49 protein-coding genes and 2 riboswitches (1 of these 51 cut by a window edge) are annotated in these 56878 nt (G+C 74.7%); of the genes, 20 read left to right on the top strand and 29 right to left on the bottom strand.

The window, feature by feature from the left end:
* The coding region (locus GA0070558_RS09670) for a transposase domain-containing protein (RefSeq protein WP_176734156.1) at window positions 1-206 on the bottom strand (206 nt) is incomplete at its 3' end.
* Window positions 207-347: 141 nt separating this feature from the next.
* Between GA0070558_RS09670 and GA0070558_RS09675 the strand changes: the two genes are divergently transcribed.
* A complete protein-coding gene (locus tag GA0070558_RS09675; RefSeq protein WP_091277857.1) occupies window positions 348-1316 on the top strand; it encodes a Gfo/Idh/MocA family protein in 969 nt (322 codons plus the stop codon).
* Between the two features lie 155 nt (window positions 1317-1471).
* Here GA0070558_RS09675 and GA0070558_RS09680 read toward each other — a convergent pair whose 3' ends face one another.
* From GA0070558_RS09680 to GA0070558_RS09690, 3 genes are all read right to left on the bottom strand, one after another.
* Window positions 1472-2479, bottom strand: a complete 1008-nt coding sequence (locus GA0070558_RS09680; RefSeq protein WP_077938139.1) for an inorganic phosphate transporter — start codon at window positions 2477-2479, stop codon at window positions 1472-1474.
* A 4-nt stretch (window positions 2480-2483) separates the two neighbouring features.
* Window positions 2484-3110: a DUF47 domain-containing protein gene (locus GA0070558_RS09685; protein ID WP_043965192.1), complete on the bottom strand. Its 627-nt coding sequence runs from the start codon at window positions 3108-3110 to the stop codon at window positions 2484-2486.
* 246 nt (window positions 3111-3356) lie between these two features.
* Window positions 3357-4268, bottom strand: a complete 912-nt coding sequence (locus tag GA0070558_RS09690; protein ID WP_176734173.1) for a PPK2 family polyphosphate kinase — start codon at window positions 4266-4268, stop codon at window positions 3357-3359.
* Between the two features lie 166 nt (window positions 4269-4434).
* Between GA0070558_RS09690 and sigJ the strand changes: the two genes are divergently transcribed.
* A complete protein-coding gene (gene sigJ / locus GA0070558_RS09695) occupies window positions 4435-5409 on the top strand; it encodes an RNA polymerase sigma factor SigJ (RefSeq protein ID WP_091277859.1) in 975 nt (324 codons plus the stop codon).
* A gap of 76 nt (window positions 5410-5485) precedes the next feature.
* Here the strand turns inward: sigJ and GA0070558_RS09700 are convergent, their stop codons facing one another.
* Entirely contained in the window at window positions 5486-5992 is a 507-nt protein-coding gene (locus tag GA0070558_RS09700) for a DUF402 domain-containing protein (RefSeq protein WP_043965189.1), read from the bottom strand.
* 138 nt (window positions 5993-6130) lie between these two features.
* On the opposite strand from GA0070558_RS09700, the gene GA0070558_RS09705 reads away from it, so the two are divergent.
* Window positions 6131-8290, top strand: coding sequence for an ATP-dependent DNA helicase (locus GA0070558_RS09705; protein ID WP_091277862.1), 2160 nt, complete (start codon window positions 6131-6133; stop codon window positions 8288-8290).
* Window positions 8291-8323: 33 nt separating this feature from the next.
* On the opposite strand, the gene GA0070558_RS09710 is transcribed toward GA0070558_RS09705, so the two are convergent.
* Window positions 8324-9736 (bottom strand): AI-2E family transporter, encoded by a 1413-nt coding sequence (locus GA0070558_RS09710; protein ID WP_377536828.1) that lies wholly within the window; start codon window positions 9734-9736, stop codon window positions 8324-8326.
* An 87-nt stretch (window positions 9737-9823) separates the two neighbouring features.
* On the opposite strand from GA0070558_RS09710, the gene GA0070558_RS09715 reads away from it, so the two are divergent.
* Both GA0070558_RS09715 and GA0070558_RS33325 read left to right on the top strand, forming a co-directional pair.
* Window positions 9824-10171 carry a GroES family chaperonin gene (locus tag GA0070558_RS09715; protein WP_043965186.1) on the top strand — a complete coding sequence of 116 codons (348 nt, stop codon included), beginning with the start codon at window positions 9824-9826 and terminating at the stop codon, window positions 10169-10171.
* A gap of 161 nt (window positions 10172-10332) precedes the next feature.
* The gene (locus GA0070558_RS33325) at window positions 10333-10494 is read left to right on the top strand and encodes a hypothetical protein (RefSeq protein WP_176734157.1); all 162 of its coding nucleotides are present in this window, start codon (window positions 10333-10335) and stop codon (window positions 10492-10494) included.
* A 100-nt stretch (window positions 10495-10594) separates the two neighbouring features.
* Here the strand turns inward: GA0070558_RS33325 and GA0070558_RS09720 are convergent, their stop codons facing one another.
* A complete protein-coding gene (locus tag GA0070558_RS09720) occupies window positions 10595-12055 on the bottom strand; it encodes a PrsW family intramembrane metalloprotease (protein ID WP_176734158.1) in 1461 nt (486 codons plus the stop codon).
* A gap of 66 nt (window positions 12056-12121) precedes the next feature.
* Window positions 12122-12241, top strand: a riboswitch (SAM riboswitch).
* Window positions 12242-12287: 46 nt separating this feature from the next.
* On the opposite strand from GA0070558_RS09720, the gene GA0070558_RS09725 reads away from it, so the two are divergent.
* Complete coding sequence (locus tag GA0070558_RS09725; protein WP_091277866.1) at window positions 12288-13586, top strand: aminotransferase class V-fold PLP-dependent enzyme; 1299 nt, start codon at window positions 12288-12290, stop codon at window positions 13584-13586.
* A 45-nt stretch (window positions 13587-13631) separates the two neighbouring features.
* On the opposite strand, the gene GA0070558_RS09730 is transcribed toward GA0070558_RS09725, so the two are convergent.
* Complete coding sequence (locus tag GA0070558_RS09730) at window positions 13632-14852, bottom strand: FUSC family protein (RefSeq protein ID WP_091278125.1); 1221 nt, start codon at window positions 14850-14852, stop codon at window positions 13632-13634.
* A gap of 108 nt (window positions 14853-14960) precedes the next feature.
* Here GA0070558_RS09730 and GA0070558_RS09735 point away from each other — a divergent pair, with 108 nt between their 5' ends.
* Complete coding sequence (locus tag GA0070558_RS09735) at window positions 14961-15632, top strand: HD domain-containing protein (RefSeq protein WP_256091853.1); 672 nt, start codon at window positions 14961-14963, stop codon at window positions 15630-15632.
* On the opposite strand, the gene GA0070558_RS09740 is transcribed toward GA0070558_RS09735, so the two are convergent.
* Window positions 15633-15899: a DUF4031 domain-containing protein gene (locus GA0070558_RS09740; protein WP_091277868.1), complete on the bottom strand. Its 267-nt coding sequence runs from the start codon at window positions 15897-15899 to the stop codon at window positions 15633-15635.
* A gap of 35 nt (window positions 15900-15934) precedes the next feature.
* Between GA0070558_RS09740 and GA0070558_RS09745 the strand changes: the two genes are divergently transcribed.
* Window positions 15935-17335: an FAD-binding oxidoreductase gene (locus GA0070558_RS09745; RefSeq protein ID WP_091277869.1), complete on the top strand. Its 1401-nt coding sequence runs from the start codon at window positions 15935-15937 to the stop codon at window positions 17333-17335.
* A gap of 20 nt (window positions 17336-17355) precedes the next feature.
* Here GA0070558_RS09745 and GA0070558_RS09750 read toward each other — a convergent pair whose 3' ends face one another.
* The gene (locus tag GA0070558_RS09750; protein ID WP_091277871.1) at window positions 17356-17892 is read right to left on the bottom strand and encodes a hypothetical protein; all 537 of its coding nucleotides are present in this window, start codon (window positions 17890-17892) and stop codon (window positions 17356-17358) included.
* An 85-nt stretch (window positions 17893-17977) separates the two neighbouring features.
* The gene (locus GA0070558_RS09755; protein WP_091277873.1) at window positions 17978-19846 is read right to left on the bottom strand and encodes a glycerol-3-phosphate dehydrogenase/oxidase; all 1869 of its coding nucleotides are present in this window, start codon (window positions 19844-19846) and stop codon (window positions 17978-17980) included.
* A gap of 27 nt (window positions 19847-19873) precedes the next feature.
* On the opposite strand from GA0070558_RS09755, the gene GA0070558_RS09760 reads away from it, so the two are divergent.
* Window positions 19874-22369 carry a S8 family serine peptidase gene (locus GA0070558_RS09760; RefSeq protein ID WP_091277875.1) on the top strand — a complete coding sequence of 832 codons (2496 nt, stop codon included), beginning with the start codon at window positions 19874-19876 and terminating at the stop codon, window positions 22367-22369.
* A 172-nt stretch (window positions 22370-22541) separates the two neighbouring features.
* Window positions 22542-22805 carry a hypothetical protein gene (locus tag GA0070558_RS09765; RefSeq protein WP_077938125.1) on the top strand — a complete coding sequence of 88 codons (264 nt, stop codon included), beginning with the start codon at window positions 22542-22544 and terminating at the stop codon, window positions 22803-22805.
* 132 nt (window positions 22806-22937) lie between these two features.
* On the opposite strand, the gene groL is transcribed toward GA0070558_RS09765, so the two are convergent.
* From groL to GA0070558_RS09780, 3 genes are all read right to left on the bottom strand, one after another.
* On the bottom strand, window positions 22938-24560 hold the full coding sequence (gene groL, locus GA0070558_RS09770; protein WP_043965179.1) for a chaperonin GroEL: 1623 nt from the start codon (window positions 24558-24560) through the stop codon (window positions 22938-22940).
* A gap of 317 nt (window positions 24561-24877) precedes the next feature.
* On the bottom strand, window positions 24878-25969 hold the full coding sequence (locus tag GA0070558_RS09775; RefSeq protein ID WP_141722186.1) for a hypothetical protein: 1092 nt from the start codon (window positions 25967-25969) through the stop codon (window positions 24878-24880).
* 151 nt (window positions 25970-26120) lie between these two features.
* Window positions 26121-26324 (bottom strand): cold-shock protein, encoded by a 204-nt coding sequence (locus GA0070558_RS09780; RefSeq protein WP_007073263.1) that lies wholly within the window; start codon window positions 26322-26324, stop codon window positions 26121-26123.
* Between the two features lie 338 nt (window positions 26325-26662).
* Between GA0070558_RS09780 and GA0070558_RS09785 the strand changes: the two genes are divergently transcribed.
* The gene (locus tag GA0070558_RS09785; RefSeq protein WP_091278130.1) at window positions 26663-27142 is read left to right on the top strand and encodes a GNAT family N-acetyltransferase; all 480 of its coding nucleotides are present in this window, start codon (window positions 26663-26665) and stop codon (window positions 27140-27142) included.
* A 65-nt stretch (window positions 27143-27207) separates the two neighbouring features.
* On the opposite strand, the gene paaN is transcribed toward GA0070558_RS09785, so the two are convergent.
* The 3 genes from paaN to thrC form a co-directional block, all read right to left on the bottom strand.
* Window positions 27208-28881 (bottom strand): phenylacetic acid degradation protein PaaN, encoded by a 1674-nt coding sequence (gene paaN / locus GA0070558_RS09790; RefSeq protein ID WP_176734159.1) that lies wholly within the window; start codon window positions 28879-28881, stop codon window positions 27208-27210.
* A 63-nt stretch (window positions 28882-28944) separates the two neighbouring features.
* Window positions 28945-29964, bottom strand: coding sequence for a GNAT family N-acetyltransferase (locus tag GA0070558_RS09795; protein WP_091277881.1), 1020 nt, complete (start codon window positions 29962-29964; stop codon window positions 28945-28947).
* Between the two features lie 363 nt (window positions 29965-30327).
* Window positions 30328-31614: a threonine synthase gene (gene thrC / locus GA0070558_RS09800; protein ID WP_077938120.1), complete on the bottom strand. Its 1287-nt coding sequence runs from the start codon at window positions 31612-31614 to the stop codon at window positions 30328-30330.
* A 12-nt stretch (window positions 31615-31626) separates the two neighbouring features.
* Window positions 31627-31758, bottom strand: a riboswitch (SAM riboswitch).
* 288 nt (window positions 31759-32046) lie between these two features.
* On the opposite strand from thrC, the gene GA0070558_RS09805 reads away from it, so the two are divergent.
* Complete coding sequence (locus tag GA0070558_RS09805; RefSeq protein ID WP_091277883.1) at window positions 32047-32436, top strand: Rv0361 family membrane protein; 390 nt, start codon at window positions 32047-32049, stop codon at window positions 32434-32436.
* A 16-nt stretch (window positions 32437-32452) separates the two neighbouring features.
* On the opposite strand, the gene GA0070558_RS09810 is transcribed toward GA0070558_RS09805, so the two are convergent.
* The 4 genes from GA0070558_RS09810 to GA0070558_RS09825 all read right to left on the bottom strand — a co-directional run bounded on the left by GA0070558_RS09810 (window position 32453) and on the right by GA0070558_RS09825 (window position 38028).
* Window positions 32453-33751 carry a low temperature requirement protein A gene (locus GA0070558_RS09810; RefSeq protein WP_176734160.1) on the bottom strand — a complete coding sequence of 433 codons (1299 nt, stop codon included), beginning with the start codon at window positions 33749-33751 and terminating at the stop codon, window positions 32453-32455.
* 137 nt (window positions 33752-33888) lie between these two features.
* On the bottom strand, window positions 33889-34338 hold the full coding sequence (locus GA0070558_RS09815; RefSeq protein ID WP_077938116.1) for a DoxX family protein: 450 nt from the start codon (window positions 34336-34338) through the stop codon (window positions 33889-33891).
* A 283-nt stretch (window positions 34339-34621) separates the two neighbouring features.
* A complete protein-coding gene (locus GA0070558_RS09820) occupies window positions 34622-37462 on the bottom strand; it encodes a carbohydrate-binding protein (protein ID WP_141722188.1) in 2841 nt (946 codons plus the stop codon).
* Window positions 37463-37512: 50 nt separating this feature from the next.
* The gene (locus tag GA0070558_RS09825; protein WP_091277889.1) at window positions 37513-38028 is read right to left on the bottom strand and encodes a hypothetical protein; all 516 of its coding nucleotides are present in this window, start codon (window positions 38026-38028) and stop codon (window positions 37513-37515) included.
* 262 nt (window positions 38029-38290) lie between these two features.
* On the opposite strand from GA0070558_RS09825, the gene GA0070558_RS09830 reads away from it, so the two are divergent.
* Window positions 38291-38995: a hypothetical protein gene (locus GA0070558_RS09830; RefSeq protein ID WP_141722189.1), complete on the top strand. Its 705-nt coding sequence runs from the start codon at window positions 38291-38293 to the stop codon at window positions 38993-38995.
* A 22-nt stretch (window positions 38996-39017) separates the two neighbouring features.
* Here GA0070558_RS09830 and GA0070558_RS09835 read toward each other — a convergent pair whose 3' ends face one another.
* Window positions 39018-39890: a DUF2705 family protein gene (locus GA0070558_RS09835; RefSeq protein ID WP_077938115.1), complete on the bottom strand. Its 873-nt coding sequence runs from the start codon at window positions 39888-39890 to the stop codon at window positions 39018-39020.
* Window positions 39890-42760: an alpha/beta fold hydrolase gene (locus tag GA0070558_RS09840; RefSeq protein ID WP_091277893.1), complete on the bottom strand. Its 2871-nt coding sequence runs from the start codon at window positions 42758-42760 to the stop codon at window positions 39890-39892. Before GA0070558_RS09840 ends, GA0070558_RS09835 begins: the two co-directional genes overlap by 1 nt.
* Before the next feature lie 367 nt (window positions 42761-43127).
* On the opposite strand from GA0070558_RS09840, the gene GA0070558_RS09845 reads away from it, so the two are divergent.
* The 7 genes from GA0070558_RS09845 (at window position 43128) to GA0070558_RS09880 (ending at window position 52186) form a co-directional block, all read left to right on the top strand.
* Window positions 43128-44360, top strand: coding sequence for a hypothetical protein (locus GA0070558_RS09845; protein WP_091277895.1), 1233 nt, complete (start codon window positions 43128-43130; stop codon window positions 44358-44360).
* Window positions 44350-47181 (top strand): sensor histidine kinase, encoded by a 2832-nt coding sequence (locus GA0070558_RS09850; RefSeq protein WP_091277898.1) that lies wholly within the window; start codon window positions 44350-44352, stop codon window positions 47179-47181. Before GA0070558_RS09845 ends, GA0070558_RS09850 begins: the two co-directional genes overlap by 11 nt.
* Window positions 47178-47642 carry a roadblock/LC7 domain-containing protein gene (locus GA0070558_RS09855; RefSeq protein ID WP_077938110.1) on the top strand — a complete coding sequence of 155 codons (465 nt, stop codon included), beginning with the start codon at window positions 47178-47180 and terminating at the stop codon, window positions 47640-47642. Before GA0070558_RS09850 ends, GA0070558_RS09855 begins: the two co-directional genes overlap by 4 nt.
* On the top strand, window positions 47639-48313 hold the full coding sequence (locus GA0070558_RS35180; protein ID WP_439709584.1) for a DUF742 domain-containing protein: 675 nt from the start codon (window positions 47639-47641) through the stop codon (window positions 48311-48313). Before GA0070558_RS09855 ends, GA0070558_RS35180 begins: the two co-directional genes overlap by 4 nt.
* Window positions 48291-49040, top strand: coding sequence for a GTP-binding protein (locus GA0070558_RS09870; protein WP_077938109.1), 750 nt, complete (start codon window positions 48291-48293; stop codon window positions 49038-49040). The genes GA0070558_RS35180 and GA0070558_RS09870 overlap by 23 nt, the downstream gene beginning before the upstream one ends.
* 39 nt (window positions 49041-49079) lie before the next feature.
* Entirely contained in the window at window positions 49080-49814 is a 735-nt protein-coding gene (locus tag GA0070558_RS09875) for a hypothetical protein (RefSeq protein WP_091277902.1), read from the top strand.
* A gap of 74 nt (window positions 49815-49888) precedes the next feature.
* Window positions 49889-52186, top strand: a complete 2298-nt coding sequence (locus tag GA0070558_RS09880) for an AAA family ATPase (protein ID WP_091277904.1) — start codon at window positions 49889-49891, stop codon at window positions 52184-52186.
* Between the two features lie 35 nt (window positions 52187-52221).
* Here the strand turns inward: GA0070558_RS09880 and GA0070558_RS09885 are convergent, their stop codons facing one another.
* From GA0070558_RS09885 to GA0070558_RS09910, 6 genes are all read right to left on the bottom strand, one after another.
* Window positions 52222-52731 (bottom strand): GNAT family N-acetyltransferase, encoded by a 510-nt coding sequence (locus GA0070558_RS09885; RefSeq protein ID WP_077938106.1) that lies wholly within the window; start codon window positions 52729-52731, stop codon window positions 52222-52224.
* 70 nt (window positions 52732-52801) lie between these two features.
* Window positions 52802-53794 (bottom strand): hypothetical protein, encoded by a 993-nt coding sequence (locus GA0070558_RS09890; protein WP_091277906.1) that lies wholly within the window; start codon window positions 53792-53794, stop codon window positions 52802-52804.
* Window positions 53795-53860: 66 nt separating this feature from the next.
* Window positions 53861-54340 (bottom strand): DUF3263 domain-containing protein, encoded by a 480-nt coding sequence (locus GA0070558_RS09895; RefSeq protein ID WP_077938104.1) that lies wholly within the window; start codon window positions 54338-54340, stop codon window positions 53861-53863.
* Window positions 54341-54467: 127 nt separating this feature from the next.
* Window positions 54468-55490 carry an ABC transporter permease subunit gene (locus tag GA0070558_RS09900; RefSeq protein ID WP_091277909.1) on the bottom strand — a complete coding sequence of 341 codons (1023 nt, stop codon included), beginning with the start codon at window positions 55488-55490 and terminating at the stop codon, window positions 54468-54470.
* Window positions 55487-56497 carry an ATP-binding cassette domain-containing protein gene (locus GA0070558_RS09905; RefSeq protein ID WP_091277911.1) on the bottom strand — a complete coding sequence of 337 codons (1011 nt, stop codon included), beginning with the start codon at window positions 56495-56497 and terminating at the stop codon, window positions 55487-55489. Before GA0070558_RS09905 ends, GA0070558_RS09900 begins: the two co-directional genes overlap by 4 nt.
* Window positions 56498-56583: 86 nt before the next feature.
* Window positions 56584-56878: the 3' end of a DeoR/GlpR family DNA-binding transcription regulator gene (locus tag GA0070558_RS09910; protein WP_091277912.1), read on the bottom strand. 491 nt of this gene lie beyond the right edge of the window; the window shows 295 of its 786 coding nt (coding positions 492-786); the start codon falls outside the window, past its right edge; the stop codon is at window positions 56584-56586.

A 56878-nucleotide genomic window follows, 5' to 3' on the forward strand; every position in this document is an offset into this window, starting at 1 on the left:
AACTCGGCGAACAAACAGCCCGCGAGCAACAGATACACCACCACCCGCGAGGGCAGATCCCGCACCCGCCGCTGAAGACAACACGTCTGAGCCAGGACCGCATCAACCATCTCGAACGGCACCTGCCGCGTCAGCTCACCCAGATGACCCGGCGCGAACGGACCTGCCGCGACCCGCACCACACGCGCAATGACAGACTGGACCAACAGCGGGACTCCCAACGGTGAGGCATGTCTTGGCGGACGTACCTCTCTACCGGAGTCCCGCTGCCTGCATCCCCACCGACACGCCCCCTTGACCAGCCACCACCACGCTTAACTACCCGGCATTGCGGCTAGCGTGGGCGCATGACACGTTGGGGCATTCTGGCCACCGGCCACATCGCCGGCTGTTTCGCCGAGGACCTGCGGCACGTGCCGGGGGCCGAGCTGGTCGCGGTCGGCTCGCGGACGCCGGAGGCGGCACGGGCGTTCGCAGACCGGCACGGCGCGCAACGGGCGTACGGCTCCTGGGCGGAGCTGGCCGCCGACGACGAGGTGGACGCGATCTACGTGGCGACCCCGCACGCGGCGCACCACGAGGCGACCATGATCTGCCTGGCGGCGGGCCGGGCGGTGCTGGTGGAGAAGCCGTTCACCCTCGACCTGGCCGACAGCACCGAGCTGGTCGAGGCGGCCCGCTCCCGGGGGGTCTTCCTCATGGAGGCCATGTGGATGCGCACGAACCCGCTGATCCTGCGGGTGGTCGAGCTGCTCGCCGAGGGGACGATCGGGCAGGTCACCGGCGTGCAGGCCGACTTCGGGGTGGCCGGGCCGTTCGCGCCGGAGAGCCGGATGCGGGCCCGCGCGCTGGGCGGGGGCGCGCTGCTGGACCTGGGCGTCTACCCGGTCAGCCTGGCCCACCTGCTGCTCGGCGTCCCGCAGCACGTGCGGTCGTGGGCGAAGATCGGCCCGGAGGGGGTCGACGAGAACACCGGCATCGTGTTCGGCTACGACTCGGGGGCCGTGGCGACGCTGAGCTGCGGCATGATCGGGGCCAGCCCGCTGGTCGCCTCGATCACCGGTACCGCCGGGCGCATCGACCTGCCCGCGCCGTTCTTCCGGCCGCCGTCGGCGACGCTGCACCGGGCCGGGGCGGAGCCGGAGACGATCCCGGCCGACCTGACCGGCGGCGGCTACCAGTACGAGGCGATCGAGGTGCAGCGCTGCCTCGCGGCGGGGCTGACGGAGAGCCCGCTGGTGCCGCACGCCGCCACGCTTGAGGTGATGGGCCTGCTGGACGCGATCCGCGAGCAGATCGGCGTGCAGTACAAGTGAGGTGCAAGGAAGGGCCCCCTGTTAACGCATTCTGTTGTACAGGGGGCCCTTCCTAACCGCCGGGCCGCCGGCCGCCGGGCCGCCGGCCGCCGGACCGCCGGCCGGCGGGCGGCGGGCGGGCGGCGGGACCGCCGGACGGCGAGCGCGGCAGGCCGTCAGCCGAAGAGGGGGCGGACCAGCAGGTAGGTGACGCAAGCGATCAGCGCCGCCGCCGGGAACGTGATGATCCACGCGACCACGATGTTGCCGGCCACGTTCCAGCGCACCGCGGAGAGCCGCTTCGTCGCCCCCACTCCCATGATCGCCGAGGTGATCGTGTGGGTGGTGGAGATCGGCGCGTGGAGCACCAGCGCGTTGAAGTAGAGCACCGAGCTGGCCACCGTCTCGGCGGCGAAGCCCTCCGGCGGGCCCAGGTCGATGATCTTGCGGCCGAGCGTGCGGATGATCCGCCAGCCACCGGCGTACGTGCCGGCCGCCAGCATCGCCGCCGACGTCCAGAACACCCAGCCGGGGATGTGGGTCTTGTCGTCCTGGAAGCCGCCCGTGTAGAGGGCGAGGACCACGATGCCCATGGTCTTCGCGGCGTCCTGCATGCCGTGGCCGACGGACATGGCCGCCGCCGACGCGGTCTGCGCCCAGCGGAAGCCCCGGTTCAGCTTGCCCGGCTGCCCGTTGCGGAACAGCCACAGGATCGCCAGCATCAGCAGGTAGCCCAGCGTCAGGCCGACGATCGGCGAGAGCACCATCGGCAGCAGGACCTTCTCGGCGATGTTGACCCACTGCACGATGCCGCCGGTGGCGAGCAGGGTCGCCCCGACCAGGCCGCCGAACAGCGCGTGCGAGGACGACGACGGCAGGCCGAAGTACCAGGTGATCAGGTTCCAGGCGATCGCGCCGAGCACCCCGGCGAAGACCACCCCCAGGCTCGCGATGCCGGTGGGCAGGGTGACGAGGTTGTCGCCGACGGTCTTGGCGACCCCCGCGCCGAAGTGGGCGCCGACGAAGTTGCCGACGGCGGCGAGGGCGAGCGCCATCCGGGGTGTCAGGGCGCGGGTGGAGACGCTGGTCGCGATCGCGTTGGCGGCGTCGTGGAAGCCGTTGGTGTAGTCGAACGCCAGGGCCACCGCGATCACCGCCAGCACGGCGATGAGTTCGGGACTCACAGGATCAGGACTCCTTGACCGCGATGGTCTCGACGGTGTTGGCCACGTGCTCGAAGGCGTCGCAGGCGGCCTCCAGCTCGTCGGCGACCTCCTTCATCTTGAGCACCGTGAGCGCGTCGTACTCGCCGGAGAAGAGGCGGACCAGCAGCATCCGGTACGCCTGGTCGCCGTCGTTCTCCAGCCGGTTGCACTCGATCCAGTAGTCCTCGAGATCCTTCATCGACTTGAGCCGGGGCATCGCCTCGGCGGTCAGCTTCGCCTGCTGGTCCAGCACGTTGACCAGCTCGTGCAGCTCGCGCGGGAGCGCCGGCAGCTTGGTCAGCCCGTAGAGGTAGAGCAGGTTGCCCACGGCCTCCAGGTGGTCCATCACGTCGTCGAGCAGCGACCCCAGCCGGTAGATGTCCTCCCGGTCGAACGGGGTGATGAAGGTGGAGTTGATCTTCTTGTAGAGGTCGTGGGTGATCTGGTCGCTGTCGTGCTCGACCTCGGTCAGCCGCTCGCTCACCGACTGCACGTCCACGCCCGGCAGGGCCAGCTCGTTGAGCAGCTCGGTGCCCCGCACCAGGTTCTGCGCGGCCCTGGTGAAGAGCTCGTAGAAGGCGCCCTCGGTGGGGCGGAAGGAAAACTTCACAGCCTGGACCTCGTCGTGTCGGTGGAAGGGTGGCGGACGCCCCGGGGGTGCCTGCAACGGGAATGCTAGGAAACGGCCGGGCCGCGAATTCGTCGGCCCACCCCTGGCCAGCCGCCATTTACTGGTCGTTCACCTGCCGTTCACCTGGAACCGGTCAGCCGGCCCGCAACCGCCGGCCGACCGCCACGCCGGCGCCGCCCGACCGCACGCGAGCGCGCCGCTGGTCAGACGCCGTCGCGCCGCCGGTCAGGCGCCGCACAGGCGGCTGCGCTCCGCCGCCACGTCGAAGTCCGCCGGCGGATACCCGAGATCCAGGTCGTCGAACGTCTCCCGCAGCAGGTGCGCCACCGCCCAGTCGCGGTACCACTTCCGGTCGGCCGGCACCACGTGCCACGGCGCGGCGTCCGTGCCGCACCGGCTCAGTGCCTCGGCGTACGCGGCCTGGTAGTCGCCCCAGCGGGCCCGGGAGTCCAGGTCGCTCGGGTGGTACTTCCAGTGCTTCGTCGGGTCGGTCAGCCGCGCCAGCAGCCGCTCGCCCTGCTCGGCGTGCGAGATGTGCAGCATGACCTTGACCAGCCGCACCCCGGAGCCGGTCAGCTCCCGCTCGAAGGCGTTGATCTCGTCGTACCGGGCCCGCCAGGTGGCCTCCGGCACCAGCGACTCCACCCGGGCGATCAGCACGTCCTCGTAGTGCGACCGGTTGAAGACCCCGACGTACCCGGGTGGCGGCAGGGCCCGGCGGATCCGCCACAGGAAGTCGTGCCGCCGCTCCCGCTCCGTCGGCGGGCCGAACGAGCGGATGTGCAGCCCGAGCGGGTTCATCGCCCCGGCGACCCGCCGGATCGTGCCGTCCTTGCCGCCGCAGTCCATGGCCTGGAGCACCAGCAGCACCCGGTCGGGTCGGCCCCGCCCCGGCGCGACGTCGGCCGCCGTGGGGGCGCCGGTGGGCGCGCCCGGGCCGGCGGCGGCCTGCGCGGTGGCGTACAGCATCTCCTGCTGCCGCCCCAGGGCCGCGCCGAGCAGCCGCACCTGCTCCCGCGCCCACGCCTTGCGGCTCCCGTCGCCCTCGGCGGCGGACGCCGGCAGCCCCGGCGTCGACCGGGGATCGATCGCCGCCAGGTCGACGGCACCCCCGCCCACCCGCAGCAACTCCCGCATCGTCGCCCCCTCGGGCGGCACGACGTCCCGGACAGCGTGGGCGGCATCTGACCGCGCACCATCGAACCCGCTCATGACTGGATCATCACCCACCCCGGCCACTCCCGCCCGTCGAGCGCCCGTGTCACGTTCGCGGTCGCCGGGACGTCGAGGGGTGGGGAGAATCATGCGCGTGGAAGGTGGCGGCGTGCCGGAGCTGGTCGACGGGTTCGAGGCGGAGCGGGGGCGGCTGACCGCCCTGGCGTACCGGATGCTGGGCAGCCGCAGCGAGGCCGAGGACGCCGTGCAGGAGACCTGGCTGCGCTGCGCCGGCGCGCTGGGCGACCCGGCGAGGCGGGCGGAGGTCGGCAACCTGACCGCCTGGCTCACCACCACCTGCGGGCGGATCTGCCTGGACGTGCTGCGCTCGGCGCGGGTGCGCCGGGAGACGTACCCGGGGCAGTGGCTGCCCGAGCCGGTCGTGACGCCGCTGGACGGCGAGGGTTTCGCGCCCGACCCGGCCGAACGCGCCGTCCGGGCCGACCGGGTCGGCACGGCCCTGCTGGTGCTGCTGGAGCGGCTCGGCCCCGAGCAGCGGGTCGCCCTGGTCCTGCACGACGTGTTCGCGGTGCCGTTCGGCGAGGTCGCCGAGGTGCTCGGCACGACGGCGGTGGCCGCCCGGCAGCTCGCCTCGCGGGCCCGGCGGGCCCTCGCCGCGCCCGACGCGCCCCGGCACACGGCCGACCTGGCCGAGCAGCGGCGGGTGGTGGCCGCGTTCGTCGCGGCGACCGAGTCCGGCGAGCTGGCCGAGCTGGTGCGGGTGCTCGCCCCGGACGTGGTGCTGATCGGCGACAGCGGCGGGCACTTCCCGGCGGCCCGGCGGCCGGTCACCGGCGCCGACACGGTGGGCCGGTTCGTCCTGGGCCTGTTCGGGCGGGCGGGCCGCTACGGCGCGCGGGTGCGGTCCCGGCCGGTGCTGGTGGACGGCGCGCTCGGGTTGCAGTTCGAGACCGTGCACACCGACGGTCGGCCGCTGCGCCTGGTCACCGCCTTCGCCGTGCACGACGGCCGGATCACCGGCGTCTTCAACCAGCTCAACCCCGACAAGCTGACCCGGGTGCCCGGCCTCGGGCCGGAGGCCGACGGGCCGCCGCACCCCTGACGGCCGGGGGCCGGGAGCGGGCCGGCGGGCTGGCCTCGGGCCGGAGGGCCGGCGGCGGGCCGTGGGCGACCCGGGCTCAGACCACCAGGGCCAGCCACTTCCGGTACGCCGTGGCGAACGGCTCGCTGCCGTCGCCGAGCACGCCCAGCAGCCACCGGGAGGCGGCCTCCGCCTCGGCCACCAGGTCGTCGGGGTAGCCGAACTGCTCCCGGTGCTCGGCGAACTCGTCCTCGTCGCGCAGCTCGACCAGACCGGTGCCCCGACGACGCACCACGTCGAGGTCGAGGTCGAACAGGTGGACGGTGTCGTCGCCCTCCCAGCGGGCCGGGGTGGCGATGTCGCAGTAGACCTCGCTCGTGCGCGGCGGCGGGTTGAACATGCACGTCCACCAGGCGTGGTGCGGCACCAGCAGCACGAAGGGGATCTGCTCGACCGACGGCCGGCCATGGTAGACGGACTCGGTGCCGGCCGGGACGCCGAGCCACACGCCGAGGTCGTCCGTGGTCAGGAGGCGGGCCGGGTAGTCGCGGTGGGCGCTGCCGTCGTACTTGCGGTAGATCACGCGGACCACGTCGCTCGGCATGAGTCGCACCCTAGTCGATTCCGCCCACCGATCGCGCGGGGGGAAGTAACGGAATCGATGCCGGGAGATTTCGTACGGTGACCCCGCCACGCGGGGCGGGGGCGGACCGGTGTCGGCGGCGACGGGTACCTTCGCACGGTGACTCCGCCGCGCACCGCTCCCGGTTCCGCCCTCCCCCGCACCTCCCGGCGGCGCGGCAAGCGGGCCGACGCCGGTGAGCTGCTCGCCGCCGCGGTCGGCGCGGTCCCCGGCGGCGCGGCCCGCCCCGGCCAGCAGCAGATGGCCACGGCGATCGCCGAGTGCGTGGCCTCCGGCGAGCACCTGCTGGTGCAGGCCGGCACCGGCACCGGCAAGTCCCTGGGCTACCTGGCCCCGGCCCTGACCGTGGACGGCCCGGTGGTGGTCTCCACCGCGACCCTGGCGTTGCAGTCCCAGCTCGTCGAGCACGACCTGCCCCGGCTCGCCGAGGCGGTGGAGCCGGTGCTCGGCCGCCGGCCCACCTTCGCCGTGCTCAAGGGCCGCCACCACTACCTGTGCCTGGCCCGGCTGGACAACTCGACGGAGGACGAGCCGACGGACACGCTGTTCGACGCCGTCGAGCCCCGGGCGGGCGGCGGGGGCGGGAGGTGGCTCGGCGAGGCGGGCCGGCTCGGCAAGCAGATCGAGCGGCTGCGCGACTGGGCGATGGAGACCGACACCGGCGACCGCGACGAGCTTGACCCGGGCGTCGACGACCTGGCCTGGCGGCTGGTGTCGATGCCGGCCCGGGAGTGCGTGGGGGCGTCCCGCTGCCCGTTCGGCGCGGAGTGCTTCGCTGAGGCGTCCCGGGCCCGCGCCCGGGAGGCCGACATCGTGGTCACCAACCACAGCCTGCTCGCCGTCGACATGATCGCCGGCCGGCACATCGTGCCGCCGCACAAGCTGCTGATCGTCGACGAGGCGCACGAGCTGGCCGACCGGGTCTCCTCGGCGGCCCAGGCCGAGCTGGTGCCGGAGCTGATCGACCGGTCCACCCGGCGGGCCCGGCCGCTGCTGCGTCCGGAGGTCGCCGAGCGGCTCACCGAGGCCGGCGACGCGCTCGCCGTCGGGCTGGCCGAGGCCCCCGCCGGTCGCCTCACGGCCGGCCTGCCCGGCCCGCTGCGCGAGGCGTGCACGCTGCTCGACGCCGCCACCCGGGCCGCGCTGGACGCGATCGGCGACGTCAAGTCCGACGATCCCGATCCGGTCCGCAAGCAGCAGGCCAAGGCGGTGCTCGACGAGCTGTCGGCCACCGCCCAGCGGCTGCTGGAGGAGTCCGAGCACGACGTGGCGTGGGTGGAGAAGCCCGACAACGGCAGCCGCCGGGCCCTGGTGGTGGCCCCGCTGTCGGTCGCCGGCACCCTCGCCACCCACCTGTACGACGAGCGCACCGTCGTCGCCACCTCGGCGACCCTGGCGCTGGGCGGCCGGTTCGACACGGTGGCCCGGGCGCTGGGGCTGGAGGCGCCGCCGCCCGCCCCGCCGTCCCCGGCCGCCGCCGCGCTGGCCGCCGCCACCGCCCGGGGGGACGCCCCGGCCGACGCGACGCCGGTGGCCGCCGCCCCGGGCAGCCGCCCCACCACCGGCACCGTGCCCGCCACCGAGGGGCCGGGCTGGCGGTCGCTCGACGTCGGTTCCCCGTTCGACTACGCCCGGCAGGGCATCCTCTACGTGGCGGCGCACCTGCCCCGCCCCGCTGCCTCCGGGCTGCCCGACGCGGCCGGCGAGGAGCTGCTGGCGCTGGTCGGGGCGCTGGGTGGGCGTACCCTCGGGTTGTTCTCCTCCCGGCGGGCCGCGCAGCAGGCGGCGGAGCTGCTGCGCGCGAAGACCGACCTGCCGGTCCTGCTTCAGGGCGAGGAGGCGCTGCCGCTGCTGGTGCGCCGGTTCCGCCAGGAGCAGTCGAGCTGCCTGTTCGGCGTGATGTCGCTGTGGCAGGGGGTCGACGTGCCGGGCGACTCCTGCCAGCTCGTGGTGATCGACCGGTTGCCGTTCCCCCGGCCGGACGAGCCGCTCGCGGCGGCCCGCGCCGCCGCCGTGGACGCGGGCGGGGGCTCGGGGTTCTCCGCCGTCAGCGTGCCGATCGCGGCGGTCCGGCTGGCCCAGGGCGTGGGCCGGCTGATCCGGGCCACCGGCGACCGGGGCGTGGTCGCGGTGCTCGACTCGCGGCTGGAGACGGCCCGGGGCTACGGCCCGTTCCTGCGCCGCTCGCTGCCCCCGTTCTGGTATACGACGCGCCCGGAGGTGGCCCGGGGGGCGCTGGAGCGGCTCGGCAGGTCGTGACGCGGCCCGGTCGGCGGTCTGCCCGCCGGCCGGTCAGGGCGCCTGCGAGGCGACCACCACGGCGTCGGGCGGGGTGTCCGGCACCGTACGCGCGGCGAGCCGGCGGACGGCCGTGTTGAGCACCGCGATCAGCGGCACCGAGACCAGCGCGCCGGTGATCCCGGCGAGCACCACGCCGGCCGCGATCCCGATGATCACCGCAAGCGGGTGGATGGCCACCGCCCGACCCATGATCAGCGGCTGGAGCACGTGCCCCTCGACCTGCTGCACGCCGATCACCACGCCGAGGATGATCAGGGCGGTGACCGGGCCGCTGTCGACCAGCGCCACCAGCACCGCGACCCCGCCGGAGAGCGCGGCCCCGACGATCGGGATGAACGCCCCCAGGAAGACCAGCGCCGCCAGCGGGAACGCGAACGGGATGTCGAAGACGACCAGGAAGGTGCCGATGCCGACCGCGTCGATGAACGCGACCAGCACCGTGGCCCGCACGTAGGCGCCCAGCGTCTCCCAGGACGCCCGGCCGGCGTCGTCGACCTTCCACCGGGCCGCCACCGGCAGCAGCCGCACCAGGAACCGCCAGATCCGGCTGCCGTCACGCAGGAAGAAGAACGTGGCGAAGAGCACCAGCACGATGCCGGTGAGCACCTCGGCCAGGGTCGCCGCCGTGGAGACCGCCCCGCTGGTGAACCGCTCGGTGTTGTTGTTGATCCAGGACTGGGCCTCCTCGATGTACCGGTCGAGCTGGCTGTCCGACAGGTGCAGCGGGCCGGTCTTGAGCCAGTCCTGGATCTGCCGGACGCCCTCGGAGGACTTCTTGCTCAGCTCCGGCACGCCCTTGATGAACTCGTTGACCACGAGCGTCAACGTGCCGACCACGGCGGCCAGGCCGCCGACCAGCACCACCGCCGTCGCCAGCGAGCGGGGGAAGCGCGCCCGCAGCAGCCAGCCCACGGCCGGCGCGAGCAGCGCCGAGAGCAGCATGGCGATGGCCAGCGGGATGATCACGATGCTGACGGTGGCGACGATCTTCAGCAGCGCCCAGAACACGACGCCGATGACGATCAGCCGCCACGACCAGGCGGCCGCGATGCGCAGCGCGTGCGGCACGTCGGCGTCGTCGCGGCTGGAGGTGGAGTTGTGCAGCGCGGCGGGCGGCTCGGCGCCGACCACGATCGCCGACGGCGGTGCCACCGGCCCCGGCGAGCGGGGCGAGGCCACCCCGGCCTCGGCCGACGCGTCGATGCTGCCGGGCAGCGCCCGAGGGCCCGTCACGTCGGCCCGCCCGGTCGGGTCGGCGCGGGCCTGCCGCACCGCGTCCCGTCCCGACTCGTACGCGCGGCGCAGCCGTCCCCGTACCCGCTCGAAGCGGCTCAAGCGCACCTCCCGCAGCAGAACCCGCCCGCCCAGACGACAGGGGGGACAGGATACGTCCGACCGCCCCAGCCTAGGGCGGTTGCGCCAACATTGCCCCGGCCCGCAACCCCGTAACCACCAGCGGACCGGTCCGCGGGGACGCGGTACCGTTCCGTCGTGACCGCCGATGAGAACCTCGACGCCGGCCTGCCGATCCGCCTGCTGCACGACCGGGTGCTGGTGCGGTTGGAGGGGAGCGAGGGTGAGCGCCGCTCCACCGCCGGCATCGTGATCCCGGCGACCGCCGCCGTCGGCAAGCGCCTCGCCTGGGCCACCGCCGTCGGCGTGGGCCCCCACGTCCGCTCGATCGTCTCCGGCGACCGGGTCCTCTTCGACCCCGACGACCGCTCCGAGGTCGAGCTGCACGGCCGGGGGTACGTGCTGCTGCGCGAGCGGGACGTGCACGCCGTGGCCGCCGAACGCGTCGAGGCGGAGACCACCGGCTCCACCGGCCTCTACCTGTAAGGAAGGGCCCCCTGTTAACGCTTTCGGTATAGCAAGGGCCCCCTCCTAACACTCCTCCCCCCGGGCGCACCCTGTGCGGCCTGGCGGGGGCTGCTTCGTTTGCGGCCGTCCGCGAAGGGAACGCCAGGCACGTCCAGCACCCTGGGGAGGGGAGCCTGCCGGTGTTCGTGAAGAAGGTGTTCCTCTGGGGCGGCGTCGCGTTCCTGATCTACTTCGTGGCGTTCCGGCCGGACGGCGCGGCGCAGGTGTGCCGGTCGGTCGGCGGGGGCCTGATGGCGATGGCCCAGGGCATGGGTGACTTCCTCACCGGCCTCACGACCTGACCGAGCCCGGCCTGATCACGCCCGACCTGATCACGCCTGACGGCCCCGGCCCGGCCCGGCGCGAGCCGCCCCGAGCCGGCCCGGAGTTCCGGCCGGACCGTCAGCCCGCGCGTGGCGGCCAGGGCGGGGGCTGGTGGGGGCCGTACCAGCCGGGCGGGCCGTAGCCGGCCGCGTGGGCCGGAACCGGGGGCGGCGGCGGGACGAGCACCACGGGGATCGGCACGACCGGCTCGTCCGGCGCGTCGACGGCGCGCTGCGAGCCGTCGGGGAACCGCAGGTGGTAACGGTGGCCGTCCCAGCTGCCGACGGGGGTTTGCGGGTCCCGGCCGACGAAGAACGCCCGGTACGCGGTGAGCGCGTCCAGCAGCTCCCGTTCCTCCCTGATCGTCCGTTCCTGGTCGGCGGGCCGGCGGTCCAGCCCCCGGCGCATCCCGTCGCGCAGCAGCGCCAGCCGGGTGGCCGAGAACTGGTATCCCCGCATCGCCTTGAGGCCCGCGTCGCCGGCCACCCGGCGGGCCCAGGTGCGGGCCGCGTGCCGCCGGCCGAGGCTGCCCAGCGACGCCACCTCGGGCGGGGTGAGCCAGCCCGCCCGCACATAGTCGGGCAGGGTGCGCTCGGTCAGCCGCCCCTCCCAGCCGCGCAGCCAGATGGCCAGCCCGACCATGGCGAAGAAGATCGGCACCATCACGCCGAGGTAGCCGTACAGGGCGATCATGGCCTGGCCGGTGGCCTGGGCCAGCGACGGCAGCAGGTTCCAGGTGCCGTGCAGCATCATCGCCAGCAGCAGGCCCGCGAGCGGGGCGAGGAACCGCACCCGCCGGTCGGCCGTGCGGGCGGCGATGCCGAGCCCCACCCCGGTCATCGAGGTGAACAGCGGGTGCGCGAACCCGAACAGCAGGATCCGGACGATGAAGATCGCGATGACCTGCCGCGCGCCGGTGGCGGGGCCGTACTCGTCGACGCCGGAGGCGTAGCCGTAGCCGCCCAGGTAGAGGATGTTCTCCACCATGGCGAAGCCGACCGCCGACAGCCCGCAGTAGACCAGGCCGTCGGTGATCCCGGACCACTCGCGGCGGCGGAAGATCAGCAGCAGGATGGGCCCGAGCGCCTTCGTCAGCTCCTCGATGAACGGGGCGACCAGCACGCCGGTGAGGGCGTTCGGCAGCCCCCAGTCGGCGAACCGGGCGGCGAAGAACTCGTTCACGGTCAGCGAGGCGGCCGTCGAGACGAACGCGCCCCACGCGAAGCAGAAGATCAGGTATTTCAGCGGCTCCGGCTCGTACCGGTCGAGCCACAGGAAGCAGGAGACCAGCACCGGCACCGGCAGGATCGCGGCGACCACCCCGATCAGCAGCGCCTGCGGCCCGAGGTTGGAGCCGAGCACGAAGAGCATGTAGACCGCGCACGCCGCGATCAGCAGCACCACCAGGGCCAGCACCAGGAACCGCCGCCAGCCCAGCCGACGCAGCGGCATCCGGGGGGCGGACCCGCCGGGCGGCGCGGGGACGTCGGGCGCGGTCCACGGCGGCACCGGGGCGCCGCCGGGTGGGGTGTCGGCCATTCTGTCAGCGTAGTCACCCTCCGCCGCCCGTTCCGGGCGCATCCGCCGACCGTTATCCTGTCGGCAGGTCACGAGCGCCAGCGTCAAGCCCCGGCTTGCTGGCCGGCAACCCTCGTCGAGTTCGCGGTGGGGTGCCCCGGGTGATGACCGGGCCCAGCCCCGTCCGGCGCTGGGCAAGCGCGGACCCCGTCTCCGGTGGCGTCACCCGGGGTCCCCGGACCCGGAGGTCGGCATGACCGTCACCCTCGTACCCCCGCCCGCCCCGCTGCCCGCGCGGATCGCGCCGGCGTCGTCGCGGCCGCTCGACGTGCTCGGCGTGCCGGGCCAGACCAACCTGGACCATGCGGCCAGCGCGCCGTGCGCGCGGGCGGCGGCCGACGCTGTGGCCGAGCTGCTCCCCTGGTACGCCAGCGTGCACCGCGGCGCGGGCGCGCTGTCGCGGCGCTGCACCCTCGCCTACGAGCGGGCCCGGCAGACCGTCGGCGACTTCTTCGGCGCCCGGCCCGGCGACCACGTGATCTTCACCCGCAACACGACGGACGCGCTGAACCTGCTGGCCCGCGCCCTGCCCGCCGGGACGACGGTGGTGACGTTCGCCGGGGAGCACCACGCCAACCTGCTGCCCTGGCCGCGCGGCTCGGTGCGGCTGCCCGTGCCGGCGAGCCCAGGCGAGGCGGTCCGGGCGCTGGACGCGGCGCTGATGGAGCTGCGCCGGGACGCGCCGCCGGGGGCCGCGGGCATCAGCCGCTCCGCCGGCCCGCCGGTGCTGGTGGCGGTCACCGGGGCCAGCAACGTGACCGGGGAACGCTGGCCGGTGGCCGAGCTGGCCGCCGTCGCCCGCCGGCACGCCGCCCGGATCGCCGTGGACGCCGCACAGCTCGCCCCGCACGCGCCGGTCGACGTCGCCGCGCTCGGCGTGGACTACCTGGCCGTGTCCGGGCACAAGCTGTACGCGCCGTTCGGCGCGGGCGTGCTGCTCGGGCGGGGCGACTGGCTGGACGCGGCCCCGCCGTACCTGGCGGGTGGGGGCGCGACCAGCCACGTCGGGGACGCCACCCACCAGGTGCGCTGGGCCGCCGGCCCGGCCCGGCACGAGGCGGGCACCCCCAACCTGCTCGGCGCGGTCGCCCTCGCGGCGGTCTGCGCGGCCCTCGCCGACGCCGACCGGGACGCGCTGCACGCCCGGGAGCAGGCCCTGCTGGCCCGGCTCCGGCAGGGCCTGGCCGCCCTGCCGCACGTGGTGGAGCTGCGTACCTTCGGGCCGGACGCGCCCCGGGTCGGCATCGTCTCGTTCGTCGTCGCCGGCCGGGACTCGGGCGAGGCGGCGGCGGAGCTGGCGGCCCGGCACGACGTCGGGGTCCGCGACGGGCTGTTCTGCGCCCACCCGCTGGCCCGGCGGCTGCTCGCCGAGGCGGCGGCCCGCAGCGGCCGGACGGACCTGCCGCCGACCGCCCTGCGGGCGAGCCTCGGCCTGGGCAGCACGGCGCGGGACGTCGACCGCCTGCTGGCCGCCCTCGCCGAGCTGGGCTGAGCCGACCGACTCCGGGCGGGGCCGAGCGCGGCCCCGCCCCGCCGCTCAGCCGACGGACGGGGCGGCGGGCGACCTCCGGGGGCCGGGCTCGCCTTCGCCCGCCTCCGGGGCCGGCTTCTCCTGCTCGCCGAACGACTCGCGGACCAGCCGGTTCGCCTCCTGCTGCTCGATGCCGGAGGCCACCAGCAGGTCGCTGGCGGTGGTCCGCACCTGCGCGACCACCACGCTGCCGGAGAACCCGACCCCCTGCTCGTACGCCCGACCGGCCTCGCTGACGGCGCGCAGGGACCGTTCCCGGGCCTTCTCCGGCTCCGCCCCGACGGCGAACTCGTGGCGGAGCAGGCGGACCGCCTCGGCGAGGTGGCCCACCGCGTCGGACATGGGGTCGGGCACCGGTTCGCCGTCCTCGATCATGGTGACCGAGCGCCGGATCAGGGTGCCGCTGTTGCGCATCGCCCGGTCGATGGGCTCGGCCGCGTCGGCGTAGTGGGTCAGCTCGCTGCGCCGGTGCCAGCGGGCCGGGGAGAGGGTGCTGGTCTCCTTCGCGCCCTCGATCGCCTCCGTGAAGGTGGCCAGCTCCGCCTTGTTCTCCCGGAGCCGTTCCAGGGCACGTTGGGCGCTGTCGCGGTCGCGGTCGCGCAGCGCGGCGGCGGCCACGTCGAGCTGGTCGGCGAGCAGGTCGAGCGCCGGCCGGGCGGCCCGGTTGATCACCCGCAGCGGGTTCAGCGGCAGCAGGATCGCCGTCACCACCAGCGCGATCCCGCCGCCGACGAACGCGTCCACGAAGCGCGGTATCTCCAGGTTCTCGGTGGACGGGCTGAGCGTGACGATCAGCACGGCCGTGGCGGCGGCCTGGATGACGATCGCCACGCTCGCGCCGAAGAAGATGGTCAGCAGGATCGCCGCCGTCACCACCATCCCGAGCTGCCAACCGCCGGTGCCCAGGAAATAGATCAGCACGTCGCCGAGGAACACCCCGACCGCCACCCCGACGATCAGCTCGACCGTCCGCCGCAGCCGCTGGCCGACCGACGCGGCGAGGGTGCCGACCGCCGAGATCGGCGCGAAGACCGGCTGCGGATTGTGCAGCAGCTCGTGGGAGACGATCCAGGCCAGCGCCGCGGCCAGCCCCGCCTGGACGGCCAACCCGAGCGCCATCCGCACCCGGTGCAGCCGGTCGTGCAGCGTGGCCTTGCCCCGGTGGCGCAGCTGTTCCATGGCCGCCGCGATACGTGGCGCGTCGACGTCGCCGTCGCCGTCGCGCATCCCGGCACGCCGCAGCAGCGAGGGTCGGCGGTCCCGGGCCACGGCCATGGCGGGGACTACCCGCGGCGGGGCCGGTGAATCCTCGCCCGCTGCGGCAGACTCGACCGGGTGACGGAGCTGGACGACGGGCGGGGGGCCGGCCTGGTGGACCGGTGGCGGGCGGCGGTCCGGGACGCCGGTGCACCCGACGGCCCCGCGCTGACCCGCGCCGGGCAGGAGCTGCTGGCCCGCTGGTGGGAGCCGCACCGCCGCTACCACACCGTCCGGCACCTGACCGCCGTCCTCGACGTGGTCGACGCGTACGCCGGCTTCGCCGACCGTCCGGACCTGGTCCGCCTCGCCGCTTGGTGCCACGACGCGGTCTACGACCCGCGCACCGCCGGTGACGCCAACGAGCGGGCCAGCGCCGACCTCGCCGAGGGGCTGCTCACCGGGCTCGGGGTGCCGGCGGCGGCGGTGGCCGAGGTGCGCCGGCTGGTGCTGCTCACCGCCGGGCACGCGGTCGCCGCCGACGACCGCGACGGGGCGCTGCTCTGCGACGCCGACCTGGCCGTGCTGGCCGGGACGCCCGAGGAGTACGACCGCTACGCCGCGGCCGTCCGGCAGGAGTACGCGCACGTGCCGGACGGGGACTTCCGCCGGGGCCGCGCGAGGATCCTGGACCAGCTCCTGTCCCTGCCCACCCTCTACCGCCACCCCCACCTGCACACCCACTGGACCCCGCAGGCCCACGCCAACCTCACCCGCGAACTGACCGCCCTCGCCCCCTCGCCCGGGTGATCAGGGGACGTGCAGGTGTTTGGGGCGGCGCAGGTTCGCCGCGCGCAGGAGGCGGACCAGGTCGCGGCTCGGCACAACCCGCGCGCCGAGGAGCACCGCCATCCGGTACCGCTCGGCGGGGATGTCGTAGTGGTCCCGGTCGAACGCGCGCCGGGGCACGCCCAGCATCTCGGCGAAGACGTGCAGCTCGGCGGGGGAGACGTCGCTGATCAGGTGGGACCAGAGGCGCCCGCGCGCCGGCCAGGCGGGCCGGTCCACATACAGCATGGCCGCCAACCTAGCCGCCGGTTAGCCTCTCCTGCATGGCCGGATCCCCCCTCCTCGCTGACCTGCGTGCCCTCCTCGGCGACGCCGCCGTCCTGACCGACCCCGACCTGCTGCGGATGCACGAGCGGGACGAGGCCGACCTGTGCGCCTCGGGCACGCCGCTGGTGGTGGTCCGCCCCCGTGACACCGCGCAGGTGGCCGGCGTGGTCCGGGCGGCGGCCCGGCACGGCGTACCCGTGGTGCCGCAGGGGGCGCGGACCGGGCTGGCGGGCGCGGCGAACGCGGTGGACGGCGCGGTGGTGCTGAGCACGGTGGCGATGGACCGGATCCTGGAGATCGACCCGGTGGCCCGGATCGCCGTGGTCCAGCCCGGTGTGGTGAACGCGACACTGGCCGGGGCGGTGCGCCGGGAGGGGCTCTACTATCCGCCGGACCCGGGCTCCTGGGAGTCGTCCACGATCGGCGGCAACGTCGCCACCAACGCGGGCGGCATGTGCTGCGTCAAGTACGGCGTGACCACCGAGTACGTGCTCGGCCTGGAGGTGGTGCTCGCCTCCGGCGAGGTGCTGCGCACCGGGCGGCGCACCGCCAAGGGCGTCGCCGGCTACGACCTGACGCGGCTCTTCGTCGGCTCGGAGGGCACCCTCGGGGTGATCACGGAGGTGACCGTGGCGCTGCGGCCCGCGCCGGAGGAGTCGCTCACCCTGGTCGCCGTGTTCGACTCGACGGCGGACGCCGGCACGGCGGTGGCCCAGATCGCCGCGAAGGGCCTCACCCCGAGCCTGCTGGAGCTGCTCGACCGCACCCACCTGCGGGCCATCGAGGCGTACCAGCCGATGGGGCTGCGCACCGACGCGCAGGCGCTGCTGCTGGCCGCCGTGGACACCGGTTCGCGGGCCGCCGACGACCTGGCGAGGATCGCCGAGGTGTGCGAGGCCGCCGGTGCCGACGAGGTGTACGCGGCCACCGACGCCGTGGAGGCGGCGGCGCTGCTCCAGGCCCGCCGGCTGGCCCACCCGGCGATGGAGAAGTTCGCCGCCGACACGTACCCGGGTGGCAACGGCGGGCTGGTGATCGACGACGTGGCGGTGCCGCGCGGGGCGCTCGCCGAGCTGCTGGACGGGGTGGCCCGCATCGCCGAGGAGTGCGCCGTGCCGATCGGGGTGGTGGGGCACGCCGGCGACGGCAACCTGCACCCGAACATCGTGGTCGACCGCGCCGACCCGGCGAGCGTGGAGCGGGGCCGGCGGGCGTTCGACGAGATCATGCGGCTCGGGCTGGAGCTGGGCGGCACCTGCACCGGCGAGCACGGGGTGGGGCTGCTCAAGCGGGACTGGTTGGCCCGGGAGATCGGGCCGGTCGGGGTGCGGGTGCACCAGGCGATCAGGTCGGCGCTCGACCCGACGGGGCTGTTCAACCCCGGCAAGGTGCTCTGACGCGGTCCTCGGCCCGACCGTCAGGCGGTGGCCTCCGCCGGGGTGGCCTGGGTGAGCAGCAGCAGGATCTCGTACCCCAGGGGTGGCCGCTCCTCCCCCGGGCAGTCCTCGATCGTGATCGGGCCCGGCGTGGTGACCAGCACGGACGTCAGGGCGTCGATGCAGCTCACCCGGTAGCCCCGGGCCTTGTCGGTCTCGGCGGCCAGCCGCTCGTCGGTGAGCAGCGCGCGCAGCCGCTGCGTCTGCTCGGGGGCGAGTTGCCCGGACGACCGGACGTCGTCGCCGGCGCAGTTGGCGCAGTCCCACCGCCCGTCGGGCTGGACGGACAGCGTCCGCACCGGGCCGTCCTGGCCGTGCTTCTGCACCAGTTCCACCCGCACCGGCCCGCCGGCCGCCGCGCCACCGGCCGGGGATGCCGGCGACCCGTCGGGCGGCGGGGCGGTCGCCGTGCCGGCCCGGCGGACCGGCCCGACCGTCGAGCAGGCGGCGAGCGCCCCGACGAGCAGGGCACCGGCGGCCAACGGGATGATCGAACGCGCGCGAAAAGGGCGGATCACGCGCCGGAACGTACCCGATCATGGTGCCGTCGGGTACCGGCCGAGCGGCCGGACAGGGGTGGCCCGCCCTCCGGTACGGGTTCGGCTACCGGGGGGACGACGGGAGTTCGACCGGATCGCCGTCGGCGCCCCGGTCCGCCGCGAAGCCGCGCACGTCCGGCGCGCCGAGCCGGGCCGCGTCCGCCGTCGCGTCGTCCGGCATGAGCTGCGACTCCCGCTCCGCCTCCACCCGGGCCCGGTAGTGGGCGACCTCACGCGCCCGGGTCGCCGCGTCCCAGCCCAGCACCGCGCCCATCAGCTCGGCGGTGTGCTCGGCCGACTCCAGGCCGCGGTGGGCCGTCTCGAAGGAGATCCGGGTACGCCGGGTCAGCACGTCCTCCAGGTGCAGCGCCCCCTCGGCGCGGGCCGCGTACGTCACCTCGGCCGCCAGGTATTCCGGCGCGCCGGCCAGCGGGGAGGCGAGCAGCGGATCGGCGTCGACCAGCGCCAACAGGTCGAGGGTGAGGGTGCCGTAGCGCTCCAGCAGGTGCTCGACCACGCCGACCGGCACCCCGTGCCGGCGGGCCAGGTCGGCCCGGTCCCGCCACATCGCGGCGTACCCGTCGGCGCCGAGCAGCGGCAGGTCGGCCGTGCGGGACGGGCGGACCCCGCCGAGCCGGCGGGCCGCGCGGTCCACCACGTCGGAGGCCATCACCCGGTACGTCGTGTACTTGCCCCCGGCGACGAGCAGCAGCCCGAGCATGGGCTCGACCACCGCGTGCTCCCGGGACAGTTTGGAGGTGGAGTCCGCCTCGCCGGCCAGCAGCGGCCGCAGGCCGGCGTAGACGCCCTCGATGTCGTCGGTGGTCAGCGGCCGGTCCAGCACCGTGTTGACCTGCTCCAGCAGGTAGGCGATGTCGCGGGCCGACGCAGCCGGGTGGGACCGGTCGAGCCGCCAGTCGGTGTCGGTGGTGCCGATGATCCAGTGCCCGCCCCAGGGGATGACGAACAACACGCTGGTGGCGGTGCGCAGGATCAGGCCCGCCTCGCCGGTGATCGCCGAGCGGGGCACCACGAGGTGCACCCCCTTCGACGCCCGGACCCGGACGCCCCGGCGCAGCCCGACGTCGTTGAGCATCCGCGACATGTCGTCGGTCCACACGCCGGTCGCGGCGACGACGGTGCGGGCGCGTACTTCGAACTCGGCGTCCGGTGAGCCGGGCGGCGCCTCCAGGTCGCGGACCCGGACCCCGGTCACCTCGCGCGCCTGCCGGACGAGGCCGACGGCGCGGGTGCTGGTGACCACCGTCGCACCCAGGCTGGCGGCGGTGCGGGCCAGGGTGACCACCAGCCGGGCGTCGTCGACCTGCCCGTCGTAGTAGCGGATCGCCCCGGCGAGGCCGTCGGCGCGCAGGCTCGGGAAGATCCGCCGTGCGCCCTCCCTGCTGAGGTGCCGGTGCAGCGGCATCCCCCGCCCGCCCCCGAACAGCCCGGCGAACGCGTCGTACGCGGCCACGCCGAGGCCGTAGTAGGAGCGGCGGAAGGTGCGGCCGGGCAGGTCGCGTACGCCCTTGCCGGCGGGCAGCGGGACCAGGATCGGCACCGGCCGGACCAGGTGCGGGGCGAGCCGGGTGGCGAGCAGCCCCCGCTCGGTGAGCGCCTCGTGGACCAGGTGGAACTCCAACTGCTCCAGGTAGCGCAGGCCGCCGTGGATCAGCTTGCTGGACCGGCTGGAGGTGCCGGCGGCGAAGTCGCGCGCCTCCACCAGGGCCACCTTCAGGCCCCGGGAGGCGGCGTCCAGCGCCGCGCCGGCACCGGTGACGCCACCGCCGATCACCAGGACGTCGAACCGCTCGGCGCGCAGTCGCCGCAGGTCGGCGGCGCGGCGCGCCGGGGAGAGCTGGCCGGCGACGCTTCGGGAGACGTTGGGGTCACGCACCCGTCCACCGTAACCGCCGTGGCCACCACGCGGCATGTCGTGATCCGGCCGTACTGTCGGGGCATGGAGGTCGGTCCGTACGCAGGTCGTCCCTTTCCGCCCGTGGCCGTCCCGCCGGCCCGCCCCGGCCCGTGGCCCGTGGTGGCGGCGGTGCTCCTCGGGTGCTGGACGGTCGCGGTCGCCGTGCCGGGTGAGCTGGTCGGCTGGCTGGCCGACCAGGTCCGGCTCGCCACCGGCCTGGACCGGGTGGTCTGGCTGTGGCCGGTGGCCGCCGCCGTGACGGTGCTGCTGTCCGGGGTGCCGGCGCTGCTGCTGGCCCTGCTGCCCCGCTCCGGGGCGGTCCGGGCCACCGGCCGCGCCTGGCTCGCCGGGCTGCTCGCCCTCGGCGCGCTCACCGGCCTGCGCGCCCTGCCGCCGGTGCATTACGAGGCGTACCTGGCCGCGCTGGCGGCGACGGCTGCCCTGCTCGCCGTGGTGCTGCCCCGGCTGGTCCGGGGCCCCGCGCCCGACCCGACGCCGCCGGCAGCCGGCCCCGACCGGCCGCACGCCCCCGCCGCGCCGGCCGGGCCCGCTGCCGGAACGGGCCCGGCCGGGCCCGTTCCGGCGGCCCCACCGGCCGTGACCTGGCTGGCGGTGGCCGCCGGGCTGGCGACGCTGCTGCCCTGGGCGTGGTTCGGCGCGCTCGGCGGGCTGCTGGAGACCGTGCTCGCGGCGGCGGCCGCGGCGGCCGTCGGCGTCCTCGCCGGGGCGCTGCTCGGCGCCCGGTTCTGGGCGCACCTCGCGGGCGGGCCGCCGCACCGGCCGGCGCGGCTGGTGCTGGTCGGGGGCCTGGTGGCCGGGGTGACGCTGCTGCTGCTCGCCGCCGGCACCGGGCAGTCCGGCGCGCAGCTGCCCGCCCTGCTGACCCTGCCGCCGCTCGGCTTCGCGCTGGCCGCCCTCCAGGCGCCCGCGCTGCGGGCCGGCGGGCCCGCCGGCACCGCGCCCGTGCGCTGGCTGGTCGGGCTCGCCGCGTTCGGGCCGCTGGCCTTCGCCGACCCGGAGGAGGTCACCCTGCTCCTGGCGACCACCCGGGACGTGCCGTTCTGGGTGGCGGTCGCGGCCGCCGCCGGGCTCGCGGTGGCCGCGCTCCTGGCGGTCGCGTACGGCGTGCTGCTGGCCCGCCCGCGTGGCCGCGCGCCGAGCCGGCCGGTGGCGGCGGCGACCGCCGGGGTGCTGCTCGCCGGGGCGGCGCTGGTCCACCTCGGCCCCGGCCAGCCCGGCCTGCACGGCGAGCGGTTGCTGGTGGTGCTGCGCGAGCAGGCCGACCTGGGCGGCGTGCCGGCCGGCGGGGCGGGTCAGGCGGGCCGGGACGCCCGCGCCCGGGAGGTCTACCGGCGGCTGGTCGCCACGGCCGAGCGCACCCAGGCGGGGCTGCGCCGCGACCTGAGCCGGCTGGGGCTCGACCCGACGCCGTACTACCTGGTCAACGCGATCGAGGTGGACGGCGGGCCGGCGGTGCGGGCCTGGTTGTCGCGCCGCCCGGAGGTGGACCGGGTGCTGCTGAGCCAGCGGCTGCGCCCGCTGCCGGCCGGGGCACCGACCAGCCGGGGCGATCAGCCGGCGCCCTCCGGGCCGGCCTGGAACGTCTCCCTGCTCCGCGCCGACCGGGTCTGGTCGCAGCTCGGCGTGACCGGGGCCGGCATCGTGGTGGGCAGCTCCGACTCCGGGGTGGACGGGCGGCACCCGGCGCTGGCCGGCGGCTTCCGGGGCGGCGACGACTCCTGGTACGACCCGTGGGACCACACCCGCGCGCCGACCGACCAGGGCGGCCACGGCACCCACACGACGGGCAGCGCCGTCGGGCGGGACGGGATCGGGGTGGCCCCCGGGGCGAGCTGGGTCGGCTGCGTCAACCTGGACCGCAACCTCGGCAGCCCGGCGCGCTACCTCGACTGCCTCCAGTTCATGCTGGCCCCGTTCCCGGCGGGTGGCGACCCGTTCACCGACGGGCGTCCAGAGCGGGCCCCGCAGGTGCTGACGAACTCGTGGGGCTGCCCGCCGATCGAGGGCTGCGACCCGGCGGCGCTGCGGCCGGCGGCCGACGCGCTGGACGCGGCCGGCATCTTCGTGGTCGCGGCGGCCGGCAACACGGGGCCGTACTGCCGGTCGATCGAGGACCCGCCGGCGACGTACCCGGACGTGTTCACCGTCGGGGCGACCGACCGGGACCGCCAGGTCGCCGACTTCTCCAGCCGGGGGCCGGTGCCCGGCGTGGCGAAGCCGGATGTGGTCGCCCCGGGCGTGGGGGTGCTCTCCGCGATGCCGGGCGGCGGGTACGCCACGCTGGACGGCACGTCGATGGCGGCCCCGCAGGTCGCGGGCGTGGTGGCGCTGATGTGGTCGGCGAACCCGGCGCTGATCGGGGACCTGGAGCGCACCCGTCGGATCCTGCGCGACACCGCCGTCCCGGCCGGGGCGACGTACGCCTCCCGCGGCCCGGCGGACGCCTGCGGCGGCGACGTGAACATCACCGGGGCCGGCCTGGTCGACGCGTACGCCGCTGTCCGCGCGGCGCGCTGAGGGGTAAGGAAGGGCCCCTTGTTAACGCATACGGTAGAGAGGGGTCCCCTTCTCACCCCCGCCCGCGCCCGCCCCGACGGCAGCGGCGGGCGAAACGGGCACGGGGTCGGATAGCGCCGTTCGGCCGTCCCGGCCATCGACGGCCACCTACCGTCGAGGTGAGGAGGCAGCGATGACCACGGACGACGCACAGGCCGACGACCTGCGCCCCGCCGCCTGGGTGCCGGTCGAGGAGATCGCGGGGCAACTGCCGTTCGACCGGCTGGACTACGGCGACGCCGAGCAGTTGGCGGAGATGGCCGGGGGCGACGCGCTCGCGGCCGAGGAGCCGGTGGTCCTGGTCGACGAGCCGATCCGCGTCGACGAGCCGATCCGCATTCGCCGGCCGTCCGGCCGGGCCGGGAGGCGACGCGACCAGCCGCCCCTGCCGACGTGAGAGCCGGCGGCGGGCGTGTCGCCGAGGTGGGGGCACCAGCGGTGGTGGGCCGGCGCGACGCGGAAGGGGCGGGCCGCTGACGCGACCCGCCCCTTCGACGTGCGGTGTAGCTGAACTCGGGTGGGGCTGGACTCAGAAGTCCATGTCCCCGCCGCCCGGGCCAGCCGCGGCGGCCGGGGTCTTCTCCGGCTTGTCCGCGACGACGGCCTCGGTGGTGAGGAAGAGCGCCGCGATCGACGAGGCGTTCTGCAGCGCCGACCGGGTCACCTTGGCCGGGTCGATGATGCCGGCGGCCAGCAGGTCCACGTACTCGCCGCTGGCGGCGTTGAGGCCGTGGCCGGCGTCCAGATTGCGGACGCGCTCGACGACGACGCCACCCTCCAGGCCGGCGTTGACGGCGATCTGCCGCAGCGGGGCGTCCAGCGCGATCTTGACGATCTGCGCGCCGGTCGCCTCGTCGCCGGTCAGGTCCAGCTTGTCGAAGGCGGTCTTGCCGGCCTGCACCAGCGCGACGCCACCACCCGGGACGATGCCCTCCTCGACGGCGGCCTTCGCGTTGCGGACGGCGTCCTCGATGCGGTGCTTGCGCTCCTTCAGCTCGACCTCGGTGGCCGCGCCGACCTTGATCACCGCAACACCGCCGGCCAGCTTGGCCAGGCGCTCCTGCAGCTTCTCGCGGTCGTAGTCGGAGTCGCTCTTGTCGATCTCGGCCCGGATCTGGTTGACCCGGCCCTGGATCTGCTCGGCGTCGCCGGCACCGTCGACGATGGTGGTCTCGTCCTTGGTCACCACGACCTTGCGGGCGCGGCCCAGCATGTCGAGGCCGGCGGCCTCCAGCTTGAGGCCGAGCTCCTCGCTGATGACCTGGCCACCGGTGAGGATGGCGATGTCGGTCAGCATGGCCTTGCGGCGGTCGCCGAAGCCGGGGGCCTTGACGGCCGCGGACTTGAAGACGCCCTTGACCTTGTTGACCACCAGGGTCGGCAGGGCCTCGCCCTCCACGTCCTCGGCGATGATCAGCAGCGGCTTGCCCGACTGCATGACCTTCTCCAGGATCGGGAGCAGGTCCTTCACCGACGAGATCTTGCTGTTGGCGATCAGGATGTAAGGCTCGTCGAAGACGGCCTCCATGCGCTCCGGGTCGGTCATGAAGTACGCGGAGATGTAGCCCTTGTCGAAGCGCATGCCCTCGGTGAGCTCAAGCTCCAGGCCGAAGGTGTTGCTCTCCTCGACGGTGATGACGCCTTCCTTGCCGACCTTGTCCATCGCCTCGGCGATGATCTCGCCGACGGTGCTGTCACCGGCGGAGATGGAGGCGGTGGAGGCGATCTGCTCCTTGGTCTCGACGTCCTTGGCGAGCTTGGACAGCTCCTCCGAGACGCTGGCCACGGCGGCCTCGATGCCCCGCTTCAGGGCCATCGGGTTGGCGCCGGCGGCCACGTTGCGCAGGCCCTCGCGGACCAGGGCCTGGGCCAGGACGGTCGCCGTCGTCGTGCCGTCACCGGCCACGTCGTCGGTCTTCTTGGCGACCTCCTTGACCAGCTCGGCGCCGATCTTCTCGTACGGGTCCTCGAGCTCGATCTCCTTGGCGATGCTCACACCATCGTTGGTGATGGTGGGGGCACCCCACTTCTTCTCGAGCACCACGTTGCGGCCCTTCGGGCCGAGGGTCACCTTCACGGCGTCGGCGAGCTGGTTCATGCCCCGCTCGAGGCCGCGGCGAGCCTCTTCGTCGAACGCGATCATCTTGGCCATACGGCGTTGTCCTCCTGGACACTCACGGGCCACCCGAGTGTGTGTCCCGGATGGGCCGCCTGGTGTACGCACCTTGGGACGTCGCCACCTGGCGACGACGACGTCTCCTCGGCCGGGCCGGATAGCCCGCGACGACCGGCCATGTGCCACCCGACGGATTTCCGCCGTGCGGCCGTGGCCCCACCGTCCCGACCATTGGCACTCACCCAAGGCGAGTGCCAATGACTTGTTTAGCACTCTGCCCTGCCGAGTGCAAGCACGATGCGGCGGACGGGCCGGGTCGACCCCGCCTGACCAGCGCGACCCGGCCCACCGGTTCAGCCGATTTCACCCGCCAGCCGGGCGGCGGTAACCGCGCCCTCGTACGCCCGCTGCTCGGCGTACGTGACGACCAGGCCGATCAGGTACACCAGGGCGGCCGGGACCGCGACCAGGGCGGCGCCCAGGGCGTACGCGACGTTCCAGCCGTCCAGCGAGGCGGCGTCGGCAGGGTCGGCGAAGAAGAGGGCGGCGACCTGGATCGGGGCCACGACCATGGACGCGAGGGAGGCGGCGAGCCCGACCAGCGCGATCCGCCCGAGCACGGGCCCGAGGCGGGCGTGGAACAGCTGCCGGGCCCGGCCGAGCGGGGCGCCGCCCTCGAAGAGCAGCACCGGGCCGAACAGGCTCAGCGCGGCCATCACGTACAGGCCGGGCAGGTAGCACAGCACGAAGCCGACCAGCATGAGCAGGACGTAGACCACCGTCCAGCCCCACAGCGCCGGGGCCCGGCGCAGGCCGTACGCCAGGGCGTCGCCCACCGACGTCGGCTCGCCCGCGGCCTGCCGCGCCACCACGCGGGTGCCGGCGGCCCAGCCGACCGCCTGGACGAACCCGAGCAGGCAGCCGAGGCCGATCATCGCGGCGAGGAAGACGCCGAGGTCGGCGAGGTAGCCGTCGGGCAGCGGGGGCGGCGGCTCGCCGGGCGCGGTGGGCTCCAGCGGCGGCAGCGGGTACAGCGGCACGGTCGCCAGCAGCAGCAGGAGCGTCGGCAGGGCATGGGTGAGGGCCAGGACCGGCACGAGCAGCCGCCAACTGCGGCGCAGCGTGCCGGAGCACCGGGAGAACCACCCGCTCAGCCCTTCCCCGGGCAGGGTGACCAGCGGGTCCGCCGGGTCGTAGCCGGGTGGCGGCCACGGCACCGCGCAGCCCGGCGGAAAGGGGTGGCCCGGCGGGTACGGCGCGGCGTGCGCCGGCGGTAGCGCCGGGCCGGGGTGGGGCTGCCGGCCGGGGTGAAGTTGCTGGCCGGGATAGGGCTGCTGGCCCGGGTGGGCCGGGAACCCGGTGGGGTGCCGGACGGGCGGCGGACCGACCGCAGCCGGCCCCTCGGGCCCCGGGAGGGATCGATCGGGTGGGGGTGGCTGGGACATGGGCCCTCCTCAGCGGCGACGCCGGAACGGCTCACGATCTTCCCTGGCCCGACCCGCCTCCGCCGCCCCGGGGCGACGCGCTCCGCCCGGGGGCGACGCGCTCTGCCCAGCACCGGCGGCCCGCCCGCCCGCGGGCCCCAGCGTCGGGCGGTCAGGCGACGACGCGTACGCGCTCGGCCTGCGGCCCCTTCTGCCCCTGGGCGATCTCGAACTCGACGCGCTGCCCGTCATCCAGCGCCTTGTAGCCGTCCATCTCGATGGCGGAGAAGTGGACGAAGACGTCCTGCCCCCCGTCGACGGCGATGAAGCCGTAGCCCTTCTCGGCGTTGAACCACTTCACGGTGCCCTGTGCCACGGTGCACTTCCTAACGTCGCGCGGCCTTCCACGAGCGGGTACGCCGACGGAACCGGCGGCCCCGGGAACACCGGTTTCACCCGTCTGCGCCGACCGGGAAACCAGTGACCGAAATCGCACGCTACACGAGGAGTGACGATGGCGCACGGCCACAAATGGGGCTATAACGGACCGACCTCAACCCGGCACTCCATAGGCGACCATCACTGCGATAGGTATGCGGGATGACAGCAGTTTCCCGCCCGCCGACCGACCCGGGCAGCGCCCCGACGGGGACGGCCGACGCCGTCGCACGGGCAGCCGACGTACGCCGGGTGACCCTGCCGGACGCGGCCCGGATGCGGGCGCTGCGGCTGGAGATGCTCGCCGACGCGCCGCTGGCCTTCCTGGAGACCCTGGCGGAGGCCGCCGCCCGCCCGCATGCCGAGTACGCGGCCCGCGTCGCGTCGGTCGCCAGCGGCCGGCACACCGCCCAGTTCGTCGCCGACCCCGGCGCGGACCGGCCCGGCGGCCCCGCCGGGCGGCTCCTCGGGCACGCCGGCGGGACGGTCTCGGCGGACGAGCCCGGCCTCACCGTCGTCTACGCCGTCTACGTCACGCCGGCCCGGCGCGGCACCGGGCTGCTCGCCGCGCTGATCGAGGGGGTCGCCGCCTGGTCCCGGGAGTGCGGTCGGCCGGAGCTGATGCTGGAGGTCGTCGTCGGCAACGACCGCGCCTACCGGGCGTACCGGAGGCTGGGCTTCGTCGACACGGGCGTGCGGGTGCCGCACCCGAGGCTCCCCGCCCTGCGTGAGCTGCAGATGCGCCGCCCGGCGTGAGGCGGGGCGTTTGCAGGGGCCCCCTGTACAACAGAATGCGTTAACAAGGGGCCCCTCCTTGCACCTCAGGCGGGGCGGCGGCTCTGGACGATGCGGAACCGGTTCGCCACGTACGCGCCGTCGGTCAGCGCCGCGTTCGCCGCCGCGTTGGCGCCGCTGCCGTGGAAGTCGGAGAACGCCGCCGACTGGTTGACGAAGACGCCGCCGGTCAGGTTGCACGACAGGTGCACCCCGACGTCGATCGCCGCCGCCTCGGCCGCGTCCAGCACCGCCGGGTCGGTCGAGTAGACGGCGGCGGTCAGCGCCCCGGACTCGCCAACGGTGGCGCGCAGGAGCTCCAGGCTGTGCGCGGTGGAGTCGGTGGCGATCACGAACGAGATCGGCCCGAACCACTCCCGGCCGTACGTCGCGGTGTCGGCGGCGGCCAGCTGCACGATGGTCGGCGTCCGCACCACCGCGCCGGGGAAGGCCGGGTGCTCGACCGTACGCGACTCCAGCACCGCCGCCCCGACCTTGGTGACCTCGTCGAGGCGCTCCAGCACCCCGTCGTTGACGATCGCGCCGGTCAGCTCGACGCCCCGGGCCGGGTCGGCGGTGAGCTTGCCGACAGCGGCGGCGATCCCGGCGGCCACCTCGTCGAAGCTCTTGTGCCCCTGGTCGGTGTCGATGCCGCCGGCGGGGACGAGGATGTTCTGCGAGGTGGTGCACATCTGGCCGCTGTAGAGGGTCAGCGTGAAGCCGAGGTTGCGGCACATCCCGGCGAAGTCGTCGGTGGAGTCGATCACCACCGTGTTCAGGCCGGCCTTCTCCGTGTAGACCGTCGCCTGCCGGGCGTTGGCCTCCAGCCAGTCGCCGTACTCGGTGGAGCCGGTGAAGTCGACGATCTTCACGGCCGGGTGCAGGGCGAGGGTGGAGGCGAGCTTCTCGCCGGGGGCCTCGGGGGCGAGCAGCACCAGGTTGGGGTCGAAGCCGGCCTCGGCGAGCACCTCGCGGGCGTACTTCACGGTGATCGCGAGCGGCAGCACCGCGCGGGGGTGCGGCTTGACGACCACCGGGTTGCCGGTGACCAGCGAGGCGAACAGCCCGGGGTAGGAGTTCCAGGTCGGGAAGGTGTTGCAGCCGACGACGAGGGCCACCCCGCGCGGCACCACGTGGAACGTCTTGGTCATCCGCAGCGGGTCGCCCTTGCCGGCGGGCTTCTCCCAGCCGGCCGTCCCCGGGTGCCGGGTCATCTCCGCGTACGCGTAGGCGACCGCTTCGAGGGCGCGGTCCAGCGCGTGCGCGCCGCCGGCCTGGAAGGCCATCACGAACGCCTGGCCGCTGGTGAACTGCACCGCGTTGGCCAGCTCGAAGACGTGCCTGTGCAGCCGGTCGAGGATCTCCAGGCAGACGCCCGCGCGGGCCTGCGGGCCGGCGTCGCGCCAGGCGGGCAGGGCGGCGGTGGCGGCGGCCACCAGCTCGTCGGCGCCCGGGTGCGGGTAGCGCACGTTCAGCTCCAGCCCGAACGGGCTGGCCTCGGTGGCGACCCGGTCGCCGGTGCCGGGCTGGTCGAGCGGGAAGTCGCCGTTCAGGTACGCCTCGAACGCGGCCTTGCCGTCGGCGGCGGCGGTCTCGCCATAGACCCGGGGGCTGGGTGACTCGGGATAGGCGGACCAGTACCCGCGCTCCGTGATCGCGGTCAGCGCCCGGTGCAGGGTGTCGGCGTGCTTGTCGTACTCGGGATGCGGGGTCTCCGTCATGCCCGCCATCATGCCGCAGCCGGCGGGCGGGCAGTAGGGTCGGCGGACGCCGCCGGCCGGCGGTCAGAGGGTGAGCTGCCAGTCGGTCCAGGCGTCGACCGGGCGGAACCCGAGCGCCTCGTTGATGGCGATCATGTGCGCGTTGGCCTGCGCGTTGAAGGTGTCCACCGCGCGCAGCCCCGGCTCGTGGGCGAGCGCGTACCGCAGGTTCTCGACCTTGACGAGCAGCCCGAGCCGGTGGCCCCGGTGCGCCGGGTCGACGATGGTGATCTGCTGCCACGCGTGCCACGGCACGTTGGGGCCGACGTCGATCGTCGTCCAGGCGACCAGCCGGCCGGACGCGGCGTGCACCGCCCCGTGGTGGTAGCGGCGGCGGCCCCGCGCGTCCAACGCCCGCTCGACGCCCCGGATCCGCTCGACGTCGACCCGCTCCGGCTCCCACTCCATCTCGCCCAGGGGCGCGTCGGCCATCAGCCGGCCGTCGAGGTGGGCGACGTCGGCGACGAGCTCCTGCGGGGCCGCGCCCTGCCAGCGGACCGTGCGGTAGCCGGCGGCGCGGGACCGGGCGTCGGCCAGCGCCGCGTCGAGCGCGGCATGGTCGAGCCGGGTGGTGTCGAGGCGGCGGCGGACCTCGGCGAGCACCGCCCGCGCGCCCGTCGCCGCGGCGAACGCCCCGCCGGCCCCGCCGCGCGCCGGCCCGCCGGGCAGGGCCGCGACGGTCGCGCCGATCACCCGCTTGCGCCCCCGCTCGCGCAGCAGCTCCACGCCGTGCGCGTGCAGCGCCCGGCCGACCCCGCGCCGCCGGTGCGTCGGGTGCACGAGCAGGTCGACGGTGGCGTTGTCGGTGTTGTCGAGCTGCGGCAGGTCGAGGGCGAGGTAGCCCGCCGGCGCGCCGTCGAGCCGGGCGAGCGCCCAGACCGGCACGTTGCCCGGCATCGGGTGCCGGATCGCCGCCTCGAAGCGCCGCCGGCACAGCGGCGGGAAGTCGGGGACGTCCGCCTGGTCGGCGGCGGCCCGGATTCCGTACGCCGCGTCGACCGCGCCCTGGTCCGCCGGGTCGATCGGGGTGATGGTGATGCGCATGGGCCGAGGGTGGCCGGGGAAAGACGATCGGGCCAGCGAATTTCTCCGCTGGCCCGATCGGACGTTGGTCGGGAGGGACGATCGCACAACGCCTCCGGCGTTGGGTCGTAAGAACTTAAAGTCTACGGCGAAACGCCCTCCCGCACGGAGCATCTTGCGCCGTCCGGTTCCTGCCGTCAAGTCCTCGGCGGCGGGTTTTTGCGTACGGAGGGCAAAACGTCGGTTACCCGACGGATCGGCGCCCTTCGTGAAGGCGCGCGATGTCGGCGACATGGGGGTGTCCCGGCGGGCGGATGCCCCCATGTCGCCGACCCGGCGTCGATCAAGTCTCGACCGGCACGGCGACCCGGGCCGGACGGGGACTCAGCCGAGCAGGCCGGCGTCGCGGGCGGCGCGCAGCGAGGGCTTGATCCGGTGGGTCGGGCCGACCTGCGGGGCGACGGCGTCGATGGTCTTGAGCCCCTCGCCGGTGTTGAACACGACGGTCTCCGCCGTCGGGTCGAGCCGGCCGGACTCGACCAGCTTGCGCAGCACCGCCACGGTCACCCCGCCGGCGGTCTCGGCGAAGATCCCGGTGGTGCGGGCCAGCAGCCGGATGCCCGCGCGGATCTCGTCGTCGTCGACGTACTCCATCCACCCGCCGGTGCGCCGCACGGCCTCCAGCGCGTAGAGGCCGGCGGCGGGGTCGCCGATGTTCAGCGACTTGGCGATGCCGGTCGGCTTGACCGGGGTGATGGTGTCGGTGTCGGCGTGCAGGGCCGCCGCGATCGGGTTGCAGCCGGCCGACTGCGCCCCGAACACCTTCCAGCCGCCGGCCGGGGCCTCGACGAGGCCGATCTCGACCAGCTCGCTGAACGCCTTGTCGATCTTGGTGAGCAGCTCGCCGCTCGCCATCGGGATGACCACCTGGGCCGGGATCCGCCAGCCGAGCTGCTCGGCCACCTCGTACCCGAGGGTCTTGGAGCCCTCCGCGTAGTAGGGCCGGACGTTGACGTTGACGAAGGCCGTGTCCTCGAACTCGTCGGTCTCCACCAGCTCGCCGCAGAGCCGGTTCACGTCGTCGTACGAGCCGTCGATGGCGACCAGCTCCCCGCCGTAGACGGCGGTGGTGACCACCTTGCCCGGCTCCAGGTCGCTGGGGATGAACACGATCGACGGGGCCCCGGCACGGGCCGCGTGGGCGGCGACCGAGTTGGCCAGGTTGCCGGTCGACGCGCAGGCGAAGCGGGTGAAGCCGAGCGCCCGGGCGGCGGTGAGCGCCACCGACACCACCCGGTCCTTGAACGAGTGGGTGGGGTTGGCGCTGTCGTCCTTGACCCAGAGGGGGGCGGTGATGCCCAGCTCGGCGGCGAGGTTGCCGGCGGCGACCAGCGGGGTCAGCCCCGGGTCCACGGTCACCCGGGTCGCCGGGTCCTGCCCGGCGGGCAGGAGGGCGGCGTACCGCCAGAGGTTCTGCGGGCCGGCCTCGATCTGCTCGCGGGTGACCCGGGCCAGGGCCGCCGCGTCGTAGTCGACTTCGAGGGGGCCGAAACACTCGTAGCAGGCGTGCTGCGCGGCGAGCGGGTAGCGCGCCGAACAGGCGCGGCAGACCAGGGCGCGGGCGGGGCTGGCGGCGGTGTCGATGCCGGGCGCGGCGAGGGTCGACGTCATGTCGAGGAGGTCCTCTCATCTTTCCCCGCATCGCACCCTGCGGCGGGGACGGAATTGGCACCTGTCCGCGCCGCTCGTCATCGAGCGCACGGGTGGTTGCCGGGGCTTCGTCGGGCCGTATCCCTCTGCCCCTCTGGATGAGGTATTCAGTTGTGCCGCCGAGTCTACGGCGGATCGCGGCGAGCGCCACCCGAGCTTCCCAGCGTATGGGCCGGATCGGGGGTGCCGACTTGGTCACATCATCGCTCTCCGCACCGCCACCGCCACCCACGGCGACCATCTCCGGGGCTTCCGGAAGGGCGGGTGGCCTGCGCTTTCTAGCCTGACGGCGTGACCTACCCCCCGACGCCCGGCACGCCCGGGCCGCCCCCCAGTCCCGGCGTGCCCGGGCCGCCCCCGAAGCCCCGTGGAACCGGCCGGACGACCCGTACCGTGATCGTCGTGGCCGCCGTGGTGGCGCTGCTCTGTTGCGCCGGCGCATTCACCGGCGGCGGCATCTGGTTCTTCCGCACCGTGCAGGGCACCACCGCGCCCGCCCGGAACGCCGCGACCGCATACCTCGACGACGTGCGGGACGGCAACCACCCGGCCGCGTACGGCCGGCTCTGCGAGCAGCTGCGCAGCCAGCTGACCGAGGAGGAGTTCGCCCGGGCCCGGGCGGCCGAGCCGCCCCTGGGCAACTACCGGGTCACCGCCACCGAGGTGAGCAGCAGCACCGACAGCCAGTCCCGGGCCGAGGTGACCGTCACCGCCGCCGGCCGGCAGCAGGTCCTCACCCTGGTCGAGGAGGGCGGCGACTGGCGGGTGTGCGGGGGGATCTGAGCGGCACCGGCCGGGATCAGCGGTGGTGCCGCCGCCACCGCGCCTCCCGGACCTCGCGCGCCTCGCGTTCCTCCCGCACGGCCTCGTGCAGCGCCCACCGCGAGCCCGCCAGCAGCACGATCTCGGCGACGACCAGGCCGACGGTGAGCACGGTGAGCAGGGCCACCGCGACGAGGGCGGGGAGGCGGCCGGCGACGGGCACCGCGGCGACCACGAGCACCACGACGGTGACCCGGGTCCACACGACGGTGCCGAGGACCCGGAGCTGGAAGGCGACCAGGCTCACCAGGTAGAGGGCGGCCCCCGTGAACAGCAGGGGGCCGCCGAGGCCGGGCAACGGGCCGAGCAGGTCGACGCCGGCCGCGCCGAGGTGGTGCACCATCTGCTCGCCGCCGAGCGCCACCAGGATGAGCCCGGCGATCATCGGCAGGTGCAGGTAGAGGTAGCCGTCGCGGGCCGCCGCGATCCGGTTGGGGCCCCGGCGGCCGTGCATCGCCAGCTCGGCGGCCGGGGCCAGGCTGTCGAAGTAGAGCCACCAGAGGCTGACGATGGCGGCCAGGCCCGCCAGCGTGGTGTAGAAGGTGGGCCAGGTGACCGGCTGGCCGAGGACCCCGCTGCCCAGGCCGATCGAGATGATCAGCTCGCCGAAGGCGATGATGACGATCAGCTCGAAGCGCTCGACGAAGTGGCCGGGGGCGGCGATCCGCCAGCCGGACAGCCCGACGGCGAAGCCGTTGCCGTACTCGACCAGCACGGCGAGGGCCCAGATGCCGGGCCGGACCCAGACGTGGTCGGTGCCGCCGGGGAGGTCGGGCACGAATGCCGCCGCCAGCAGCAGCCCGGTGGAGACGACGACCGCGAGGCCGATCCGGACGAGCTGGCGACGCTCCTCGGGCAGGTCCCGGACCGCGTACAGGTGGAGCCCGAGGTGCAGCCCTCGGATCAGGAAATAGCAGATGGGGAAGAGCACGGGGGCGGGGCCCCCGCCCGACTGGTCGCCGAACGCCTGCGGGATGGACAGGGCGATGCCCAGCACCGCCCCCATGGCGGTCAGGGTCACCAGCGGGGCGATGCCCTCCCCCAGGCGCACCCGCTGGGCCACCAGCATGTGGGCGATCCAGCACAGCCACAGCAGGGCCAGGACGAGCATGCCCTTGACCAGCCCGTGGGTGCTCAGGTCCTCGGCCACGAACCGGGAGACGTTGAAGAAGCCGTAGACGAAGACCAGGTCGAAGAAGACCTCGACGCGGGCCACCCGGGCCCCGGCGGCGACCGGGCGGACCGGGCGCCAGCCCGGATACCTGCGGCTGCCCACCTGCGCGAGTCTGGCAGCCGCCCCCGGGCGACGGTGCCGGAACGGCGAGATGGGGGCGGGTGCCGCGACTACCGCCGGGGCGGGCGCTCAGGGGTGCCGTCTTCGCTGGCAGCCCGCCCGCCCCGGCGGCGGTCGGGTCAGGCAGGCACCGAGCGCTTGCTCGGGGCGGGCGCCGCGACGGCCGGCTCCCGGCGGCGGCCCAGCAGGGTGTCGACGGCCCACGTCCCGGGGCCGAGCACCGCGATGAGCACGAACGACCAGCAGAACAGCGCGGACAGTTCACCGCCGTTGCGCAGCGGCAGCAGCCCCTCCGGCTGGTGCACCACGAAGTACGCGTACGCCATCGAGCCCGAGGCGAGCAGCGCGGCGGGTCGGGTGAACAGCCCGGCCAGCACCAGCGCGCCGCAGACGGCCTGGATCAGGGCGGCGTACCAGCCTGGCCAGGTGCCGAGCGGAACCGCCTGACCGGTTCCTCGCGCACCGCCGAAGACACCGAGCAGCGACGACAGGCCGTGGAACAGAAAGAGCAGGCCAATCACCATGCGGAACAGGGACAGGACGGGACCGCCAAGTCGGTCAATGTTCATACCACACCTCCAGTGACAGAAGTCAATGCAGATAGAATGCGGTAAGAATTTGATAAGGTCGATACTTGTCCCTCTCCGTGGGAACGCTCCCACGGCATGTGGGACTTGCCCTGGTCAACCGTCCCGGCAGTCGCCAAACAGGCGCGACCGAGTGCGTCAGCGTCGGCGACAAGCACGAAGATGCTGGTGCAAGCGCCTGGAGGGCACCTCGCACCAGCATCTACCCCGCCGGCGGCCGGGCGCGGGCCATCCACCCGCCCCGACCACCCCGTAACGAGGCCCCTCAGCTCATCGGATACGGCGACCCGCAACTGCGACCGTTGGCATAGCCCGGCACATTGACGAAGGCAATGGCGTCGTACGCCACGTCCACCGTGCCGTCGGCACCGTCGACGATGTTGTCGAGCTGCACCTTGGCCCCGGGGTAGAGCCAGGTCCAGCCGAGCGAGACCCACTTGTCGTCGTATGCGGTGACGTTCTGGTCGATCTCGCAGACGATCTGGTGGTCGGACCCGCCGGCCCCTCCGTCGCCCTGGGAGATCACGTACTTGACTTGTTCGTTCGCCCCGTGCGAGGGCAGGTGGACGATAATCTCGTAGTCGTCGGAGGGCAGGTCGGTCGTCCATGTTCCCAGGACCCGGTGGTGCTGGGCGTCGGCCTCGTCGTACGAGTGCGTGAACCATGTGTGGCCGAGGTAGCCGGCGCCCAGTTGGTGCAGGTCGACCTGCCCGTAGAGCCCGGCGGTAGAGCCGAAGGGGCTGCCGGTGCGTAGCGTGAACTTGCCGCCCCTGGGTTGAGGCGCGCACCCGAGCCGGTTCACCCCGGACTCGTTGTTGAGGTTGTCGATGACGGCCGCCACCGTCCCGATGTCCGCCTGGAACGGCGCACACGAGGGCGAGTACACGTAGATGACCGGCGGCTCGGGCGCGTTCAGCGAGTGGGCGAGCTTCCCGGTAGCGCACTTGGCCGCGCAACCATCGCCCCAACTGGTCGTGCCGTGCCACCAGCAGTTCGAGTTCCAGGAGGGACACGGGTTGCTGGCATTGGGCGTGCAGTAGTTGACCGAACCGCAGAACTGGAAGCGACCGGGCAGTTGAAGGACGTCGCCGGAGCCCACGCCGAAGTTCGGCTCAGCGTACTTCGTCAGCGGGGGAATCCACTGCCACTGTGGGGTCTCCGCCCAGCCCATGATCTTCTCGGGATAGGACCAGTCGGCCGGGTGGCTGGCGTCGTCCAGGGAGGCGCGCAGGAACGGGGTGCGGTTCGCCGGGTAGTCTGGGTTGGCGGGGTTGTTGAACCAACCCACGCCGTACGGGCCACCCGTGTTCTGGTAGATCCCAGAGTTGTACCCCCAGACCGCGAGAAACCAGTTCTCGATGTACCGCGGGTCGCCGTTGTTCACTTGCGAACCGGTCGCCTGGACCTCCTGCCACTTCTGCACCAGGATCTTCAGCCCGGCTGCGATGTTCGCCATGTAGTCGACCGCAATGACCTCTTGCTGCTCGGAGCTGTACGACGTCTGTCCGCTGGCCATCCCGTCGGTTACCTGCGAGATGCCGTAGCCGCAGTCCGCCTCGCCGTAGTCGATGATCTTGATGTTCTCACCGTGGGGGCGGCTGCCGTAGTAGTCCGAGACCAGCGGATTTCCGGCGTCACCCGGCACCGCGTGCCACGACGCCTGCGCGAGGTTCGTCTCCTGCGCCAGGATCGCCAGCATGAGCTGGGCCGGAACGAGCGGCGAACCCGCCGGCAGGCTGAACATCACCTGCGGCTTGTAGGTGGGAATTCCGGGGATCGTTCGATCGACGCGCAGCAGGTTGTTCACCGCCAGGTCGACGGCCCACTCGACCTGGTTGGCGCTGGGCTGGAACACCTGGTAATACACGTTGTTCCGGGGGATCGCACACCTCGGTTGGCCCGGGTCCGGCGGAACGGCAAGGGCTGCCATGCCCGCAGGGACCGGCCCAGCCAGCACCGTCACGTCGGCCGCCGTCCGGCGCTCGGTGCGAACCAGACCCGACCGGACCGCGCCGGCCCTGGACGCCTGCACGGTGACACGCAGTTCGCCGTCCCCCCGCACCCGTTTGGACGTTCGCGCGTCCTGGCGCTCCGCCCTCATGCCGTGCACCACCAGGTGCCCCTCACGGGAGACCGCACGCGCCGGCCGGCTGCTGCGCAGCAGGACGAGATCCTTGGCCGAGCCCTTCGTCAGGCCGTCGATCTCCCCGATCAGGGCGTTGCGCCCCCCGGAGAGGCCGAGCAACTCCAACTGCTTGCCCGGGGAGGTGCCGACGTGGGTCAGCCGGCCCGCCCGGTAGCGGTACGCTGCCGACTGCTCCGCCTCGCCGCCAGGCTTGACGGTCAGTAGGTCGACAGCGCCATCGGCGGTCGCCCGAACGGCGTACGGTTGTCCACCCGGCGTGGCGAGTCGGGTGAGCCGACCGCCCTTGCCCACCCGAACCAGCTCCCCGCGGACCACGCCGTAGTCGCCGTCGGCGGCGGGCGCGGGCGTGGTGAACTGGGCCTTGATCCGCCGGACCTCGGTGACCCGGGCCGCCGCGGCATCGACGGTCAGTAGGTCGGTTTCCTCGTGGTCACGACCGATGGCCCGGGTGAGCAGGACCCGGTCCCCGGGACCACACGCCGGGTTGAAGTAGGCGAGCTGCACGCCACGGACCACCTGACGGGCCTTACCGGTCCGCACGTCGACCACGGCGGCGTACGCCCCGGCCAGCATTCGCGCCGGCTTGTTGGTCGCGATCACCGGGGCGTACACCACGGCGGCGTACCGGCCGGAGCCGGTGAGGCAGACGTAGCCGGTCCAGCTGCCGACCCCGTTCTGGCCGTCGTTGAGGGTGGCGAGGGTGGACCAGGCGAAGGCGTCCTTCTCCCGAGCCAGATAGACGTGGAAGCCGTTGGTGTCGCCGGCACCGGCGACCAGCAGGTCCGACGACCGCCGCCAACCCGGGCCCAGTACGGTCGCCGGGTCGGCGATGGACGCCTGGCTGCCCATGTCGGGCACCGGGGCGACCGGCGCAGCGGCGGAGACGGCCTGCGGGGCGACAGCAACCGTCGCGCCGAGAACGAGTGTCGACATCAGCGCCCGAAGGCGAGTGGCAAGCATGAACGGTCCTTCCTGGAGGGCGCGAGACAAACGCGGGGTGACAACTGACGTCAGTGCCAGTTGGAACATCCGCCGGTCGCGCCCGCACCGGTGCTCTCCGGGTCGGGGTCGACGTCCTGCGATGTCGGGTACGAGTCCGAATAGCAGATCTTCACCGAGTAGTCCCAGCTCGCCATGACCGTGCGGTAGGTCTTGGTCGTCCCGGCCACCAGCGTGAAGTGCGCGCCGGAACCATGGCGCAGGATCCCTCCCTTGCCGCCGTACTGCGGCTGCCACCACAGTTGCAGGTTCAGGTAGGTGAAGTCGCCCGGGTCGCGCTGGAACACGAACTCTCCCCAGGTCGCCCCGCAGCCTCGGGAGCGATAAATGGTGGCGCGCCCGTCGACATCGAGGGAGCCCATGTCGATCTCCCTGACCTTCACCTGGTCGTCCCGGCAGCCCCATTCGCCGGGCCAGTTGCCATTGCAGTCCCAGCCGCTGCAATCAGGCGCCGCCTGGGCCGGACGCGCCACGACGACGGTCGTGGCGAGAGTGAGAAGCAGAGCGGCCAGAAGTGCGGTCAGCACCGAACGCGGGCGTGCTCGGCCCATCGACGTACCCCCGTAACTAGGAAACCGACCGCAACCGTAGCGAGACACAGTGCAACAGCGACAGAGTTGTATGGATGAGATGCTTGTGGTAGACATCGACTCGCCCGCCGCCGTATCGGCCGGTGCACAACGGGGAGCACGAATTGACGATGTCGACATGACGCCCGGGTCCGACGACGCACGACCTACGCCGGACGACGCTCGGGTCGCTCACCCACCCACCCGGTCCCGCCGGATCTTGTTCGTTGCCGCCGGCGCCGTGGCGGCCGCCGCACTGGTCGGGGTGCTGGGCGTCACCGTGGGGCTCGGCGGCCCCGACGACACCACCCCGGCCGGAGACACCGCCGCCGCACCCTCAACCGACGAAACGAACGGCCCGAGCAAGCAGGGCGGCCCTGGCCCGACATCGTCGGCGACGGCCCCCGCGTCGTCCCCGCCCGGCCCTGCCGCCACTCCGGTGCCGGGCCGCTCGTTCGACTTCCAGGGCCGGCAGCCGATTCCTGGCGTCGACCCTGACCTGATCGTGGCCGACCTGACCCGGCGGTGGCAGCTCACCTTCACCTCGAGCGATCTGTACGGGGTGGGCACTCGCCGGTCCGGCGGGCGACAGGACAAGGAGAGCGGTCATCGGCAGGCGATAGTCATGGCCGACCAGAAGCACCGACTGCGGACCCTGCACTGTCGGGCCGGCAACCCCGACGGGAGCCCGCTCAGCGCCGAGGGCTGGCGGTTCCTCGACGACTGCGCGCTGCGGGCCTATCCCGCAGGAGCGAACCGCACCGCCCTCGCCTCGTGGCTGGACGACCAGTTGCCCCGGGGCGGGCCAGCGACGGCGCGAGGCACCGACCTGCGGACGGAGCAGACCACAATCGGTAGCTGCGGCGTGACGCTGGAGTACGGACCTGGGCTGGTCGCGGTGGAGGTATACGGGGCCAGCGGCTGAATCCGGTGGCTGGGCCCGGTCGTCAGCTCGTGACGTCCTTGCGGGTGAAACGCCAGAAGGCCAGCGACCAGAACAGGGTGGCGTAGGCGATCGCGGAAATACAGCCGCGCACCAGGTCGTCGGTCTGCACCGGCGTCGACAGTAGCCCCAGCCAGGCGTTGGCGTAGTGGGTGGGCAGGAACGCCCGGATCCCGCCGAGCGCCGTGATCTGGTCGAGAATGCTGGACAGGATCCACAGCAGCACCGCGCCGCCGACCGCGCCGAGCGCCGCGTCCGTGACGACCGAGAGCAGGAACGCGAGCCCGGCCACCGCCAGCAGGACGACCGCCAGGTAGCCGAGCACGGCCGCCAACCGCAGCAGCCCCTCACCCGGGTCGAGCTGGGCGGAGACCTGGCTGCGCAGCGGCTCCCAGCCGTACCGGAGGGTGCCCGCGAGCAGGGCGGTGCCGGCGAGCAGCAGCAGGGCCAACCCCGAGTACGCGAGCGCCACCAGCAGCTTCACCGCCAGCAGCCGGGCCCGGGGCACCGGCACGGCCAGCAGGTAGCGCAGGCTGCCCCAGCTCGCCTCGCTGGCCACCGTGTCGCCGCAGAACAGCGCCACCACCACGACCAGCAGGAACGACGCCGAGACCAGCAGCGAGAACAGGGTGAAGTTGAGCCCGCCCGAGGTGGCCAGGTCGGCGAGGCTGGAGAACTCGCCCCCGCCGCCGTCGTCGTCGTTGCCCGAGTCGAACTGGAACGCGACCAGCACGATCAGCGGCAGCAGCACCATGAACCCGAGCGCGAGCTGGGTGCGCCGCCGCGACGCCTGCCGGCGGAACTCCGCCGCGAACGGCAGGGTCGCCGACGGCCGGTAGCCGGCCGCCGCGCCCACCGTGGAAGACGACTGCGCCATCACCGGTCCCCGCTTCCCCGAGAGTTCTCGCCCACCAGGGCGAGGAACGCGTCCTCCAGGCGGCGGCGCGGCACCACCCGGTCCACCCCGATCCCGGCCCGGACCAGCTCGGCCACCACCTCGCTGCGGGCGGTGCCGTTGGTGTCCACCACCAGCTGCCCCTCGGCGTCGGGCAGCACGGTCACGCCGGCCAGCCGGCCCAGCACGTCGCGCGCCGCGTCGGGGTCGGTCACGTCGAACAGCACGCTCGGCGACTCGCCGACGATCTCCTCCACCGGGCCGGACGCGACGATCCGCCCCTTGTTGACCACCACCGCGTGGGTGCAGGTCTGCTCCACCTCGGCGAGCAGGTGGCTGGAGACCAGCACCGCCCGGCCGTCGGTGGCGTAGCGCTGGAGCACCCGGCGCATCTCCGCGATCTGCGGCGGGTCCAGGCCGTCCGTCGGCTCGTCGAGCACCAGCAGCTCGGGCAGGCCGAGCATGGCCTGGGCGATGGCGAGGCGCTGCCGCATGCCGTGGCTGTACTTGCGCGTCTTCCGGTGCACCGAGTCGCCCAGCCCGGCGATCTCCAGCGCCTCGTCGAAGTGCGCGTCCGCCCACGGCCGGCCGGTGGCCCGCCAGTAGGCCTTCAGGTTGTCCAGGCCGGACAGGTGCGGCAGGAAGCCGGGGCCCTCGACCAGCGCGCCGATGCGCGACAGCACCGGCGAGCCGGGCACCAGCCGCCGGCCGAAGACGTAGATCTCGCCCGCGGTGGGCTGGGTCAGCCCCATCAGCACCCGCAGGGTGGTGGTCTTGCCCGCGCCGTTGGGCCCGAGCAGGCCGACGACCTGGCCGGGGTGCACCTCGAAGTCGACGTTCGACACGGCGACGAAGCCGTCGGCGTACTCCTTGCGGAGCTGGCGCACGGCCAGCGGCGTGCCCGCGTACTCGGGATGCACGGAGCTGTCCTGGCGGCGGTGCCGGCGGCGGGCGACCAGGACGACCGCGGCGAGCCCGACCGCGATGGCGGCCAGCAGCCCGGCCAGCACCCAGCGCCAGACGACGGCCGTGGTGGGGATCGGCTCGCCGGCCACGGTCGGCAGCACGAGCGGGCCGTCGCCGGCCGCCACGGTGTAGACCGCCGGCTCGACCGGCGTCGTGTACGCCTGGTCGGACGTCGCGACCACGACCCGCAGCCGGTGCCCGGCCTCGACCCGGCGGACGATCGCCGGCAGGGTGACCGTGACCGGCTTCGCGGCCCCGACGTCGGCCGGCAGGCCGGTGAGCCGGACCGGGGCGACCAGCCCGTTGGGCAGGGTCGCCGCGCCCTGCGGGTCGACGTCGTAGAGCTTCACGAACAGCACCGCCTCGCCGCTGGCCGACGCGGCCCGCAGCGTGACGGTCGGCGAACCGGCCACGTCCACGGCCTCGTCCAGCGGCGCGGACTCGAACCGGGCGTGCTGGCCGGGCACGTCGCCGGCCACGCCGCCGAGCAGCGAACCGAGCGCACCGGCGAACGGGACCGAGGAGATGGCCGCCGGGTTGCCGTTGGGCGGGTTGGCGACCGGCTGGGCCGGGCCGGTCACCGCGACCTCGCGGCGCGCGTCGCCGGCCAGCCCCGGGTAGTCGGTGGTGCGGAAGCCGGTGGCGACCAGGCCGCGGTCGAGGGCGTCGAAACCGGCGATCCGCGAGTACGTGAAGTCGTCGCCGGGGGCCGCCCCCTCGCCCTTGACGTAGTGGTCGAGCCACTGCACGGTCAGGTACTTCACCCGGTCGGAGTCGTTGCGCGGCCCGTCGCCGCCGTCGTGGCCGCCGGTGAACCAGGCCACCCGGACCGGGGTGCCGGCGGCGGCGATGCCGCGCGCGTTGGCGTCGGCCTCGGCGAGCGGGAAGAGCGTGTCGGCCTCGCCCTGCACCAGCAGGGTGGGCGCCTTGATCCGGTCGAGCACGCCGGCCGGGCTGGATCGGCGGAGCAGGTCCACGGCCGCCTGGTCGCCCCGCCCGGTGGTGGCGATCCGCAGGTACGCGGCGCAGACGTCGGCGGCGAACCGGCCGCAGGACGGGTCGGCCGCCCCGGCCGGCGCGCGCCCCGAACCGGTGCCCGGCCCCGCGCCCGGTGCCGGGCTCGGCGGCCCCGCCGAGGCCGGGTTGCCCTCGGGCTGGGCGGCGGAGGTGCCGGAGAGCCCGGCCGGGCCGGAGCCGGCGTTGCCGCCGCCGCCGAAGAACAGCCCCGCCCAGCCCTTCTTGAACACGCCGGAGGTGGCGGGCCCGCCGGTGCTCTCCGGCAGGAACGCGCGGGACAGGTCGTTCCAGGTGATCATGGGGACGATCGCGTCGACCCGCTGGTCCTGGGCCGCCAGCAGCAGGGCCAGGCCGCCGCCGTACGAGCCGCCGACCACCCCCACCCGGGGGTCGCCGGCGGCGTCGGTGCGCACCTCGGGCCGGGCGGCCAGCCAGTCCAGCAGCCGCTGCGCGTCCCGCACCTCGTGGTCGGGGCTGTCCAGGTGGATCTGGCCGCCGCTGCGGCCGAAGCCGCGCGCGGTCCAGGCGAGCACCGCGTAGCCCTGGCCGGCGATCTCCTCGGCGTCGGAGCGGACCGACTCCTTGGTGCCGCCGAAGCCGTGCGCGAGCAGCACCGCCGGCACCCGGCGGTCCGCCGAGGCACCGTCGGGCAGGTAGAAGGTGGTGTCCAGGTCGACCGGCTCGTCGCCGGCCGGCCCGGAGCGCACGGTGATCATCGCGGGCTCGGCGCGGAAGCCGGCCTCGCCGGGCCGGGCCGCCCAGAGCACGGCGGCGGCCAGCAGCACGACCGCCACCGAACCGGCGACGATCCGGCGGGGGCGGGTGGCCAGGGCCCGTCGGACCGGTGCGGCCGACAACGGCGATCTCATGCGGCAACGGTACGGTGCGGATCCTGAGCGTTCGCTGAGATCCTCCGTACGTCCGTCCGGCCCGGCCGATCGGCGACCCGTTTTGATCGTTTGCGCAGCGTCCGCCGCATCCCAGCGGGATGAATTCGGATCACGTGAATTCCGATGTTCGACCGAAATCGCACCCGATCGGGCCATCTCCTCCGGGCAGTCGCCACCGAGGGTGTCGCATCGGTCGACACCAGGTGACATCGCTCGTAGTGACGCAAAACTGACCGGCCGGCGGCTCTGCGTGCCGGTGCCAGTCAGCTAGTTTTCCGGTCCGGTGAACGGGACTGCTCGGCAGGCCCGGCACCTGCCCGTATCCGCCGTCGCCGGAGGAGAACCCATGACCGTCCCCGCGCAGCGGGGCCCCCGACGGCCCAACCGCACCGGCCGCATCCTGCCGCTGGTGCTCGTGGTGGCGCTCCTCGCCCCGGTGGCGTTCCTCTTCGTCCAGCAGCGCCGCCACAGCGGCGAGGAACGCGACCTCATCGTCCGCGAGCGGCTCGGCGTGGAGTACCTGCGCGTCCTCGGACCCCTCACCCTCGCCCTGGTCGACGCGCAGTCCGCCGCCGTCGCCGGCCGGACCGTGTCCCGGGAGTCGCTCGGCCGGGCCGTCGAGGACGTCGCCGCCGCCGACGCCCGCCTCGGCGACGACCTGCGCACCCACGAGCGGTGGACCGGGCTGCGGGCCAAGCTGGAGGCCCTGCCCGAGAAGGGGCTGACCGACCCGCAGGCGACCTTCGCCGCGTACGGCGAGGCCACCGACCTGCTGCTGTCCCTGCACCGCAAGGTACGCGAGGCCTCGGGGCTGGTCCGGGACCGGCAGGCCGACTCGTTCTACCTCCAGGACGCGATCAGCGACGAGCTGCCCGAATCGCTCGTGGCGACCGGCCGGCTCGGCGACCTGGCCGCCGTCGCCGCCGAACTCCCCGACGCCCAGCGCATCGCCATGGTGTCCCAGCTCGGCGCCCTGTGGACGAGCGCCATCAGCCCCGCCAACGACCTGATCAACAACCTGCGCGCGGCCGTGGACAGCACGGACAGCACCAAGCTCGGCGCGAACGTGCTCGCCCCGCTGGACACCTACCAGCGCTCCATCGAGCGGCTCGGCGCGCTCGCCGCCCCGACCTCAACGGCCCGGCTGCAGGACGAGGCGGCGACCGCCCGCGCGCTCACCAACCTCATCGCCGCCCGCACCGCCGCGCAGGAGGCCGCCAGGCAGCTCCAGCCCGTCATCCTCGACGAGTTGGACGCGCTGCTGACCGACCGGATCGACCAGCTCGACCGGGAGCGCCGGCTCGCCGCCGGGGCAACCGTCCTGGCCGTCCTGCTGCTCGGCGCGCTCGGCGCGCTGATCGTCGCCCGCCGCGACCGACGGACCGGGCGGGACCGCCGACCGGCCGGCGGCGACACCGGCCCGCCGGCCGACGACGCCGGCTGGGACGACGCCCCGGCCGACCCCCGGGGGGCCGCCCCGGCCGGCACGCTCGCCCCGGTCGAGCCCCGGATGCTCCAGCCGGCCGGGCAGGGCCGCCCCGCCAGCGCCGAGCGGTGGGGGCCCTTCGATGCTCGCTAGGCTCCGCATCCGAGGCAAGCTCGCCCTGCTGGTGATCGTCCCGCTGCTCAGCATGGTCGGGCTCGCCGTGCCGATCGTCCTCGACCGGGTCGCCACCGCCGGGCGGGCGGCGGACACCGCCGAGGCCGTCCGGGTGGCCAGCCGGGTCGGCAGCCTCGTCCAGGACCTCCAGCAGGAGCGGCTGCTCTCCGTCGGTCTGCTGCTCGGCCGGGCCTCCCGCACCGAGGTGATCCAGAAGTCGGCCACCGTGGACGACCGGGTCGCCGACATCCGCGCCGAGCTGGGCGGCCAGCTCACCGACCGGGTCCGGCTCGCCCTCGACCAGGTACGGGGGCTCGCCGACGTACGCGCCGCCGTGCTCGCCGGCCGGGCCACCCCGGCCCGGGTCATGGAGGCCTTCGGCCCGCTCGCCGTGGAGCTGATCGACTCGCTGCGGCTGACCTGGAAGGTGGACACCACCACCCCCGTCGGTCAGCAGGTGCTGGCCCTGGACGGGCTGCTGCGCGCCGACGAGAGCCTGGGCGCGTGCGCCACGCTGATCGTCCTGGTCAGGGCGACCAGCGACCCGAAGACCGTCGCCAGCTACATCGCCTGCATGGCCGCGCTGAGCGTGGACACCGACCGGTTCCGCAGCCTGGTCACCCCCGAGCAGTTGGAGCTGGCCCTGCTGGACGACGCGGCGGTGGCCGCCCGGACCAGCCCGACGTTCATCGTCGACAGCGAGAAGGACCCCGTCGCCGCCGTCGCCACGGTGCCCCTGGACACGCTCTTCCCCTCCGTCCAGTCGATGATCACCCTCGGCCAGTTCGTGGAGAAGAAGATCGCCGCGGACGTCACCACGCAGGTGCGCGCGGAGGAACGGCGGGCGCTCGTCGCCGCCTGGGTGGTCGGCGTCACGGCGGCCCTGGTCATGCTCCTCGTGGTGCTGCTCAGCATGGCGGTGGCCCGGTTGGTCGCCCGCCCGCTGACCCGCCTCACCCGCTCCGCCGAACGGGTCGCCCGGGCCGCCGAGGCGGAGCTGGTGCGGGTCGCCGACGACGAGAGCGAGAACGTCCCGCCGATCCGCCTCGACCCGGTCGACGTCCGGGGCCGCGACGAGATCGGTGACCTGGCCCGCGCGTTCGAGCGCGTGCAGCACACCGCCGCCCGGCTGGTGGAGCGGCAGGTCGCCGGCCGGCGCAACGTGGCGCAGATGTTCGGGCACGTCGGGCGTCGTACGCAGAACCTGGTGGGCCGGCAGATCGCGCTGATCGACCGGCTGGAGCAGCAGGAGACCGACCCCGGGCGGCTGGAGCACCTCTACCGGCTGGACCACGTCTCCAGCCGGCTGCGCCGCAACGCGGGCAGCCTCGTGGTGCTCTCCGGCTCGACCGGTGCCGACGGGCACGTGGCCCCGGTGCCGCTGACCGACGTGGTCCGGCTCGCGCTCGGCGAGATCGAGGACTACACCCGGGTCGACGTGCAGGTCCCGGCCGGGGTGTCGGCGGCACCGTCCACCGTGGGTGACCTGGTGCTGGCGCTGGCCGAGCTGATGGAGAACGCCACCGTCTTCTCCCCGCCGCACACCCGGGTGGTGGTGACGGCCGAGCCGACCGGGCACGGCATGCGGTTGTCCGTGGTTGACCGCGGCATCGGCATGACCGAGGAGCGACTGGCCGAGGAGAACGCCCGGCTCACCCGCCGGGAGCGGCTCGACCTCGCCCCGACCGAGGTGCTCGGCCTCTTCGTGGTGGGCCGGCTCGCCCGCCGGCACGGGTGGACGGTGGACCTCGCCCCGACCACCGGCGGCGGGGTCACCGCCCGGCTGGAGGTCCCGTCGGCGCTGCTGGTCGTGCCGCACGCCGGCCAGGCCGTGGCCCCGGCGGCCGGGCCGGCCGCGCCGGACCGGCCGGGCGCGTCCGGCCGCCCGCAGCCGACCGGTTCCGGCCGGCCGCTGGCCGTCGCCGCCACCCCCCACCCCGGGCCGGCCGGCAAGCCGGTGGACGGGGCCGTGGCGCTCGGCGTGGCCCTCGGCGTGGACCGCGAGCTGCTCACCCGCGCCACCCGGTCGATGGAGTCGGGCGACTCCTGGAACGCCTTCGGGGCGGTCGCGGAGCCGCCGGCCGCCCCGACCGGGCGCGCAGGCGCCCCCACCCTGGACGCCCCGCCGACCGTCGGCGGCACCCCGGTCGCGCCCGGCGCCGCCGCTCCCCCGGCGGCCCCCGGCACCGTCCGGTCGTCCCGTGCCGCCGGTCCGGTCGGCGGGGCCGGCGGCACACCGGTCCTGCCGGCCCGCTCCCGGGGCACCTCCTTCCCGACCGGGCTGCGGCCCGGATCCGCGCCGCAGCCCGGCGAGGCGGCGCGGGGCGCGTCCGGCATCCGCCAGCGGGTGCCCGGCGCGAGCCTGCCCCACACCAGCCCGGTCGTCGGCCCGGTGGACGCCACCACCGCCGACCCGGCCGCCGCCCGCGCGCTGGTCGAGGAGTTCGAAGCCGGGGTACGCCGGGCCGAACTGCACCCCCCGGCGACGCCCCACCCGGCGACCGCTCCGCCGGTGTCGGCCCGCCCGGCTGCTGCTCCCCCGGTTTCCGTCCGCCCGATGGCCGCTCCCCCGGCGGCTGCGGCCCCGGCGGCGGCACCCCTGCTCGCCGGCCCTCCCCGGCTGACCCGTCGGGTCCCCGGTGCCAACCTGGCCGTCCCGCCCCCCAGGCCCGCTCCCCCGTCCGACCCCGGCGATCCGGGAGAGGTGCGCGACCTGATCAACCAGTTCGAGGCGGGCGTCGCCCGCGCGCTGCGTGAAGCCCGTCCTGACCGCCGCTACGAAGAGGGATCAACACGGTGACCAGCCCGTACCTGCACGAGAACGTCGAGCACCAGCACCCCACCGACCTCAGCCCCGAGGCCCGCACGTTCAACTGGCTGCTGGACTCGTTCACGTCCAGCACCGCCGGCGTGATGGAGGCGATCGCGGTCTCCTCCGACGGGCTGCTGATGGCCATGTCGGCGATCAAGGACCGGGCCAACGCCGAGCGCCTCGCCGCCGTGGTCTCCGGCATGACGAGCCTCGCCGGCGGCGCGGCGAGCTGGTACGCCCTCGGCGGCCTGAACCGGGTCATCGTCGACATGGCCGACGGCTACCTGCTGATCAGCTCGATCAGCGCCGGCTCGGTGCTCGGGGTGGTGGCCGACCGGTCGGCGAACCTCGGCACCGTGGCGTACGAGATGACCCTCTTCGCCGGGCGGGCCGGCAGCGCCCTCACCCCACGACTGATCGCCGAGCTGAAGAACGCCGTCCAGCAGTGAGCCCGGAGGTCGCCGGCACCGGGCCGGATCCGGAACCCGTCGTCCGGATCCGGCCCTACCTGCGGGCGCAGACCCCGGTCGACGGCGGGCCGGGCGGGTCGGCGGGCCTGCCGGGCGGCCCCGGGTATCCCGGCGGCCCGGGCGGCGCTTCCGGGTTCCCCGACGGCGCTACCGGCTTCCCCGGTGCCGACGCCGGCTTCCCGGGCGGCGGCCCCGGCTACCCGGGCGGCGGCCCCGGCTTCCCGGGCGGCCCTGGCGACGGCCCGCCCAGCGGTCCGGCGAGCGACCTGCCCGGCCGGCTGGACGCTCCCGATCCGCACCTGCCGGCCGGGCCACGCCCGTTCGTGCTCACCGCCGGCAGGGTGGCCGGGGTGGACCCGGCGATCAGCCTGGAGACCCAGGTGACCGCCCGGCCCGGTCCCGGCCACCGGGGGGCGGGGCCGGTCTCCCGGCTCTCCCCCGAACTCCAGGCGATCATCGCGCTCTGCGGAGAACCGATCTCCGTGGCGGAGATCTCGGCCCGGACCCGGCTGCACTTCGGCGTCACCCGGATCCTGGTCGGTGACCTCCGGGCCGCCGGCCACCTCGACGTGCACGTCAGCACCGCCAACGACGCCCTTGACCCCGACATCATCCTGCGAGTGATTGATGGACTCCGTGCGATCTCCTGAATGGCCGCCGGCCCCGCTGAGCGGGCTCTCCGCCAACAGCGCCGCCGCCCGCTACGGCACCCCGGCGGGTGCCACGCCGGCCACCGGACGCGCCGCCCCGCCGACCACCCCGGCACCGCCCGCCGGGCTGCGGCACGGCACGCCGAACGCCGGCCCGGGCCGGTCCGCGCCCCCGATCCCGGTCAAGATCCTGGTCGCGGGCGGCTTCGGCGTGGGCAAGACCACCACGGTCGGGGCCATCTCGGAGATCGCGCCGCTGACCACCGAGGCGGAGATGACCAGCGCCGGGATCGGCATCGACGACCCCGGCGCGCGGTCGGGCAAGACCACCACCACGGTGGCGATGGACTTCGGCTCCGTGACGATCGACCGCAGCCTCAAGCTCTACCTCTTCGGTACGCCGGGCCAGAACCGCTTCGGCTTCATGTGGGACGACCTGGCCCGGGGGGCGCTCGGCGCGCTGGTGGTGGTGGACAGCTCGCGGCTGGACGACTGCTATCCGGCGATCGACTTCTTCGAGCGGGCCGGGCTGCCGTTCGTCGTCGGGGTGAACGCCTTCGACGGCCGGCTGGCCGTGGACCTCCCCTCGATCCGGTGGGCCCTGGCCATCTCCGACCAGGTCCCCCTGGTGCAGTTCGACGCCCGGGACCGGCTCTCGGTGCGGGACGCCCTGCTGGTCGTCCTGGACCGGGCGCTGGACCGGGCCACCCGGGACAGGAGGGACTGAACCGGCCTGGTTCGGTCCACACGCGGAAGGGGTGGCGACATGAGAGGTGATCTCGACGAGACACTGGCCCGGCTCGCCCGACGTGAGGAGGCGCTCCGCCGCCGGGGCGCCGACCCGGGCGACGAGCCCGGCCGGGAGCCGGCGGCTCCGACCGTCCCGGCGCAGGCCGCGGGCCACCCGGTCGGCTGGGGCGAGCCGGCCGCACGGGCCGAGGCGCGACAGGATCCCACCCCGGCCGTACGGGTCGACGCCGGAGCGGGACCCGACGCGGGGACGGGAGACGCCGCCGCCCCGGCCACCCGTCCCCGGCTGGTGGGCGACGTCGGCCAGGACCCGGCGGACGCCCTGCCCCGCCGGACGGGCGGCGTACCGGCCCTGCCCGCAGCGCCGGCCCTCACCCACCCGGCCCTCGCTCAACCGGCCCTCGCCCAACCGGCCCTCGCCCAACCGGCCGGCGTCGCCGGGCGGGACCCGGTCGACGAGGTGGCCGAGGCGGTCGCCCGGGTGGTGGCGGCGCACCCCGGCATGACGGTCGCGCTGCGCGTGGAGCACGACGGGCAGGCGTACCCGCTGCGGGTCGGCTGGTCGAACGGGCGGGTGACCGTCGGCGCGGAGGCCGCGACCGTGCCGCCCCCGGTGTGGCCGCTGACGGTGAAGGCCGTGCCGGCGTGGCCGTCCGACGCCGACCGGCTGAAGGTGGACCCGGCGGCCCGGCTGGCGGAGCTGATCCGGCGCGACCCGTCGCTGCTCGACAGCACCGACCCCACGCGCTGACCCGGTGTGAGAGGGGGACCCTTCTCTACCGTAGGCGTTAACAGGGGGCCCTTCCTTGCGGCTAACCTCGGGCGATGGCCGCACCCGCACCCGAACTGACCCTCGTCGCCAGCCTGCGACCGGCCGCGCTGGACGGCCGGCGCGGCGTGGTGCGGCTGCACCCCGAGGTGTTGACGGCGCTCGCGCTGCGCCCCGGCGACCCGGTGCGGCTCACCGGCCGCCGGGTGACCGCCGGGATCGTCGCGCCGGCCGGGCCCGCCGCGAGCACGGCGCTGCTCTACGCCGACGACCTGCTCCTGGGCAACCTGGGCGAACGCGACGGCGGGCAGGTCACGGTGAGCCGTGCACCGGTGGTCCCGGCCCGCCGGGTGACCCTCACCGGGTCGGTGCAGGTCACCGCCGCGGTCTCCCCCGAGATGCTCCGCCTCGCGCTGCTCGGCAAGGTCGTCACCGTCGGCGACGACGTGTCCCTGCTGCCGCAGGACGTGCTGCCGGACGCCTCGGTGCGCGCCCTCGTCGCGGCGGCCCGGCACCGCCTGTCCAGCACCGTCGGGTACGCCTGGACGAGCACCCTGCTCACCGTGGCCGCCGCCGAGCCGGGCGTCGCCGCGCTGGTCACCATGGACACCGTGGTCGGCTGGGAGCACGGGCCGGCCACCCGGGCCGGCGGCTCGGCCGGGCCCGCCCACGCCGGCGCACCCGGTCACGCCACCGGGAACGGTCCAGCGGCCGGGCCCGACGCGACGACCGGGGCGACCGGGCCCGACGGGCGGGTCCCCGACGGCGACGACGCAGGGGCGGACGCCGCGCCCGCCGTGGACGAGCTGCCGGGGCTGCGGGCGCAGGCCCAGGAGCTGATCGAGCTGCTCGACCTCGGGTTCCACCACCGGGAGGTGCTGGGCCGGCTGGGCACCGGCGTGTCGCTCGGGGTGCTGGTCGCCGGGCCGGCCGGGTCGGGCAAGTCCGCGCTGGTCCGGGCGGTCGCCGCCCGGGTGGGCGCCCGGGTCCGCCTGATCTGGGCACCCGAGCTGGCCGCGCTCGCCAACGACGCGGCGGCCCGGCGGCTGCGCGCCGCCGCCGACGAGGTACGCGGCGACGGCCCCGCCGTGCTGCTGGTCACCGACGTGGAGGCGCTCGCCCCGGCCGACGACGCCGGCCCGGTGGCCACGGTGTTCCGCCAGGTGCTCGCCGAGACCGTCCGGGCCGGGGTGGCCGTGGTCTGCACGACCAGCCGCCCCGAGGCCGTCGACCCGGGGCTGCGCGCCCCGGACCTGCTGTCGCTGCGGATCACCGTGCCACTGCCCGACCAGGCGCTGCGCCGGGAGCAGCTGACCGTGCTGACCCGCCAGGTGCCGCTGGCCGAGGACGTCCGGCTGGACGAGGTCGCCGGGCGTACCCCCGGGTTCGTCGCCGCCGACCTGGCGGCGCTGGTGCGGGAGGCCGGGGTGCGGGCCGCGCTGCGGCAGAAGACGGCCGACGCGCCGACGGTGGCGATGGCCGACTTCGCCGCCGCCCTGGAGGTGGTCCGGCCGACGACGATGGCCGGGTCCACGCTGGAGCTGGCGGACGTCACCCTCGACGACGTCGGGGACATGGTCGAGGTCAAGCAGACGCTGACGGAGTCGGTGCTGTGGCCGCTGACCTACCCGGACACGTTCGCCCGGCTGGGCGTGCAGCCGCCGCGCGGGGTGCTGCTCTACGGGCCGCCCGGCTGCGGGAAGACGTACCTGGTGACCGCGCTCGCCGGCTCGGGGCGGGCCAACGTGCTCTCGGTGAAGGGCGCGGAGCTGCTGTCGAAGTGGGTCGGCGAGAGCGAACGGGCGGTCCGGGAGCTGTTCCGCCGGGCCCGGGAGGCCGCCCCGACGCTGGTCTTCCTCGACGAGGTGGACGCGCTCGCCCCGGTACGCGGCCAGGCCAGCGACGGGGGCACCACCGACCGGGTGGTCGCCGCCCTGCTCACCGAGCTGGACGGGGTGGAGTCGCTGCGCAACGTGGTGGTGGTCGGCGCGACCAACCGTCCCGACCTGGTGGACCCGGCGCTGCTGCGCCCGGGCCGGCTGGAACGGCTGGTGTACGTGCCGCCGCCCGACGGGGACGCCCGCGCCGAGATCCTGCGCGCCGCCGCCCGCAACGTCCCGTTCGCCGACGACGTCGACCTCGCGGCGCTCGGTGCCGGGCTGGACGGCTTCTCGGCGGCGGACTGCGCGGCGCTGGTGCGGGAGGCGGCGCTCGCCGCGATGCGGGAGTCGCTGACCGCGTCGACGGTCACGGCGGGGCACGTCGAGGCGGCGCGGCAGCGGGTCCGCCCGTCGCTCGACCCGGCCCAGGTCGCCTGGCTGGCCGCGTACGCGCAGGCCCGCGACGCGCGCTGAGGCCCGCGCCCCGCCGCCGGGCGGTGCCGGGATGCTCAGAAGGCGGGCGGGATGGCGTCGAGGGAGATCTCGGCGCGCACGGCGTCGCCGTCCTCGATCAGCTTCGCGCCGCACCTGCGGAGCACCGACACGGCACCGGAGTTGTCCGGGGTGGTCTCCGCCACCACGGTGTGCATCCCGGCCGCCGCCGCGAGGTCGAGCAGCTCGCGCAGGGCCACCGCGCCCACGCCCTGGCCCCGGGCCGAGCGGCCGAGCCAGATGCCCGTCTCCACCGTCCCCGGCTCGGCGCGGCGGGTCATCCGGATCATGCCCAGCACCTCGCCGCCGACGAGGACCGCGTACATGGCGGTGTGGGTGGGGCCGTCGAGGCCCGCCATGCCCGTGCGGTAGTAGTCGCGGAACGCCTCCCGCCGGGCGTGCGACCAGCCGGCCGGCGCGTCGACCGGGGGCATCACGTCGTCGGGCTCGGCCTCGGCGACGGCCACCGAGAGCAGCGGCTCCAGGTTCCGTTCGTCCACCGGCTCCAACCGGACCGTTCCCGTCACGTGCCGAAGTCTGCCGTCCCGCACCCGCCCGAGTCCACCCTTTGGCCTCCCTCGACCGGTCCGGCAGCAGCTACGAGCCGGTCGGCGGGCCGGCGGTGGCTCGACCGGGGCCGAACTCGCAGAGGACGACGGAGGCGTCGTCGGTGGCCTTGTGCCGGCGCAGCCGGTCCGGCCGGTCGCGCTCGGCGGCGCGGACCCGGTCGAGGAGCGCGCCGGGTCCCTCGGCGGCGACCAGGTCGAGCAGGCCGGCCCAGTCGAGGAGCCCGAACTGCTCGACGGCGCAGGAGGCACCGTCGGTGAGCAGGGCCGCCCGGCGCAGGCTCCCCGGGCCGCGCAGCGGCTCCGTGCCGGTGATCGCGTGGTACGCGGCGTCGGGGTCGGCGGCGGCGACCCAGTAGCCGTGCGTGCGGTTCATCCGCTCCCGCTGCAGCGTGACGGCCCGCCGGAACCGGGTGACCGGGTCGTCGCCAGCGCCTGCGGGCAGGGTGGACGCCGTGCGGCGCAGGTCGGCCACCGCGTGCTCCAGCCGGTCGTCGGTGACCGCGCGCACCCGGCCGCCGACGTCGAGCACCAGCGGGCTGTCGCAGAGCACGAGCCAGTCCGCCTCCCCGCCGCTCTCCCGCAGCAGGCAGACGGTCGACGAGGGGGTGCCGGGATGGTCGAGGTCGCAGTCGGTGCCGTGGTCGGCCCGTACCGCGAGGATCGCCGCGGCGAGGGTGCTCGCCAGGGTGGCGGCGGGCCGGGCGGCGGCGGCCAGGCCGATCCGGGCGGCGAGGTGCCGGACGTACCAGGCGGGGCCGTGGACGCAGCCGGTGTCGAAGCCCTCGGGCACGGTCGCGCCGTCCAGCACGCCGACCAGCGGGCCGAAGCGGAAGACCAGGTCCTCGTTGACGGCCCGGCCGGGTGCCGGCGCGGACGCCGACCGGACCCGCATCGTCGGCCCGGCCGACCCGGCGCGGGTGCCCGGCGCGGCCGCCGCCTCCGCCGGGGTCGTCCGCCCGGCCGTCGCGGTCCGCCCGGGCCGGGCGTCCCCGGCCGGTACGCCCCGGTGCGCTGCCGCCATCCGCCGCTCCCTCCGCCGGCTCGATTGTGCCGGGGATCGGGCGGCCAGGTGGCCGGGTTCGCGTGGTCAGCGCCGCCGGTTGCGGGCCCGGGACGAGCGCAACCGGCGCAGCCGGCCGACGAGGACCGGCTCGGCGGCCAGCGCGGCCGGATTGTCCAGCAGCCCGTTGAGCAGTTGGTAGTAGCGCGTCGCGGAGAGGCCGAAGGTGTCCCGGATCGACTGCTCCTTGGCCCCCGCGTGCCGCCACCACTGCTGCTCGAAGGCGAGGATGCGCAGTTCCCGCTCGGTGAGGCCGGGGGCGGCGGCGACCGGCTCGGCCGGGTCCGCTCCGGGCTCGGGCGCTCCCGGCTCGGGCTCGGGGGTGCCGGGCTCCGGCTCGCCGGTCACGGGTTCGGCGCGGGTGGCCGGGGCGGGGGTCGCGGCGTCCGGCGCGGACCGGGGTGGGGGGACGGTGACGCCCTCCCGGGTGCCCGTCGCCTCCCGGCCGCCGGGTCGCGCCGGCTCGGGCCGGTCGGTGTCGGCCGGGGCGGCGTCGGCAGGCGGCATGGCGGTCCTCACGCGGGCGGGCGAAGGGCCGGCGGAGCCGCGCCGGCCGGGGGATCCCCAGCCTAACCAGGGCGGACCCGGACCGCATCGGACGTGCGGTGCGGTCCGGGCCACTCGGTGCCACTGCTCAGGCGACGTCCCGCCGGCGCATGGTGACCAGCGCCGACCCGAGGGCGAGCACCAGCACGACGGAGAACAGGATCGAGGCGTGCTGCCAGGTCAGGTCGAAGGTGGCCGGCTTGCACTCGCCGTAGTACGTGGCGTTGCAGGCGTTCCAGTCCTCCAGGGTGACCTTCTTCGTCATCCAGGCGAGCCCGTACGTCGGCAGCAGCCACGCCTCGACGAAGCGCGCCCCCGCCATCGACATCACGATGCCCAGGCCGAACTGGCCGACCACGACGGCCCCGATCGCCCCGCCGAGGGCCATCGCGGTGTGCCGGCCCAGCGAGGCCAGCGCGAACCCGATGGTCGCCGCGACCATGATCAGCACCAGCCCGCGCAGCCCGGTCAGCGCGAACGACTGCCACGCCCCGGAGGTCATCTTCTCGGTGGTGCCGCGCAGCGTGCCGACGATCCAGAACCCGGCGGTCCAGAGCGTCGCGGCAGCCAGGGTCACGGCGACGAGCCCGGTGAGCAGCGCCGCCAGCTTGGTCAGCAGCACGGTGAGCCGCTGCGGCCGCCAGAGCAGCAGGTTCATCATCCCGCCGGAGCTCCACTCGGCGCCGACGAAGGACGCGCCGATCACGAACCCGAGCAGCGCCAGGATCGCGGTGAAGGTGACGATCATCTCCTCGAAGCTCGCCCGGAAGTCGAACGTCGACGGCAGGAACCACCGCGCCTCGATGCTCTCCGGCGGCGGCGGGGTGATCATCTCGCAGTCCGGCGGGAACCGGCCCTCCTGCTGCTGGTCCTGACCGGACGCCTTGGCCTGCTCGCAGGCCTTGCGCTCCTGCTCGGCCCAGCGCACCTGCTGCTGGTATTCCTGCTCGGCCTGCCGCTGGGCGGCGGCCTGCTGCTCGGGGCCGATCTTCTGGTTGGTGAAGAAGACCCCGACGAGGACCGCCCCGAGCACCAGCAGGCCGAGCACCGTCGCCCAGCGGGCGAAGCGCCGCTTGCCCAGCCGGCGCAGCTCCGTGCGATAGAGGCTCATGCGCCCCAACCTCCCCCGACGGCGCCGGACTGGCCCGCGTCACCGACCCTCGTGGACTGGTCGACCTGGCGGTGCTGCCCCGGCACGGGTGCGGTCGAGGTCAACTCCAGGAAGACGCTCTCCAGGTCGACCGTGACGGGGGCCAACTCGCTGACGTACAGGCCCTGGCCGGCGAGGATCCGGCTCACCTGGGCCGGCTTCTCGACGCCGGCGAGCATCAGGTGGTCGGGGTGGGCGGTGACCGCCACGCCCGCCCGGCTGAGCGCGTCGGCAGCCGCCGGCAGGTCGGTGACCGCCTCCAGCCGGACCCGCACGGCCCCGCCGGAGTGCTCGGCGAGCACCTGGTCGACCGGGCCGAAGGCGACCCGCCGGCCGAGCGAGATGATGGTGACCGAGTCGCAGATGAGCTGGATCTCGCCGAGGATGTGGCTGGACAGCAGCACGGTCATCCCGGAGGCGGCCAGGTCCCGGGTCAGCGTGCGCATCTCCCGGATGCCGCCGGGGTCGAGGCCGTTGGCGGGCTCGTCGAGGATGAGCAGCTTCGGGTTCTTGAGCAGTGCCGAGGCGACCGCGAGGCGCTGCTTCATGCCGAGCGAGTACGTCTTGACCCGCTCGCCGGCCCGGTCGCGCAGGCCGACCAGCTCCAGCACCTCGTCGACCCGGATCTGCGGCACCTCGCCCGCCCCGGCCAGCAGCGACAGGGTGTCGCGGGCGGTGAAGTGCGGGAAGAACTGGGGGCTCTCGACGATCGCGCCGACCTGGCCGACGACGGCGGGCAGGGCGGCGGGCACCTCCTGCCCGAGGATCGCCATCCGGCCGCCGTTGGGCCGGATGAGCCCGAGCAGCGTACGCAGCGTGGTGGTCTTGCCCGAGCCGTTCGGGCCGAGGAAGCCGTGCACCTGCCCCTGCTCGACCCGCATGTCGAAGCCGTCGAGGGCGTGTCGGACCCCCTGGCGGCGACTCTTGTATGTCTTGCGTAGACCTTCTATTTCCAGGACAGCTGACAAGCTGCGCCTCCCCCGATGAGTCGGTGACGACGCACACCATACGCGGTATGCAGAGGGAAGCAATACCCGGTATGCAGTACGGCGCGTCAGGCGATGACGACGTGGACGCCCGCCGCGCGGAACGCCTCCACCAGCTCCGGGTTCGCGCCCGAGTCGGTGACCAGCGTCTCCACCCGCTCGACGGGGCAGATCCGGGCGAACGCGTGACCGCCCAGCTTGGACGAGTCCGCGATGATCACCACCCGCTTGGCGCGGGCCACCATCAGGTTGTTCATCGCCGCCTCGCCCTCGTGGTGGGCGGCGGCGCCGAGCTGCGGGTCGATCGCGTCCACGCCGAGCAGGGCGACGTCCAGGGTGACCTCGCGCAGCAGCGCCCCGCCC

This window comes from Micromonospora haikouensis (assembly GCF_900091595.1).
In the GTDB taxonomy this organism is placed as follows: Bacteria; Actinomycetota; Actinomycetes; order Mycobacteriales; family Micromonosporaceae; genus Micromonospora; species Micromonospora haikouensis.

Bases quoted from the DNA above. Each gene is read 5' to 3' on its own strand.
- GA0070558_RS09675 (WP_091277857.1), top strand. From the start codon at position 348: ATGACACGTTGGGGCATTCTGGCCACCGGCCACATCGCCGGCTGTTTC.
- GA0070558_RS09690 (WP_176734173.1), bottom strand. From the start codon at position 4,268: ATGCGGGAGTTGCTGCGGGTGGGCGGGGGTGCCGTCGACCTGGCGGCG.
- sigJ (WP_091277859.1), top strand. From the start codon at position 4,435: ATGCGCGTGGAAGGTGGCGGCGTGCCGGAGCTGGTCGACGGGTTCGAG.
- GA0070558_RS09700 (WP_043965189.1), bottom strand. From the start codon at position 5,992: ATGCCGAGCGACGTGGTCCGCGTGATCTACCGCAAGTACGACGGCAGC.
- GA0070558_RS09720 (WP_176734158.1), bottom strand. From the start codon at position 12,055: ATGGCCGACACCCCACCCGGCGGCGCCCCGGTGCCGCCGTGGACCGCG.
- GA0070558_RS09725 (WP_091277866.1), top strand. From the start codon at position 12,288: ATGACCGTCACCCTCGTACCCCCGCCCGCCCCGCTGCCCGCGCGGATC.
- GA0070558_RS09730 (WP_091278125.1), bottom strand. From the start codon at position 14,852: ATGCGCGACGGCGACGGCGACGTCGACGCGCCACGTATCGCGGCGGCC.
- GA0070558_RS09740 (WP_091277868.1), bottom strand. From the start codon at position 15,899: ATGCTGTATGTGGACCGGCCCGCCTGGCCGGCGCGCGGGCGCCTCTGG.
- GA0070558_RS09745 (WP_091277869.1), top strand. From the start codon at position 15,935: ATGGCCGGATCCCCCCTCCTCGCTGACCTGCGTGCCCTCCTCGGCGAC.
- GA0070558_RS09755 (WP_091277873.1), bottom strand. From the start codon at position 19,846: ATGCCGCGTGGTGGCCACGGCGGTTACGGTGGACGGGTGCGTGACCCC.
- GA0070558_RS09760 (WP_091277875.1), top strand. From the start codon at position 19,874: ATGGAGGTCGGTCCGTACGCAGGTCGTCCCTTTCCGCCCGTGGCCGTC.
- GA0070558_RS09765 (WP_077938125.1), top strand. From the start codon at position 22,542: ATGACCACGGACGACGCACAGGCCGACGACCTGCGCCCCGCCGCCTGG.
- groL (WP_043965179.1), bottom strand. From the start codon at position 24,560: ATGGCCAAGATGATCGCGTTCGACGAAGAGGCTCGCCGCGGCCTCGAG.
- GA0070558_RS09775 (WP_141722186.1), bottom strand. From the start codon at position 25,969: ATGTCCCAGCCACCCCCACCCGATCGATCCCTCCCGGGGCCCGAGGGG.
- GA0070558_RS09785 (WP_091278130.1), top strand. From the start codon at position 26,663: ATGCGGGCGCTGCGGCTGGAGATGCTCGCCGACGCGCCGCTGGCCTTC.
- paaN (WP_176734159.1), bottom strand. From the start codon at position 28,881: ATGACGGAGACCCCGCATCCCGAGTACGACAAGCACGCCGACACCCTG.
- GA0070558_RS09795 (WP_091277881.1), bottom strand. From the start codon at position 29,964: ATGCGCATCACCATCACCCCGATCGACCCGGCGGACCAGGGCGCGGTC.
- thrC (WP_077938120.1), bottom strand. From the start codon at position 31,614: ATGACGTCGACCCTCGCCGCGCCCGGCATCGACACCGCCGCCAGCCCC.
- GA0070558_RS09815 (WP_077938116.1), bottom strand. From the start codon at position 34,338: ATGAACATTGACCGACTTGGCGGTCCCGTCCTGTCCCTGTTCCGCATG.
- GA0070558_RS09820 (WP_141722188.1), bottom strand. From the start codon at position 37,462: ATGCTTGCCACTCGCCTTCGGGCGCTGATGTCGACACTCGTTCTCGGC.
- GA0070558_RS09835 (WP_077938115.1), bottom strand. From the start codon at position 39,890: ATGGCGCAGTCGTCTTCCACGGTGGGCGCGGCGGCCGGCTACCGGCCG.
- GA0070558_RS09840 (WP_091277893.1), bottom strand. From the start codon at position 42,760: ATGAGATCGCCGTTGTCGGCCGCACCGGTCCGACGGGCCCTGGCCACC.
- GA0070558_RS09845 (WP_091277895.1), top strand. From the start codon at position 43,128: ATGACCGTCCCCGCGCAGCGGGGCCCCCGACGGCCCAACCGCACCGGC.
- GA0070558_RS09850 (WP_091277898.1), top strand. From the start codon at position 44,350: ATGCTCGCTAGGCTCCGCATCCGAGGCAAGCTCGCCCTGCTGGTGATC.
- GA0070558_RS09870 (WP_077938109.1), top strand. From the start codon at position 48,291: ATGGACTCCGTGCGATCTCCTGAATGGCCGCCGGCCCCGCTGAGCGGG.
- GA0070558_RS09875 (WP_091277902.1), top strand. From the start codon at position 49,080: ATGAGAGGTGATCTCGACGAGACACTGGCCCGGCTCGCCCGACGTGAG.
- GA0070558_RS09880 (WP_091277904.1), top strand. From the start codon at position 49,889: ATGGCCGCACCCGCACCCGAACTGACCCTCGTCGCCAGCCTGCGACCG.
- GA0070558_RS09890 (WP_091277906.1), bottom strand. From the start codon at position 53,794: ATGGCGGCAGCGCACCGGGGCGTACCGGCCGGGGACGCCCGGCCCGGG.
- GA0070558_RS09895 (WP_077938104.1), bottom strand. From the start codon at position 54,340: ATGCCGCCTGCCGACGCCGCCCCGGCCGACACCGACCGGCCCGAGCCG.
- GA0070558_RS09900 (WP_091277909.1), bottom strand. From the start codon at position 55,490: ATGAGCCTCTATCGCACGGAGCTGCGCCGGCTGGGCAAGCGGCGCTTC.